The organism is Georgenia soli (assembly GCF_002563695.1).
In the GTDB taxonomy this organism is placed as follows: domain Bacteria; phylum Actinomycetota; class Actinomycetes; order Actinomycetales; family Actinomycetaceae; genus Georgenia; species Georgenia soli.
This window is the reverse complement of the sequence record NZ_PDJI01000003.1, coordinates 112,608-163,917: the sequence shown is the minus strand read 5'-3', so window position 1 is coordinate 163,917 and position 51,310 is coordinate 112,608. Positions and strand designations below refer to the sequence as shown.

Annotated in this window: 51 protein-coding genes, 5 pseudogenes and 1 riboswitch (1 of these 57 running past the window's edge); of the genes and pseudogenes, 26 read left to right on the top strand and 30 right to left on the bottom strand. The window is 69.2% G+C overall.

Features of this window, described 5'->3' with window-relative positions; all coding sequences use genetic code 11:
- The 3 genes and pseudogenes from ATJ97_RS01475 to ATJ97_RS01460 all read right to left on the bottom strand — a co-directional run.
- Nucleotides 1–450 (bottom strand): annotated as a pseudogene (locus tag ATJ97_RS01475) (relaxase/mobilization nuclease domain-containing protein); the annotation flags it as partial.
- 164 nt (nucleotides 451–614) lie between these two features.
- Nucleotides 615–1,799, bottom strand: a complete 1,185-nt coding sequence (locus ATJ97_RS20655) for a relaxase/mobilization nuclease domain-containing protein (protein WP_211287008.1) — start codon at nucleotides 1,797–1,799, stop codon at nucleotides 615–617.
- Nucleotides 1,796–2,104, bottom strand: a complete 309-nt coding sequence (locus ATJ97_RS01460; RefSeq protein WP_098482098.1) for a MobC family plasmid mobilization relaxosome protein — start codon at nucleotides 2,102–2,104, stop codon at nucleotides 1,796–1,798. The genes ATJ97_RS20655 and ATJ97_RS01460 overlap by 4 nt, the downstream gene beginning before the upstream one ends.
- Before the next feature lie 332 nt (nucleotides 2,105–2,436).
- Between ATJ97_RS01460 and ATJ97_RS01455 the strand changes: the two genes are divergently transcribed.
- The gene (locus ATJ97_RS01455) at nucleotides 2,437–2,775 is read left to right on the top strand and encodes a hypothetical protein (protein ID WP_098482099.1); all 339 of its coding nucleotides are present in this window, start codon (nucleotides 2,437–2,439) and stop codon (nucleotides 2,773–2,775) included.
- A 721-nt stretch (nucleotides 2,776–3,496) separates the two neighbouring features.
- Nucleotides 3,497–3,580, top strand: a pseudogene (locus ATJ97_RS20190) (hypothetical protein); the annotation flags it as partial.
- Between the two features lie 180 nt (nucleotides 3,581–3,760).
- On the opposite strand, the gene ATJ97_RS20185 reads toward ATJ97_RS20190, so the two are convergent.
- Nucleotides 3,761–4,240 (bottom strand): hypothetical protein, encoded by a 480-nt coding sequence (locus tag ATJ97_RS20185; RefSeq protein WP_245861965.1) that lies wholly within the window; start codon nucleotides 4,238–4,240, stop codon nucleotides 3,761–3,763.
- Between the two features lie 10 nt (nucleotides 4,241–4,250).
- On the opposite strand from ATJ97_RS20185, the gene ATJ97_RS01445 reads away from it, so the two are divergent.
- The gene (locus tag ATJ97_RS01445) at nucleotides 4,251–4,622 is read left to right on the top strand and encodes a hypothetical protein (RefSeq protein ID WP_098482215.1); all 372 of its coding nucleotides are present in this window, start codon (nucleotides 4,251–4,253) and stop codon (nucleotides 4,620–4,622) included.
- Nucleotides 4,623–4,664: 42 nt separating this feature from the next.
- On the top strand, nucleotides 4,665–5,036 hold the full coding sequence (locus ATJ97_RS01440) for a hypothetical protein (protein ID WP_098482214.1): 372 nt from the start codon (nucleotides 4,665–4,667) through the stop codon (nucleotides 5,034–5,036).
- 1,330 nt (nucleotides 5,037–6,366) lie between these two features.
- Here the strand turns inward: ATJ97_RS01440 and ATJ97_RS01435 are convergent.
- The 4 genes and pseudogenes from ATJ97_RS01435 to ATJ97_RS01420 form a co-directional block, all read right to left on the bottom strand.
- Entirely contained in the window at nucleotides 6,367–6,792 is a 426-nt protein-coding gene (locus ATJ97_RS01435) for a hypothetical protein (protein WP_098482213.1), read from the bottom strand.
- Nucleotides 6,780–7,280 carry a hypothetical protein gene (locus ATJ97_RS01430; RefSeq protein WP_098482212.1) on the bottom strand — a complete coding sequence of 167 codons (501 nt, stop codon included), beginning with the start codon at nucleotides 7,278–7,280 and terminating at the stop codon, nucleotides 6,780–6,782. Before ATJ97_RS01430 ends, ATJ97_RS01435 begins: the two co-directional genes overlap by 13 nt.
- Before the next feature lie 99 nt (nucleotides 7,281–7,379).
- Nucleotides 7,380–8,380, bottom strand: a pseudogene (locus ATJ97_RS01425) (ATP-dependent DNA ligase).
- Between the two features lie 242 nt (nucleotides 8,381–8,622).
- The gene (locus ATJ97_RS01420; RefSeq protein ID WP_098482099.1) at nucleotides 8,623–8,961 is read right to left on the bottom strand and encodes a hypothetical protein; all 339 of its coding nucleotides are present in this window, start codon (nucleotides 8,959–8,961) and stop codon (nucleotides 8,623–8,625) included.
- Between the two features lie 332 nt (nucleotides 8,962–9,293).
- On the opposite strand from ATJ97_RS01420, the gene ATJ97_RS01415 reads away from it, so the two are divergent.
- The 4 genes and pseudogenes from ATJ97_RS01415 (at nucleotide 9,294) to ATJ97_RS01405 (ending at nucleotide 12,371) form a co-directional block, all read left to right on the top strand.
- On the top strand, nucleotides 9,294–9,602 hold the full coding sequence (locus ATJ97_RS01415) for a MobC family plasmid mobilization relaxosome protein (protein WP_098482098.1): 309 nt from the start codon (nucleotides 9,294–9,296) through the stop codon (nucleotides 9,600–9,602).
- A gap of 301 nt (nucleotides 9,603–9,903) precedes the next feature.
- Nucleotides 9,904–10,131: pseudogene (locus ATJ97_RS20735) on the top strand (relaxase/mobilization nuclease domain-containing protein); the annotation flags it as partial.
- Nucleotides 10,132–10,496: 365 nt separating this feature from the next.
- Nucleotides 10,497–11,519, top strand: a complete 1,023-nt coding sequence (locus ATJ97_RS20175) for a hypothetical protein (RefSeq protein ID WP_245861962.1) — start codon at nucleotides 10,497–10,499, stop codon at nucleotides 11,517–11,519.
- Nucleotides 11,520–11,540: 21 nt separating this feature from the next.
- Nucleotides 11,541–12,371 (top strand): hypothetical protein, encoded by an 831-nt coding sequence (locus ATJ97_RS01405; protein WP_098482096.1) that lies wholly within the window; start codon nucleotides 11,541–11,543, stop codon nucleotides 12,369–12,371.
- A 102-nt stretch (nucleotides 12,372–12,473) separates the two neighbouring features.
- Here ATJ97_RS01405 and ATJ97_RS01400 read toward each other — a convergent pair.
- Nucleotides 12,474–14,728 (bottom strand): annotated as a pseudogene (locus ATJ97_RS01400) (heavy metal translocating P-type ATPase).
- A 124-nt stretch (nucleotides 14,729–14,852) separates the two neighbouring features.
- Nucleotides 14,853–15,017, bottom strand: coding sequence for a hypothetical protein (locus tag ATJ97_RS19625; protein ID WP_170036998.1), 165 nt, complete (start codon nucleotides 15,015–15,017; stop codon nucleotides 14,853–14,855).
- Nucleotides 15,018–15,115: 98 nt separating this feature from the next.
- Between ATJ97_RS19625 and ATJ97_RS01395 the strand changes: the two genes are divergently transcribed.
- The 3 genes from ATJ97_RS01395 to ATJ97_RS01385 are packed head-to-tail and all read left to right on the top strand — an operon-like array spanning nucleotide 15,116 to nucleotide 17,021.
- Complete coding sequence (locus ATJ97_RS01395; RefSeq protein WP_245861915.1) at nucleotides 15,116–15,454, top strand: glutaredoxin; 339 nt, start codon at nucleotides 15,116–15,118, stop codon at nucleotides 15,452–15,454.
- Complete coding sequence (locus tag ATJ97_RS01390; RefSeq protein ID WP_098482094.1) at nucleotides 15,454–16,404, top strand: cytochrome c biogenesis CcdA family protein; 951 nt, start codon at nucleotides 15,454–15,456, stop codon at nucleotides 16,402–16,404. Before ATJ97_RS01395 ends, ATJ97_RS01390 begins: the two co-directional genes overlap by 1 nt.
- On the top strand, nucleotides 16,401–17,021 hold the full coding sequence (locus ATJ97_RS01385; RefSeq protein WP_098482093.1) for a peroxiredoxin family protein: 621 nt from the start codon (nucleotides 16,401–16,403) through the stop codon (nucleotides 17,019–17,021). The genes ATJ97_RS01390 and ATJ97_RS01385 overlap by 4 nt, the downstream gene beginning before the upstream one ends.
- 3 nt (nucleotides 17,022–17,024) lie before the next feature.
- Here ATJ97_RS01385 and ATJ97_RS01380 read toward each other — a convergent pair whose 3' ends face one another.
- Together ATJ97_RS01380 and ATJ97_RS01375 are read right to left on the bottom strand one after the other, a co-directional pair.
- Nucleotides 17,025–17,915, bottom strand: a complete 891-nt coding sequence (locus ATJ97_RS01380; protein WP_143426842.1) for a F510_1955 family glycosylhydrolase — start codon at nucleotides 17,913–17,915, stop codon at nucleotides 17,025–17,027.
- Nucleotides 17,916–18,065: 150 nt separating this feature from the next.
- The gene (locus tag ATJ97_RS01375) at nucleotides 18,066–18,716 is read right to left on the bottom strand and encodes a DUF305 domain-containing protein (protein ID WP_245861950.1); all 651 of its coding nucleotides are present in this window, start codon (nucleotides 18,714–18,716) and stop codon (nucleotides 18,066–18,068) included.
- A 189-nt stretch (nucleotides 18,717–18,905) separates the two neighbouring features.
- Here ATJ97_RS01375 and ATJ97_RS19620 point away from each other — a divergent pair, with 189 nt between their 5' ends.
- Complete coding sequence (locus tag ATJ97_RS19620; protein ID WP_170036995.1) at nucleotides 18,906–19,061, top strand: hypothetical protein; 156 nt, start codon at nucleotides 18,906–18,908, stop codon at nucleotides 19,059–19,061.
- On the opposite strand, the gene ATJ97_RS01370 is transcribed toward ATJ97_RS19620, so the two are convergent.
- Together ATJ97_RS01370 and ATJ97_RS01365 are read right to left on the bottom strand one after the other, a co-directional pair.
- On the bottom strand, nucleotides 19,027–20,139 hold the full coding sequence (locus ATJ97_RS01370; RefSeq protein WP_098482209.1) for a sensor histidine kinase: 1,113 nt from the start codon (nucleotides 20,137–20,139) through the stop codon (nucleotides 19,027–19,029). The genes ATJ97_RS19620 and ATJ97_RS01370 overlap by 35 nt on opposite strands.
- Nucleotides 20,136–20,846 (bottom strand): response regulator transcription factor, encoded by a 711-nt coding sequence (locus ATJ97_RS01365; protein ID WP_245861947.1) that lies wholly within the window; start codon nucleotides 20,844–20,846, stop codon nucleotides 20,136–20,138. Before ATJ97_RS01365 ends, ATJ97_RS01370 begins: the two co-directional genes overlap by 4 nt.
- Before the next feature lie 211 nt (nucleotides 20,847–21,057).
- Here ATJ97_RS01365 and ATJ97_RS01360 point away from each other — a divergent pair, with 211 nt between their 5' ends.
- The 5 genes from ATJ97_RS01360 to istB all read left to right on the top strand — a co-directional run bounded on the left by ATJ97_RS01360 (nucleotide 21,058) and on the right by istB (nucleotide 26,251).
- A complete protein-coding gene (locus tag ATJ97_RS01360) occupies nucleotides 21,058–21,459 on the top strand; it encodes a four-helix bundle copper-binding protein (RefSeq protein WP_098482207.1) in 402 nt (133 codons plus the stop codon).
- 169 nt (nucleotides 21,460–21,628) lie between these two features.
- Nucleotides 21,629–22,156: a DUF305 domain-containing protein gene (locus ATJ97_RS01355; protein WP_098482232.1), complete on the top strand. Its 528-nt coding sequence runs from the start codon at nucleotides 21,629–21,631 to the stop codon at nucleotides 22,154–22,156.
- A 275-nt stretch (nucleotides 22,157–22,431) separates the two neighbouring features.
- Nucleotides 22,432–22,575, top strand: a riboswitch (cyclic di-AMP (ydaO/yuaA leader).
- A 138-nt stretch (nucleotides 22,576–22,713) separates the two neighbouring features.
- Nucleotides 22,714–23,358: a C40 family peptidase gene (locus ATJ97_RS01350; protein ID WP_143426841.1), complete on the top strand. Its 645-nt coding sequence runs from the start codon at nucleotides 22,714–22,716 to the stop codon at nucleotides 23,356–23,358.
- A gap of 563 nt (nucleotides 23,359–23,921) precedes the next feature.
- A complete protein-coding gene (istA, locus tag ATJ97_RS01345; RefSeq protein WP_098482060.1) occupies nucleotides 23,922–25,466 on the top strand; it encodes an IS21 family transposase in 1,545 nt (514 codons plus the stop codon).
- Complete coding sequence (gene istB / locus ATJ97_RS01340; protein WP_098482059.1) at nucleotides 25,463–26,251, top strand: IS21-like element helper ATPase IstB; 789 nt, start codon at nucleotides 25,463–25,465, stop codon at nucleotides 26,249–26,251. The genes istA and istB overlap by 4 nt, the downstream gene beginning before the upstream one ends.
- A gap of 335 nt (nucleotides 26,252–26,586) precedes the next feature.
- Here istB and ATJ97_RS01335 read toward each other — a convergent pair whose 3' ends face one another.
- From ATJ97_RS01335 to ATJ97_RS01305, 7 genes are all read right to left on the bottom strand, one after another.
- The gene (locus ATJ97_RS01335) at nucleotides 26,587–26,847 is read right to left on the bottom strand and encodes a hypothetical protein (RefSeq protein WP_098482205.1); all 261 of its coding nucleotides are present in this window, start codon (nucleotides 26,845–26,847) and stop codon (nucleotides 26,587–26,589) included.
- Nucleotides 26,847–27,917 (bottom strand): cytochrome b N-terminal domain-containing protein, encoded by a 1,071-nt coding sequence (locus ATJ97_RS01330; protein ID WP_098482204.1) that lies wholly within the window; start codon nucleotides 27,915–27,917, stop codon nucleotides 26,847–26,849. Before ATJ97_RS01330 ends, ATJ97_RS01335 begins: the two co-directional genes overlap by 1 nt.
- Nucleotides 27,914–28,396, bottom strand: a complete 483-nt coding sequence (locus ATJ97_RS01325; RefSeq protein ID WP_170037031.1) for a hypothetical protein — start codon at nucleotides 28,394–28,396, stop codon at nucleotides 27,914–27,916. The genes ATJ97_RS01330 and ATJ97_RS01325 overlap by 4 nt, the downstream gene beginning before the upstream one ends.
- A gap of 601 nt (nucleotides 28,397–28,997) precedes the next feature.
- Nucleotides 28,998–30,395 carry a phenylacetate--CoA ligase family protein gene (locus ATJ97_RS01320; RefSeq protein WP_098482231.1) on the bottom strand — a complete coding sequence of 466 codons (1,398 nt, stop codon included), beginning with the start codon at nucleotides 30,393–30,395 and terminating at the stop codon, nucleotides 28,998–29,000.
- A gap of 46 nt (nucleotides 30,396–30,441) precedes the next feature.
- The gene (locus ATJ97_RS01315) at nucleotides 30,442–31,002 is read right to left on the bottom strand and encodes a DUF4395 family protein (RefSeq protein WP_170037028.1); all 561 of its coding nucleotides are present in this window, start codon (nucleotides 31,000–31,002) and stop codon (nucleotides 30,442–30,444) included.
- 220 nt (nucleotides 31,003–31,222) lie between these two features.
- Nucleotides 31,223–31,585, bottom strand: coding sequence for a hypothetical protein (locus ATJ97_RS01310; protein WP_098482201.1), 363 nt, complete (start codon nucleotides 31,583–31,585; stop codon nucleotides 31,223–31,225).
- A gap of 52 nt (nucleotides 31,586–31,637) precedes the next feature.
- On the bottom strand, nucleotides 31,638–32,009 hold the full coding sequence (locus ATJ97_RS01305; RefSeq protein ID WP_098482200.1) for a hypothetical protein: 372 nt from the start codon (nucleotides 32,007–32,009) through the stop codon (nucleotides 31,638–31,640).
- A 182-nt stretch (nucleotides 32,010–32,191) separates the two neighbouring features.
- Between ATJ97_RS01305 and ATJ97_RS01300 the strand changes: the two genes are divergently transcribed.
- Nucleotides 32,192–32,593, top strand: a complete 402-nt coding sequence (locus ATJ97_RS01300) for a hypothetical protein (protein ID WP_098482199.1) — start codon at nucleotides 32,192–32,194, stop codon at nucleotides 32,591–32,593.
- Between the two features lie 216 nt (nucleotides 32,594–32,809).
- On the opposite strand, the gene ATJ97_RS01295 is transcribed toward ATJ97_RS01300, so the two are convergent.
- Entirely contained in the window at nucleotides 32,810–33,472 is a 663-nt protein-coding gene (locus ATJ97_RS01295) for an RES domain-containing protein (protein WP_098482198.1), read from the bottom strand.
- The gene (locus ATJ97_RS01290) at nucleotides 33,469–33,867 is read right to left on the bottom strand and encodes a hypothetical protein (protein WP_098482197.1); all 399 of its coding nucleotides are present in this window, start codon (nucleotides 33,865–33,867) and stop codon (nucleotides 33,469–33,471) included. The genes ATJ97_RS01295 and ATJ97_RS01290 overlap by 4 nt, the downstream gene beginning before the upstream one ends.
- A gap of 353 nt (nucleotides 33,868–34,220) precedes the next feature.
- Here ATJ97_RS01290 and ATJ97_RS01285 point away from each other — a divergent pair, with 353 nt between their 5' ends.
- The 8 genes from ATJ97_RS01285 to ATJ97_RS01250 all read left to right on the top strand — a co-directional run bounded on the left by ATJ97_RS01285 (nucleotide 34,221) and on the right by ATJ97_RS01250 (nucleotide 43,547).
- On the top strand, nucleotides 34,221–35,276 hold the full coding sequence (locus tag ATJ97_RS01285) for a LacI family DNA-binding transcriptional regulator (RefSeq protein ID WP_098482196.1): 1,056 nt from the start codon (nucleotides 34,221–34,223) through the stop codon (nucleotides 35,274–35,276).
- 133 nt (nucleotides 35,277–35,409) lie between these two features.
- Nucleotides 35,410–36,360: an ABC transporter substrate-binding protein gene (locus ATJ97_RS01280; RefSeq protein WP_098482230.1), complete on the top strand. Its 951-nt coding sequence runs from the start codon at nucleotides 35,410–35,412 to the stop codon at nucleotides 36,358–36,360.
- Nucleotides 36,361–36,422: 62 nt separating this feature from the next.
- Entirely contained in the window at nucleotides 36,423–37,943 is a 1,521-nt protein-coding gene (locus ATJ97_RS01275; protein ID WP_098482195.1) for a sugar ABC transporter ATP-binding protein, read from the top strand.
- Nucleotides 37,940–38,974 carry an ABC transporter permease subunit gene (locus ATJ97_RS01270; protein ID WP_098482194.1) on the top strand — a complete coding sequence of 345 codons (1,035 nt, stop codon included), beginning with the start codon at nucleotides 37,940–37,942 and terminating at the stop codon, nucleotides 38,972–38,974. Before ATJ97_RS01275 ends, ATJ97_RS01270 begins: the two co-directional genes overlap by 4 nt.
- Nucleotides 38,975–39,024: 50 nt before the next feature.
- Entirely contained in the window at nucleotides 39,025–40,401 is a 1,377-nt protein-coding gene (locus tag ATJ97_RS01265) for a hypothetical protein (RefSeq protein ID WP_098482193.1), read from the top strand.
- 81 nt (nucleotides 40,402–40,482) lie between these two features.
- On the top strand, nucleotides 40,483–41,439 hold the full coding sequence (locus tag ATJ97_RS01260; RefSeq protein ID WP_098482192.1) for a carbohydrate kinase family protein: 957 nt from the start codon (nucleotides 40,483–40,485) through the stop codon (nucleotides 41,437–41,439).
- 251 nt (nucleotides 41,440–41,690) lie between these two features.
- Nucleotides 41,691–42,656, top strand: a complete 966-nt coding sequence (locus ATJ97_RS01255) for an alpha/beta hydrolase (RefSeq protein ID WP_098482191.1) — start codon at nucleotides 41,691–41,693, stop codon at nucleotides 42,654–42,656.
- Between the two features lie 21 nt (nucleotides 42,657–42,677).
- Nucleotides 42,678–43,547: an SMP-30/gluconolactonase/LRE family protein gene (locus ATJ97_RS01250; protein ID WP_245861943.1), complete on the top strand. Its 870-nt coding sequence runs from the start codon at nucleotides 42,678–42,680 to the stop codon at nucleotides 43,545–43,547.
- A 43-nt stretch (nucleotides 43,548–43,590) separates the two neighbouring features.
- On the opposite strand, the gene ATJ97_RS01245 is transcribed toward ATJ97_RS01250, so the two are convergent.
- From ATJ97_RS01245 to ATJ97_RS01215, 7 genes are all read right to left on the bottom strand, one after another.
- Nucleotides 43,591–45,684 (bottom strand): glucosidase family protein, encoded by a 2,094-nt coding sequence (locus tag ATJ97_RS01245; RefSeq protein WP_098482189.1) that lies wholly within the window; start codon nucleotides 45,682–45,684, stop codon nucleotides 43,591–43,593.
- 49 nt (nucleotides 45,685–45,733) lie between these two features.
- Nucleotides 45,734–46,987, bottom strand: coding sequence for an enolase C-terminal domain-like protein (locus tag ATJ97_RS01240; protein ID WP_098482229.1), 1,254 nt, complete (start codon nucleotides 46,985–46,987; stop codon nucleotides 45,734–45,736).
- 17 nt (nucleotides 46,988–47,004) lie between these two features.
- Nucleotides 47,005–47,808: an SDR family oxidoreductase gene (locus ATJ97_RS01235; RefSeq protein ID WP_098482188.1), complete on the bottom strand. Its 804-nt coding sequence runs from the start codon at nucleotides 47,806–47,808 to the stop codon at nucleotides 47,005–47,007.
- An 18-nt stretch (nucleotides 47,809–47,826) separates the two neighbouring features.
- Nucleotides 47,827–48,642, bottom strand: a complete 816-nt coding sequence (locus ATJ97_RS01230) for a carbohydrate ABC transporter permease (RefSeq protein ID WP_098482187.1) — start codon at nucleotides 48,640–48,642, stop codon at nucleotides 47,827–47,829.
- A gap of 3 nt (nucleotides 48,643–48,645) precedes the next feature.
- The gene (locus ATJ97_RS01225; protein WP_098482186.1) at nucleotides 48,646–49,575 is read right to left on the bottom strand and encodes a carbohydrate ABC transporter permease; all 930 of its coding nucleotides are present in this window, start codon (nucleotides 49,573–49,575) and stop codon (nucleotides 48,646–48,648) included.
- Nucleotides 49,576–49,675: 100 nt separating this feature from the next.
- Nucleotides 49,676–50,953 (bottom strand): ABC transporter substrate-binding protein, encoded by a 1,278-nt coding sequence (locus tag ATJ97_RS01220; RefSeq protein WP_245861941.1) that lies wholly within the window; start codon nucleotides 50,951–50,953, stop codon nucleotides 49,676–49,678.
- A gap of 25 nt (nucleotides 50,954–50,978) precedes the next feature.
- Nucleotides 50,979–51,310, bottom strand: the 3' end of a protein-coding gene (locus ATJ97_RS01215; RefSeq protein ID WP_143426840.1) for a DUF4185 domain-containing protein. It continues 850 nt past the right edge of the window; the window shows 332 of its 1,182 coding nt (coding positions 851–1,182); its start codon lies off the right edge, out of view — the gene reads right to left on this strand; it ends in the stop codon at nucleotides 50,979–50,981.

Genomic DNA, 51,310 nt, shown 5'->3' with positions numbered 1-51,310 from the left:
CTCGGCCGCCCTGTCGTCGTGCGCCGGGGCGGCAGGTACGGGTGGCAGGCGGTCTGCGACCTCACGCAGGCGTCGCTCGGCGACGTGCCGGATGTGGGCCGCCCGATGGTGCTCGGCGGAGGCTCGGTGCATGGCGTAGACGGCCTGGGCGAGCATGACGAGCTGGCGCAGCATCGCCGCCTGGGCGATGGCGCCCTGGCCAGCCATGGTGGCCGACGCCAGCAGCATCGCGACTCCCCCGACCGACGCCTTCCCGGAAGCCTTGGGGTGCACGCTCTGGCGGCGCAGCTGGGCCGACTTCGCCAGCGCGTCGGCCGTCGCGGCGAGCGGCCCGGGCACGGCCTCGACGCGGTTCGACCAGGCGGCGAAAGCGCCGGCGGTGTCGCGTGCGACCTGGGCCCAGGTGTCGCGGTCGTGGATCGGCACGCTGCGCAGCCGCTCGCGCAGCACGTCTACCTCGGTCCGCGTACAGCTCCCACAGTCGAGGGTCGACCTCGGCGCTCTCGCGGCCGGGCGCGACCGGCCGGCGGTTGCGCTTCGCGGCGGTCCACTCCCCCGCCGCGGCGGTCGCCGCCGCGGGGGTGTCGGCCATGCCTGGCGCAGCCGGGGCAGGGTCAGGTCGCGGGCCAGGTGCCCGCCGCCGTACCAGATCGCCCGCTCGCCGGCCTCGGGCCGTGTGGCGACGGAGTAGCCGGTGACGACGTCCGTGCGGCCGTCTGCCGAAACGTGGCCGCCACGAGGAGACCGGCGCGGCGCATCCGGCGCACGAACTCGGCCTCGTCCGCGGCCGCGGTGGAGCAGCCGCGCACGGTCCGGGCGAGTGCGCGGCGCGGCTCGTCCGCGCGCAGCTCGGCGCTGATGCGGGCGTGCTTCTCGGCCGCGGGCAACTGCTCCCACGGCACCTCTCCCCGGCCGTGGCGGCGGTTGCGTTCGTGCTTCGCGCGGGCGCGGCCGCGGGCCTGGGCCTCCTGCTCGGCGGGGTCGTAGGCACGCTCGGCGGTGTCCGCCGGCCCGTGCCGGTCCCGGCCCGTCAGGGCGCGCTGCCAGGCCTGGTCGGTGGCGAACTGCTTGCTCACCTCGGCGTCCTGCAGCTCACCAGTGAGCTCGTCCCACGGCACCCGGCCGTCCGTCCGGCGGGCGTGCTCCCACGCGGCGCGGGGTGTGCGCGCGGGCGGTCTCGTACTCGTTGGGCACCAGGGGCAGCAGGTCGAACTCGCGCTCGAGGTCGCGAGCGACCTGCTGGACACGGTTGTAGTCGTTGTGGGTGGACGCCTTGGTGCCGTCCTCGCGCACCAGGTTGACCGGCCAGGTGGATGTGGTCGTTGCCCCTTCGACGAGAGTCCGTGGTGCACCGCGACCCACCGGCACGGGGCCTTCGTGCCCTCGTGGTCGTCGAACCCCATGCGCTTGATGAACTCGCCTGCGATGGCACCCCACTGCTCGTCGGTGAGCCGGCCTTCCTCGGGCCGCAGTGACAGCGAGCAGTGCCACACGTGGGCCTGCTTCTCGCCGACCTTGACGTTCTTGAAGATCCGCTTGCCGGCGTCGTCGCGGCCGGTGACCTGGCGCTCGTAGACGCCCATCGTCACGTCAACCCCGAGCGCCTTGCGCGGGCGGTCGAGGTACTTCGCGATCGCCAGTGCGGCGTCGCGGTCGAGCTCGTCGTCGTCGTGCCACGCCATCAGCGCCGGATCACCGGCGACCAGGTGCGGCTCGGTGTGCTCGTTACGCCGTCCCGGACCCGCCAGGTAGACCATCAGGCCGGCCATCCGGTCGCCCCGGACGATGTGCGGGATCACGACGTCCCGAGCCGGTCGACAGCGTCGTCGATGCGCTCCGCCGTGCGGCGCACCGCGCGCAGCGTGGCGACCATCTCGGCCTGCACCTCACCGGTCACGTTCGTCACCCGGGCCATCTGGTTGACGTTGTTCGCGATGCCCGCGAGCAGCCGGTGCACGGCGAACAGCTCGACGACCGCGTTGCGTCGCTCAGTCGGCGTCTCCCCCGTCGGTGCCAGCGCCGACTCGATCAGCAGCCGGGGCACCGTGACCCGGTGCTCCTCCGCGCGCTGCAGCAGCAGCGCCTCCTCCTCGGGCGTGACCATCACGCGGTGGCTGTGCTGGCGACCACCAGCCACGTTCGCCCGCCGACGCCGGACCACACGGGCGCCCCTCGCAGGCTCCTCCGCCACCGCGACCACCGCCTCTCCCGGCCCAGCGCAGCGACCCCGCCCCGTGCGGGGACCACGCGACCAGCGTGCCAGTAAAGGCCGCAGGCCGTCCAGCGATGGCGGCCAGTTACGGCACGTAACTATATAACTTGCTCGTCTCGGACAGGTTGGCGCACTTGTGCGCCTGGCGTTAGGCGTTAATGCCGAAAGGGCATGGGACGCGTGGGTATCGGTCGGCGTCCAGTCCGTCACCCTAGGCTGATGGCATGACGAAGGAACTGAGCGTCGAGGACGCCGAGAAGAAGGCCCGTGAACTGCTCGACCGACGTATCGCGTCGGTCCGCACGCTCGTCACCGCGCGGCAGAGGCTGGCCGAGCTGCGCGAGCAGGTCGCCGAAGCTGAGCGCGACCACGTGCGCCTCTACAACGCCGCACTGAGCGACGGCTGGTCGCCCGACGAGCTCCGCAAGCTAGGGCTGACCGAGCCGGAGAAGAAGGCGAGGACCCGCCGTCGAGCGGCGGCCAAGAAGCCCGCCGCCGACACCACTGGCGTCGACGGTCAGGCGACGGCTCCGGCCCCGGAGCCGGAGCCGTCGCTGAACTGACCGCCCTTCCTCGGAGTTCCTGATGGTCACGGTTCGGTGGGTGCCCTCAAGGGCGCACGGCGTCGCTTCGCGATGCGGCAAGCCGCACCCCTGACAACACCCACCGAACTGGGTGAACAACTCTGCCCGGGGCCGAAGAAGCAGCGGCACCCACCACCCAGGGCCGGCGCTCTCCTGGCGCGGCAAGGTTCAGTTCTTGCGATGCTCGCCGACAGGCGCAACGACGACGAAGCGAAGGTGGGATGAGCAGCACACTGCCCGAGGGACTCCGCGGCCCAGTCGACCTCGCCCTCGCCAGAGCCGTCGAGAAACTCCCGGCCCCCGGCACGCTGCCCGGCGGTCTCATCGCCGAGCCCAAGTGGGATGGCTACCGGCGCGAGTGTGGTTCGCGACGGAGACAGCACCGTCCTATGGAGCCGGCAGCGCAAGGACCTCACCGCTACTTCCCCGACCTCTTACGCCGCGGCCGCCACAGCGGTGCCGCCCGGATGCGTGCTGGACGGCGAGATCGTCGTCTTTCACCGACGGCCGGCTCAACTTCTCCTCGCTGCAGCACCGTATGACCAGCTTCCAAGCGTGCACTGGCCGACCTCATCCGCCGCGAACCGGCCTCCTACGTCGCCTTTGACATCCTCGCCGTCGCGTACCAGGACGTGCGCCACCTCCCCCTGCGCGACCGCCGCAATCTGCTCGAGGAACTCGCCAGCGACTGGGAACCACCATGCAGATCTCTCCGATTACGACCGACACCGACGAGGCCCGCCGGTGGCTCGACGAGTTGCACGTCACCGGCGTCGAGGGCCTGATCCTCAAGGGCGCTGCCCAGCCCTACCGCGGGAGCAAGCGTGACTGGCTCAAGGTGAAAACACCGCGACACGGCAGAGGTCGTGTGCGGCGCGGTCATCGGCACCCTCGAGCGTCCCGAGGCGCTCATCGCCGGCCTGGTCATCGACGGCCGGCTCCGCATCGTCGGACGCACCACTCCCTACACGCCGGACCCGCCCGCGCGCTCAGCGCGCTCCTGCACCCGCCCGCCGGCGAACACCCCTGGCCCACCCGCATCCCCCGCGGCGCCCTCGACCGCTTCGCACGAGACAAAGAGCCCATCGACATCACCCTCGTTGACCCCCTCGTCATCGAGGTCACCGCCGACGTCGCCTGGTCCGGCACCTCCTACCGCCACCCACTCCGCTACGTCCGCGCCAGACTCGAGCTCCAGATTGAAGACGTCATTCCGCCCCGCTGAGTACTCATTGCGGTAGAGAATCGGTGGTGGAGCGTCGGCAATGCGGTCGCCCGCTCCGTCCCCCCTTAAGCCGCATGACCGCTGGAGCTCTGCCCACTCGTGAAGCACACCCGAATCGCCGCTGCAGTCGCCGCCGCGGCCCTGACTCTCGCTGGCTGTTCGACCGGTAACGCCGAGCCCGAAAAAGGCCGAGCCCCAGGAAGACGGCGCCATAACCACGATCGAGAAGTTGCACCAGGCATTCGTCGACGCTGGTGGGACGTGCAAGGAACTTTCTCCCCGCAACGTCACCGCTGCAACCGATGCCGCCGACTGCGACGATGACACCGTCCTGATGGTCTTCACCGATGAGAAGGCCGCCAACGCTCACGCGAGCGAAATGACCGCCATGGGTTCGAACGTGCTCGTCGGCGATGCGTTCGTCATCAACTCCGAACTCCAGGAGCTCCGCAAGGTGGTGCGCTCGCTCAACGGTGTCGTGAGCATGGCTACCGAGGGCCACGAAGAGACGCCGGCGGCCGCCCCCACGCCGAAGCCGACCCCGACCACCCCACCGACGCCAGAGAAGGGAACCCGAGACAACCCGGTATGCCCGACGTAGACGTCATCACCTTCTCCGAGGGAGCCCCAGCCCACGTGGGAGGTGAAGGTCGGGTACGCCGACTTCGACGCCTGGCCCGAGATCTCGGCCGCCAACCGCTTCTACGACCCGCCCGCCGCAGGGCAGGTCTATGTCCTGCTGCCCGTGACTGTCACGTACAAGGGACAGGGGTCGGGCACCCCGTGGCTCGACGTCGACGTGGCGTTCGTATCCGCCGACGGCCGCTCCTACGACGCCGAGATCATGTCGGGAATCCCCGGCGCGATGACGGACGTTGACGACCTCTACACCGGCGGATCCGCCCTTGGCACGTTCCCGTTCGAAATTCCGGCCGACGCCCTGGAAGGCGGCACCTGGGCCGTGTCGGCTGACTGGTCCGACCCGATGTTCATCGCCGCCCTGCCCACCGGCTGAACCGAAGGCCAGACAGCCCGCGTCTCCGCCAGCCGCCACGCGTTGCGGGAATCTTCGTACCGCCGCCTCTGGTCATACAAGGCAGATTCACAGTGCCGAACTGCGGCCATAGCTCAGTGCGTGGCTACGCCGATCCAGATCCCACGCTCGGCGAGGCTAGACGTGCGAGGGGGGCTCCCCGGAGCTCACACCATGGACTCGCTCAGTCGGGTGCGGCTGCCCGCTCAGCTGGGTGATCGTGTTTTGTGGGACACGGCCCCTGCTGAACGGTCGTGTCGTTCAGCATGTGTCGCGACACCTAAGCATCGAGACCGGGCTGCAGCACAGCTAGGTTCTCGCGCGCACTGGGTCGCGTGATCGTCGACGACCATCGCCGGTGGCCATCTGAGACCAACGCCCTCTTCCCAGCAGTGACTGCCGAGGACTTGACGCAAGCCCTGACTCCATGAACTATTGCGAGTCAGCAGTTGGCACATTAATATCTATGCAGTGAGTCTCCATGCACTGTTGCGTGGAGAGCCCCCCACCCCCATGCAGCGACGTCGCTGTGCAACGAGGAGGAATCATGAGTCGAGGACGACTTCGCAAGACGATGGCCGCTCCGCTCGTCGGTGGCCTTGCCCTGATGCTCACGGCTTGCTCCAACGGTGCTGGTGCGGCACCTGGAGATGGTGGCATGAGATCGTCATCGGCGCCTCGGTCGCCGATCAGAAGTCTCTGATCTCTGAGCGGAGCGGCCATCGTCTTGCGAAGTCGTCCTCGACTCATGATTCCTCTCGTTGCACAGCGACGTCGCTGCATGGGGGTGGGGGGCTCTCCACGCAACAGTGCATGGAGACTCACTGCATAGATATTAATGTGCCAACTGCTGACTCGCAATAGTTCATGGAGTCAGGGCTTGCGTCAAGTCCTCGGCAGTCACTGCTGGGAAGAGGGCGTTGGTCTCAGATGGCCACCGGCGATGGTCGTCGACGATCACGCGACCCAGTGCGCGCGAGAACCTAGCTGTGCTGCAGCCCGGTCTCGATGCTTAGGTGTCGCGACACATGCTGAACGACACGACCGTTCAGCAGGGGCCGTGTCCCACAAAACACGATCACCCAGCTGAGCGGGCAGCCGCACCCGACTGAGCGAGTCCATGGTGTGAGCTCCGGGGAGCCCCCTCGCACGTCTAGCTCGCCGAGCGTGGGATCTGGATCGGCGTAGCCACGCACTGAGCTATGGCCGCAGTTCGGCACTGTGAATCTGCCTTGTATGACCAGAGGCGGCGGTACGAAGATTCCCGCAACGCGTGGCGGCTGGCGGAGACGCGGGCTGTCTGGCCTTCGGTTCAGCCGGTGGGCAGGGCGGCGATGAACATCGGGTCGGACCAGTCAGCCGACACGGCCCAGGTGCCGCCTTCCAGGGCGTCGGCCGGAATTTCGAACGGGAACGTGCCAAGGGCGGATCCGCCGGTGTAGAGGTCGTCAACGTCCGTCATCGCGCCGGGGATTCCCGACATGATCTCGGCGTCGTAGGAGCGGCCGTCGGCGGATACGAACGCCACGTCGACGTCGAGCCACGGGGTGCCCGACCCCTGTCCCTTGTACGTGACAGTCACGGGCAGCAGGACATAGACCTGCCCTGCGGCGGGCGGGTCGTAGAAGCGGTTGGCGGCCGAGATCTCGGGCCAGGCGTCGAAGTCGGCGTACCCGACCTTCACCTCCCACGTGGGCTGGGCTCCCTCGGAGAAGGTGATGACGTCTACGTCGGGCATACCGGGGTTGTCTCGGGTTCCCTTCTCTGGCGTCGGTGGGTGGTCGGGGTCGGCTTCGGCGTGGGGGCGGCCGCCGGCGTCTCTTCGTGGCCCTCGGTAGCCATGCTCACGACACCGTTGAGCGAGCGCACCACCTTGCGGAGCTCCTGGAGTTCGGAGTTGATGACGAACGCATCGCCGACGAGCACGTTCGAACCCATGGCGGTCATTTCGCTCGCGTGAGCGTTGGCGGCCTTCTCATCGGTGAAGACCATCAGGACGGTGTCATCGTCGCAGTCGGCGGCATCGGTTGCAGCGGTGACGTTGCGGGGAGAAAGTTCCTTGCACGTCCCACCAGCGTCGACGAATGCCTGGTGCAACTTCTCGATCGTGGTTATGGCGCCGTCTTCCTGGGGCTCGGCCTTTTTCGGCTCGGCGTTACCGGTCGAACAGCCAGCGAGAGTCAGGGCCGCGGCGGCGACTGCAGCGGCGATTCGGGTGTGCTTCACGAGTGGGCAGAGCTCCAGCGGTCATGCGGCTTAAGGGGGGACGGAGCGGGCGACCGCATTGCCGACGCTCCACCACCGATTCTCTACCGCAATGAGTACTCAGCGGGGCGGAATGACGTCTTCAATCTGGAGCTCGAGTCTGGCGCGGACGTAGCGGAGTGGGTGGCGGTAGGAGGTGCCGGACCAGGCGACGTCGGCGGTGACCTCGATGACGAGGGGGTCAACGAGGGTGATGTCGATGGGCTCTTTGTCTCGTGCGAAGCGGTCGAGGGCGCCGCGGGGGATGCGGGTGGGCCAGGGGTGTTCGCCGGCGGGCGGGTGCAGGAGCGCGCTGAGCGCGCGGGCGGGTCCGGCGTGTAGGGGAGTGGTGCGTCCGACGATGCGGAGCCGGCCGTCGATGACCAGGCCGGCGATGAGCGCCTCGGGACGCTCGAGGGTGCCGATGACCGCGCCGCACACGACCTCTGCCGTGTCGCGGTGTTTCACCTTGAGCCAGTCACGCTTGCTCCCGCGGTAGGGCTGGGCAGCGCCCTTGAGGATCAGGCCCTCGACGCCGGTGACGTGCAACTCGTCGAGCCACCGGCGGGCCTCGTCGGTGTCGGTCGTAATCGGAGAGATCTGCATGGGTGGTTCCCAGTCGCTGGCGAGTTCCTCGAGCAGATTGCGGCGGTCGCGCAGGGGGAGGTGGCGCACGTCCTGGTACGCGACGGCGAGGATGTCAAAGGCGACGTAGGAGGCCGGTTCGCGGCGGATGAGGTCGGCCAGTGCACGCTTGGAGCTGGTCATACGGTGCTGCAGCGAGGAGAAGTTGAGCCGGCCGTCGGTGAAGACGACGATCTCGCCGTCCAGCACGCATCCGGGCGGCACCGCTGTGGCGGCCGCGGCGTAGAGGTCGGGAAGTAGCGGGTGAGGTCCTTGCGCTGCCGGCTCCATAGGACGGTGCTGTCTCCGTCGCGAACCACACTCGCGCGGTAGCCATCCCACTTGGGCTCGGCGATGAGACCGCCGGGCAGCGTGCCGGGGGCCGGGAGTTTCTCGACGGCTCTGGCGAGGGCGAGGTCGACTGGGCCGCGGAGTCCCTCGGGCAGTGTGCTGCTCATCCCACCTTCGCTTCGTCGTCGTTGCGCCTGTCGGCGAGCATCGCAAGAACTGAACCTTGCCGCGCCAGGAGAGCGCCGGCCCTGGGTGGTGGGTGCCGCTGCTTCTTCGGCCCCGGGCAGAGTTGTTCACCCAGTTCGGTGGGTGTTGTCAGGGGTGCGGCTTGCCGCATCGCGAAGCGACGCCGTGCGCCCTTGAGGGCACCCACCGAACCGTGACCATCAGGAACTCCGAGGAAGGGCGGTCAGTTCAGCGACGGCTCCGGCTCCGGGGCCGGAGCCGTCGCCTGACCGTCGACGCCAGTGGTGTCGGCGGCGGGCTTCTTGGCCGCCGCTCGACGGCGGGTCCTCGCCTTCTTCTCCGGCTCGGTCAGCCCTAGCTTGCGGAGCTCGTCGGGCGACCAGCCGTCGCTCAGTGCGGCGTTGTAGAGGCGCACGTGGTCGCGCTCAGCTTCGGCGACCTGCTCGCGCAGCTCGGCCAGCCTCTGCCGCGCGGTGACGAGCGTGCGGACCGACGCGATACGTCGGTCGAGCAGTTCACGGGCCTTCTTCTCGGCGTCCTCGACGCTCAGTTCCTTCGTCATGCCATCAGCCTAGGGTGACGGACTGACGCCGACCGATACCCACGCGTCCCATGCCCTTTCGGCATTAACGCCTAACGCCAGGCGCACAAGTGCGCCAACCTGTCCGAGACCGAGCAAGTTATATAGTTACGTGCCGTAACTGGCCGCCATCGCTGGACGGCCTGCGGCCTTTACTGGCACGCTGGTCGCGTGGTCCCCGCACGGGGCGGGGTCGCTGCGCTGGGCCGGGAGAGGCGGTGGTCGCGGTGGCGGAGGAGCCTGCGAGGGCGCGCCGTGTGGTCCGGCGTCGGCGGGCGAACGTGGCTGGTGGTCGCCAGCACAGCCACCGCGTGATGGTCACGCCCGAGGAGGAGGCGCTGCTGCTGCAGCGCGCGGAGGAGCACCGGGTCACGGTGCCCCGGCTGCTGATCGAGTCGGCGCTGGCACCGACGGGGGAGACGCCGACTGAGCGACGCAACGCGGTCGTCGAGCTGTTCGCCGTGCACCGGCTGCTCGCGGGCATCGCGAACAACGTCAACCAGATGGCCCGGGTGACGAACGTGACCGGTGAGGTGCAGGCCGAGATGGTCGCCACGCTGCGCGCGGTGCGCCGCACGGCGGAGCGCATCGACGACGCTGTCGACCGGCTCGGGACGTCGTGATCCCGCACATCGTCCGGGGCGACCGGATGGCCGGCCTGATGGTCTACCTGGCGGGTCCGGGACGGCGTAACGAGCACACCGAGCCGCACCTGGTCGCCGGTGATCCGGCGCTGATGGCGTGGCACGACGACGACGAGCTCGACCGCGACGCCGCACTGGCGATCGCGAAGTACCTCGACCGCCCGCGCAAGGCGCTCGGGGTTGACGTGACGATGGGCGTCTACGAGCGCCAGGTCACCGGCCGCGACGACGCCGGCAAGCGGATCTTCAAGAACGTCAGGTCGGCGAGAAGCAGGCCCACGTGTGGCACTGCTCGCTGTCACTGCGGCCCGAGGAAGGCCGGCTCACCGACGAGCAGTGGGGTGCCATCGCAGGCGAGTTCATCAAGCGCATGGGGTTCGACGACCACGAGGGCACGAAGGCCCCGTGCCGGTGGGTCGCGGTGCACCACGGACTCTCGTCGAAGGGCAACGACCACATCCACCTGGCGGTCAACCTGGTGCGCGAGGACGGCACCAAGGCGTCCACCCACAACGACTACAACCGTGTCCAGCAGGTCGCTCGCGACCTCGAGCGCGAGTTCGACCTGCTGCCCCTGGTGCCCAACGAGTACGAGACCGCCCGCGCGCACACCCGCGCCGCGTGGGAGCACGCCCGCCGGACGGACGGCCGGGTGCCGTGGGACGAGCTCACTGGTGAGCTGCAGGACGCCGAGGTGAGCAAGCAGTTCGCCACCGACCAGGCCTGGCAGCGCGCCCTGACGGGCCGGGACCGGCACGGGCCGGCGGACACCGCCGAGCGTGCCTACGACCCCGCCGAGCAGGAGGCCCAGGCCCGCGGCCGCGCCCGCGCGAAGCACGAACGCAACCGCCGCCACGGCCGGGGAGAGGTGCCGTGGAGCAGTTGCCCGCGGCCGAGAAGCACGCCCGCATCAGCGCCGAGCTGCGCGCGGACGAGCCGCGCCGCGCACTCGCCCGGACCGTGCGCGGCTGCTCCACCGCGGCCGCGGACGAGGCCGAGTTCGTGCGCCGGATGCGCCGCGCCGGTCTCCTCGTGCGGCCACGTTTCGCAGACGGCCGCACGGACGTCGTCACCGGCTACTCCGTCGCCACACGGCCCGAGGCCGGCGAGCGGGCGATCTGGTACGGCGGCGGGCACCTGGCCCGCGACCTGACCCTGCCCCGGCTGCGCCAGGCATGGCCCGACACCCCCGCGGCGGCGACCGCCGCGGCGGGGGAGTGGACCGCCGCGAAGCGCAACCGCCGCCCGGTCGCGCCCGGCCGCGAGAGCGCCGAGGTCGACCCTCGACTGTGGGAGCTGTACGCGACCGAGGTAGACGTGCTGCGCGAGCGGCTGCGCAGCGTGCCGATCCACGACCGCGACACCTGGGCCCAGGTCGCACGCGACACCGCCGGCGCTTTCGCCGCCTGGTCGAACCGCGTCGAGGCCGTGCCCGGGCCGCTCGCCGCGACGGCCGACGCGCTGGCGAAGTCGGCCCAGCTGCGCCGCCAGAGCGTGCACCCCAAGGCTTCCGGGAAGGCGTCGGTCGGGGGAGTCGCGATGCTGCTGGCGTCGGCCACCATGGCTGGCCAGGGCGCCATCGCCCAGGCGGCGATGCTGCGCCAGCTCGTCATGCTCGCCCAGGCCGTCTACGCCATGCACCGAGCCTCCGCCGAGCACCATCGGGCGGCCCACATCCGGCACGTCGCCGAGCGACGCCTGCGTGAGGTCGCAGACCGCCTGCCACCCGTACCTGCCGCCCCGGCGCACGACGACAGGGCGGCCGAGGCCGCTCGGGTCGCGGCCACGGGCCAGGTTCGGGCCCGGCCGATCGGGTCCCCGGTTCCCAACCGGATCGATCCCGCCCGCCGCCACCAGCTCGCAGGGCACGACAAGGACCGTGGACCGGAGCGGTAACCAACACAGATGGGGAACGTCATGGTTGAGGAATCCGACGGCATCGAGGAAGCCGTGACCGGATCGGTGCGCGTCGCCGTCACCGTCGGGGCACGCATGGGCGAGATGCTCGCCCGAGCCCGCGAGGAACGCCTTCGTCGCGCCGAGGCTGCCGATGAACAGCAGGCCCGTGAGCTCACCGCCCGGCTGCACGCCGAGCAGGCCGCCGCCCTCGCCCCGGCCTTCCGCACGGAGTGGTGGGACCAGGCCGGTCCCGAGGACATCCAGCACGTCTACACCGCCGCCCGCGCCTGGACCGGCCAGGACCCTGAGGCCGACCGAGCCGCCGACCGCATCCGAGACGAGGTCCGACGCCGCTACGGCGTCGACGTCGACCGTGCCGCCGCCGACCCCGACCTCGTGCGCGTCGCGCTGGAACGCGCCGAGGCCCGCCGCGCCCAAGCCGAACAGGAACGCGGCCGCGTTGCCGAGGAACAGGTCCAGGCGCAGCTCTTGGTCGCCGAGGCCGGGATGGCCGACCAGGCCGCCGCGACAGCCCGCGCAGCCGCGCAGCACGAACCCGACCCCGCCGAGCGAGCCGAAGCAACTCTCGTAGCGGAGCAGGAGCAGATCCGCGCCACCGCCGCCCGCGAGGCCGGCAAGGACAACTACGACAGCGCCGAACGACGCCAGGCGTTCGCCGCCGACCTCGAGCGTCGCGGTCTCGACTACGAAACCGTGGCCGCACGCATCACCGCCGACGTCAGCCAGGGCACCCACCCCTCCGCGGCAGTCAAGCCCGCAGGCAAGAAGGCGCCCAAGGCGCGGAAGAGCCGCGGCCCAGAACAGCGACAGCAGGAGCTGAGCCGGTAGTTCGGCGGAAACGCCCCGGGGATGTCCCCGAGGCGTTCGCGTTGTGCCGGTAACGGTGCTTCAACTAGTCGTGCTGTGCAGGCGGCTTGCAGGTTCGGTGGGTCAGCGGCTTGCCATCTCGGGCTGCGGCTGGCGTGCGGCCTGGCGGCCGGGGACTTGCGGCGCGCCGTGGGCGGCGGCGGTGGAGGCCTCGGGACTGAGGTCGAGCCGGCGCAGGAGCTGGGCGTTGGCGGCGACGACGATGGTCGAGGCCGACATGAGCAGTGCGCCGATCTCCATGGGCAGGACGAACCCGACGGGGGCGAGGACGCCCGCGGCGAGCGGGACGGCGGCGATGTTGTACCCGGCGGCCACCACAGGTTCTGCTTCATCTTCCGGTACCCGGACCGGGAGAGCTGGATGACGGACAGCACGGAGCGGGGGTCGTCGGAGGCGAGGATGACGCCGGCCGAGGCGATGGCGACGTCCGTGCCGGCACCGATGGCGATGCCGACGTCAGCCTGCGCGAGGGCGGGGGCGTCGTTGACGCCGTCGCCGACCATGGCGACTGTGCGGCCCTGGCGCTGGAGCTCGAAGACCTTCTCGCTCTTGTTCTCCGGGCGCACACCTGCGAAGACCTGGTCTATGCCGAGCTCGGCCGCGACGGCGCGGGCGACCGGTTCGGCGTCACCGGTGATCATCACGACGTGGACGCCCAGCGCGTGCAGGGCCTCGACGGCCTCGCGGGACTCCTGACGCACCTCGTCCTCCAGGGCCAGCGCCCCGGCGACCTGCCCGTCGACGAGGACGTGCAGCACGATCGCACCCCGCTCTGACCATGCCGCCGTCTGGGGCAGCGGGGCCAGGCCGTGCTCGGCGAGCAGGTTCGGGCCGCCGACGGCGACCTTCCGTCCGTCCACGGTGGCGGTGACCCCGACGGCGGTCGAGGCGGAGAAGTCGCTCGCGCGGGGCACGCTCAGTCCGCGTTCGTCCGCCGCGGCGGTGATGGCGCGGGCGAGCGGGTGCTCGCTGTCGGCCTCGGCCGCGGCGGCCAGGGCGAGCAGCTCGTCCCGGTCCAGGCTCGTGGTCTCGATGTCGTGCAGCGCCGGTTCGCCCTTGGTGAGGGTGCCAGTCTTGTCGAAGAGGACGGCGTCGACCGTGCGCATGCGCTCCAGTGCACCTCGGTCCTTCACCAGGACTCCGGCCCGGCCGGCGCGCTCGGTGGAGATCGACACCACGAGCGGAATCGCGAGGCCGAGAGCGTGGGGGCAGGCGATGACCAGGACGGTGATCGCGCGGATGATCGCGAAGTCGGGGCTGCCGACGATCGACCAGATGGCGATGGTGATGATCGCCGCGACCAGGGCGAACCAGAACAGCCATCCCGCGGCCCGGTCGGCAAGAAGCTGGGCGCGGGTGGTGGAGGACTGGGCCTCGGCGACCAGCCGCTGGATGCCCGCGAGAGCGGTGTCGTCCCCGACGGCGTCGACCCGCACACGCAGGGCGTTGTCCGTGGCGACGGTGCCTGCGACGACGTGGGCGCCGCTCTCCCGTCGCACGGGCCGGGACTCGCCGGTGATCATCGACTCATCGACGTCAGCGGCGCCGTCGACGACCGTGCCGTCGGCCGCGATCCGCCCGCCGGGGCGAACGATGACGACATCGCCGAGCCGGAGGTCGGCCGGGGCGACCGTGACGACACGATCGCCGTCGACCTTCTCCGCCTCGTCCGGCAGGAGCGCGGCGAGCTCGTCCAGCGCCGAGGATGTCTTGGCCAGGGAGCGCATCTCGAGCCAGTGACCGAGCAGCATGATCACGACCAGGAGCGCGAGCTCCCACCAGAAATCCAGCTCGGGGGACAGCACACCGAGCGTGGCGCCCCAGGAGGCGACGAAGGCGACCGTGATCGCCATGCCGATCAGCAGCATCATCCCGGGCTTGCGCGCCCGGACCTCGGAGACGGCGCCGGTCAGGAACGGCCGACCGCCCCAGAGGTAGATGACCGTGCCCAGGACCGGCGAGACGAGTGCGAGTCCCGGCGCCTGGGGCAAGGAGTAGCCGAGCAGGTCTGCGAACATCCCGCTGAGCAGCACTGTCGGGACCGCGAGGAGGAGGTTGATCCAGAACAGCCGCCGGAACATCCCGACGTGGTCGCCGTGCCCGCCGTGTCCCGCGTGCGCGGCGTGGCTGGCGTGCTCGTGGGCTGAGTGCTCACCGTCGACCGTGGTCGTCATGGCATGGCCTTCGTGGGCCATCTGCCCGGCGTCGTGACCACCATGGCGGTCGTGCACCGGTGGTGAGCTCTCGGCAGAGTCATCCGGTCCGGCGGGGTGGCCCGCTCCGGGTACATGTTCGTGTCGGTGCTCTGAGCCGTTCATCGCTCGCCTCCTTGGTGCTGCGGTTGATACCCCGAGGGGGTATCCGGCGCAACTGGTGCCGCGACAGATCTGTTCCCCAAGCCACGAATCTTCAGAGTTTCTTCATCATGGGGATATCCCGGCCTTATGCGTTCGTGCTGTCGTCGAGCACTTCACGCAGAGCCCGGACGGCGTCCTCACGGCCGGGGAAGGTGTGGCCGGACTGCTCGACGCCGCCGAGCCAGCGGGCCCACCAGATCCAGGAACCGTCGGGCTGCTGATGCACGCCCGCGTCACCGTCGTCGGTCACGGATTCATTCTCCACCGCATGGCCCGCCACTGGAGTCTTCGTCGTTTCTTCACAGGTCCGTCGCAGAACGGACGGTACGGGTCGGCCACGCTTCGCTGGTGAGCAGCGCTACTTCGGTGGAAGGGGTCGACGTGGACGTCGACAAAGGGAAGATTCCGGTTGTCGTGGTGACCGCGCCGGCGTGCCACTTCTGCGAGGACGCGGAGCGGGTACTGGCCCAGCGGGTGGACACCCTCGGTCTTGAGGTGCGGATCGTCGAGCTGGAGTCGGAGGAGGGCATCCAGCTGGTGGCCGAGCACCGGCCGGCGTTGAGCCCGCTGGTGCTGGTCGACGGGGCGTTCTTCAGCTCCGGCCGCCTGCCCCGGCGCAAGCTCGAGAAGCTCGTCGCCGCCCGGCGGACCGCCACGTCGCCCGCTGCGGCTGCCGGGGGCCGGTGATGGGCAGCGAGCTCCTGGCCGGCGGCTCCGTCCTGGCGGCCTTCTTCGCCGGCGGGGTGGCCCTGTTCGCCCCGTGCTGCATCGTCTTCCTCGCCCCGAGCTACCTCGCCGGTGCGGTGAAGAACCGGCGGTGGCGGCTGCTGCCGTTGACGTTCGTCTTCACCGCCGGCCTGGCCCTGGTGCTGGTCCCGATCACCGTCGGGGTGAGCCTGGTGGCCGGGGCGATCGCGAAGTACCACGCCCCGCTGTACGTCACCGGCGGCCTGCTGATGCTCGTCCTGGCGGGGCTGTCGCTGTCGGGCCGGATGTGGTCGCTGCCGAGCTTCCTGCGGGCACCGGACACCGCCCGGGGCGACACCGCCAGCTTCTTCGCACTGGGGGTCTTCTCCGGCGTCGCCTCCAGCTGCTGCGCCCCCGTCCTCGCCGGCGTGATGACGCTGTCCGCCCTCTCCGGGTCCGTGGCCGGAGGTGCGGTGCTCGGGCTGGCGTACGTCTTCGGGATGGTGTTCCCACTGTTCGTCATGGGGCTGCTGTGGGACACCCTCCGGCTGGACCAGCGCCGACCCTTCCGTGCCCGGCTGGTCAGGCTGCGGCTCGCCGGGCGGACGCTGGTGACCAACACCGTCAACCTCGCTGTCGCGGTCGCGTTCGCCGTCATGGGGATCTTCGTCATGGCTCTGGCCGGCAGCCCGGACATGACCGGCGGCACGGCCGCCCAGGAGGCGGTCGGCACGTGGCTCGCCGAGGTCTTCGCGGGCGTGCAGAACTGGCTTGCCCCGGTGCCCGAGCCGGTCCTCGGCGCCGGCCTGCTCGGCCTGGCCGCGATCTTCGTCGTCGCGGCGCTGCGTGACCGGCGCACCCCGTCGACCCAAGCCGCCCACGAGGACGGTCCCGGCGGCGCCGAACAGTCCTGCCACGACACCCACGAACCAGAAAGGCTCCACCGATGACCAGCACCGCCACCAAGGCACGCCGGCAGAGAGGGGCCGTCCTGGCCCAGCTCGCCGAGGAGCGCCGCACCGCCGACGCTAAGGCCCGCCGCATCAGGATCGCCTGGCTGCTCGGTCTGCTGCTCGCCGTCGTCGTCGTCACCGCCGGGCTCCTCTCCGCGCGCCCGGAGGCGGGCGAGCAGGACCACCTCGCGCCGGACTTCACGCTGCCCACCACGGCGGGGGATGAGGTGACCCTGTCCGACCTGCGTGGCGGCCCCGTGGTGATCTACTTCAACGAGGGCGCCGGGTGCGCCTCGTGCACGGTGCAGATGGCCGAGATCGAGAAGGAGCCAGGGTTCGCCGAGGCGGGCATCACCGTCCTGCCGATCGTGATGAACACGGCCGAACAGATCCAGCCCGACCTGACCCGCTACGGCGTCACTACCCCCTACCTGATCGACGACGGCATGGTCTCCGAGGCCTACGGGGTCCTCGGGACCGGCATGCACGCGGGCCTGCCCGGGCACGGGTTCGTCCTGATCGACGCCGACGGTGTCCAGCGCTGGCAGGGCGAGTACCCCTCCATGTGGCTCGAGCCGGCCAAGCTCCTGCAGGAGGTCACCTCCCGGCTGTGAGAGTCAGCGGGCGGACCCGGAGACGACCAGCCAGGTGCTTCCGCCGTCGTCGGTGCGGGCGATGTCGGTGCCGAACGCGGCCAGGTAGGTGTCCTCGTCCACCGCGGTGAACGCATGCGGTTCGCCGTTCTCCGGGCCGGCTGAGCTCCACGCCGCCCCCGGGAAGCGCCACAGCACCCCGGCGGTGTCGAGGCCGACCAGGGGTGTCGGGCCGCCCTCGTCGGCGGGGAGGTGGTCTACGACGACGAGCGGGCGGGGCGGCTGGAGCTCGGCCGGGGCGAAGGTGACGCCACCGTCCGTGCTGACCACGAGCCCCTCGGCGGTGGTGGCCACCACCCGGTCCGGGTCGGCCGGGTCGACGTCGAGGTCCCGGGCGGGCAGGCTCGCGCCCTGCTGCCACGTCTCGCCGCCGTCGTCGCTGCGCATCACCGTCCCGGTGCCCGAGTCCAGGCCGTAGACCCGGTCCCCGGTCGCGGTCAGCCCGTGGAAGTCGCTCTGCCCGCCTAGGGACACCTCTTCCCAGGTCTGCCCGGCGTCGGTGCTGCGGATCAGGCCGAGGTTGCTCGGCCCAGCCTCGTCAGGAGCCGGGTGTCCGCTCGCCAGGAAGGTGTCCTCCCCGACGACGGTGAACCCCATCAGATCGGCACGGGAGGTGCCGACCCGCTCGCCGGCACCGTCGAGGGAGTAGAGGCCGTGATGGGTGGCGACGTAGACGGTGTCCTCGGCCGGGTTCACACCCAAACCGTGGACGTGACCGAACGCCGTGCCCGGGTCGTTCGCCGCGGCCGCGGCGGCTGTCCCGTCGGGCGTGGTGCCGGTCTGCGAGCACGCGGCCACGACCGTGCTCAGCGCGAGGACGAGGGCGACCCGCGCGGTCATAGATGAGGCGGACAAGGAACTCTCCTCCGGTGAACAGGCATACGTTTGCCGGCGGCGCGCCCCAGGGGGAGTGGGGCCGCGCCGCCGGCGGTCAGGGGTGAAGGCGTGGGGCTGCGGGCGGTTCGCAGGTCCGAGGACTCGTCTCTCCGCGCCGTCCCCGGAACGTCACAGGTTCTGCAGCATCTGCTCCATCTGGGCGATCTCGGCCTGCTGGTCGTCGATGATCTTCTGCGCCAGCTCGAGCGCCTGGGGGTTCTCCCCGTCGGCGAGTTCGTCCTCGGCCATGGTCACCGCGCCCTCGTGGTGGGCGATCATCAGCTCGAGGAACCGGCGGTCGAAGTCGGGACCGGACTGGTCCTCGAGGTGGCCCATGGCCTCCTCCTGGCTCATCCCGTCCATGTCCATGCCGCCGTGGTCCATGCCGCCGTGGTCCATGCCGCCGTGGTCCATCGGCATGGTCTCCTCGCCCCAGGCCTCCAGCCAGGAGGTCATCTGCTCGATCTCCGGGCCCTGCGCGGCGGAGATGTCCTCGGCCAAGGCGCGCACCTCTTCCGAGTCGGCCTTCTCCACGGCGAGGTCGCTCATCTCGATGGCGCCCTCGTGATGGACGATCATCATCTGCGCGAACGTCGTGTCGGCGTCGTTGTGCGCCTCGTCGACCGCCGCGTCGCCGGACGTGCCAGCGGTCGCCGTCGCGGCCTGCTCCTGGGGGGTCGCGCCGGCCTCGGCAGCCTCCTCCGAGCCGCCGCAGGCGGCCAGGGTCAGGGAAAGGACGAGGGCGCCGGTACCGGCGGCAAGACGGGAAGCGATCTTCACGGGAACGTGCTCCAACGTTTGGCGACATCTGTGCCCTGGGAGTGGAACAAGGGGGCAGGTGCCGGGTCCAGCCCGGGGGCCGGTCTTCATCAAACCTTCATCAAACTGGCCCGGGATCTTTGTCCCACCTGCAGGGGTAGCCGGGGGTTGCCGTTGGAGACTTGTCCCCGTCCGTGGGAGGAGATCGACATGTCGGTACAGCTGTGGCTCGTGCTCGTCCTGGTGTGCGTGCTCTACGTGGGCCTGGCTGTCTGGGTGGTCTCCGCGATCTTCCCGGCCCGCCGGCAGCGGCACCGGCCTCAGGCCGCCCCTACGCCACGTCTGCCGCAGGGAGCTCGACGGTGAACGCCGCTCCCTGACCCTTTCCGGCGCTGGTGGCGGTGACCTCCCCGCCGTGGGAGCGCACGATCGACCGGGTGACCGCCAGGCCGATCCCCGAGCCGCCGTGCGCGCGGTCCCGAGCGGTGTCGGCCCGGTAGAACCGCTCGAAGAGGTGCGGCAGGTGCTCGGCGGCGATGCCCTCGCCGTCGTCGGTGACCTCGATCCGCACGGTCCCGCCTTCCCGGCTGGCGTGGATGCCGACGAGTCCGCCCGCGGCGGTGTGCCGCAGGGCGTTGTCGAGGAGGTTGGTCAGCACCTGGCCCATCCGGTCCACGTCCGCCGAGACCACCGTCTCGCGCACCAATGTCGACGCGGTGACGTCGAGGTCGATCCCGCGGACGGCGTACCGCGCGGCGGCCTGGGCCTGCGCGGCGTCCAGGAGGGCACCGACACGCACCTGTTGCCGGTGCATCGTGAGCCTGCCCTCCTCGGCGGTGGTGACGAGGGAGATGTCCTGGGCCAGGCGGGCCAGGCGGGAGACCTGGTCGCGCAGCATCGCGAGGGTCTCCTCGTCGACCGGTACGACGCCGTCCTGGATGCCCTCGAGGTAGCCGTCGAGGGTCGCCACGGGGGTGCGCATCTCGTGGGCGAGGTCGCCGAGTATGCGGGTGCGGGTCTGCTCGATGCGGCCCAGGTCTTCGGCCATGGTGTTGAACGAACGTGCCAGGTCGTCGAACTCGGTTCCCATCCCGACCTCGGGCACGCGGGCGGAGTAGTCACCGCCCGCAACCTTCGCGGCGGCCTGGCGCACCGGGTCCAGCGAGTGTGCGATCCGCCGTGTGAGAAAGATGCTGACCAGCACGGAGGTGGCCAGGGCTGCGGCCAGGGCCAGGCCGAGGGAGTAGGCCGAGGCGGTGGCGAACGCCTCCTCGGAGTGGCGCACCACGCCCGGGTCGGAGGTACCGGACTGTTCGATGTGGAGGTGGAAGACCGCCGGGCCGATCGCGGAGGCGACCGCCCAGGCGGTCGCCGACCCCGCCAGGACGACCACGACGATCGCGGCGAGGAGCCGGGCCGCCAGGCCCCACCGGGCGATCCTCACCGGCCCGGCCCCATGCGGTAGCCGACCCCGCGCACGGTGCGGATGAAGACCGGGTCGGCGGGGTCGTCGCCGAGCTTGCGGCGGACGTGCCCGATGTGGACGTCCACCAGGTGCTCGTCCCCGACCCAGCCCGGGCCCCACACCGCCTCGATGAGCTGCTCGCGGGAGAAGACCATCCTCGGGCGCGTGGCAAGGGCCGCCAGCACGTCGAACTGTGTACGGGTCAGCTCCACCGGCTCACCACCCAGGCGCACCTCCCGACCGGCGACGTCGACCTCGAGCGACCCGAACGTCAGCGCCACCTCCCGCTCGCCCTCCCCGGAGGACCGTCGGGGCCGGCGCAGCATCACCCGCACACGGGCGACCAGCTCGCGGGGGCTGAACGGCTTCGTCAGGTAGTCGTCCGCCCCCACCGACAGCCCGACCAGCTTGTCCACCTCCTCTGCCCGGGCGGTGAGCATGATGATGTAGCAGTCCGAGAACGTGCGGACCTGCCGGCACACCTCCACCCCGTCCATCCCCGGCAGACCCAGGTCCAGCACGACGACGTCCGGGTCCCACCGCCGGACGAGCGCCAGCGCGTCGGCGCCGTCCCCCGTGCGCTCCACCTCGAAGCGGTCCCGCTGCAGGTAGCTCGCGACGAGCTTGGCGAGCGGTTCCTCGTCCTCGACGACAAGCACCCGGGCACCACGATCCGTCGCACTCATGCCGCACATCCTGCCCCGACAACCCGACGGGATCCGGCCGGGAGGACCGGCTCAGACAGACCGTGCCGAAATAGCGGCGGGATCTTCATCAAATCTTCATCACCGAACCGCCTCGCCCGGAGTGCAAGCCCTGAATCACCGACCTAGCGTCGAAGAGCCGCGGGCTCCGTCGCCCCATGCCGAATCAACACCTCCAGAGGAAGGACGACCGATGAGGACTGTCGAGATGATGGAGACGTACCCCGCCGAGATCAACCTCGACCGGGAGCTGCTGGCAAGGACTGTGGAGGCGCTGGTCTCGTGCGCCCAGGCCTGTACTGCCTGCGCGGACGCGTGCCTGAGCGAGGACATGGTCGCCGAGCTGCGCAAGTGCATCCGGACGAACCTGGACTGCGCGGACGTCTGTGACACCACCGCCCGGGTGTTGTCCCGGCACACGGGCTACGACGCCAACGTCACCCGGGCCTTGCTGCAGGCTTGCGTACAGGCCTGCCGGTCCTGCGGGGATGAGTGCGAGTCGCACGCCGAGATGCACGAGCACTGCCGTATCTGCGCCGAGGCCTGCCGGGCGTGCGAGCAGGCGTGCGAGGACCTCCTCGCGGCCGTCGGCTGACGCCACGGCCCGTCCGGCCTGGGGGACCGCCCAGGGACCGGAAGGCGACGAGGAACCAGGGACCGAACAAGGAGTGGTGAAAGTGGCGGACCGAGCGGACGACGACGCTACGCAAGAGGAGGGGCACGGGCAGCACGGTGGAGGCGGGCAGTCGCACGGCTCCAGGGGGATGTACCTGCGGTTCGCGGCCATGATCCTGACGGGCATGGTGGTCATGTACTGGGTGATGTTCGTCGGCTCGTGGGAGTGGAGCCACATCCGCTTCAGCCAGAGCCGGGTGTTCATGGCCCTGACCATGGGCGGTGCCATGGGACTGGTCATGCTCGCGTGGATGCTGAACATGTACCGCAGCACCAGGGCAAACATCGCCGTGGTCGCGGTCAGCCTCGTGCTGCTCGGAGGCGGGGCCTACCTGGACCGCAGCCAGGTGACGGTCGACGACACCGCTTTCATGCGCGGGATGATCCCGCACCACTCCCTGGCTATCACCCGGTCCGAACGGGCGGGCATCGAGGACGTGCGGGTGTGCGAGCTGGCCGTGGGGATCAGCGAGGCGCAGCGGCGGGAGATCCGGGAGATGGACTGGCTCATCACCGACATCCAGCGCAACGGCATCGCGGCGACCCCGGAGGAGGCCGCCGCACGCCCGGTCCCGGCCTTCAAGGACCCGGCCGAGCGCCAGTGCCCCACGGGCTAAGGGCTTGGCCGGCGGTCTCCAGACACCCGTGACCTCTCCACATTCTCCGCCGCGACTGCGTACGTGTTCAGCGCTCCTCACTCCGGGAACACCAACGGCCATGGGGGGGCTTGGGCTAAGCAACTTCCCGTGCAAAGCCCCAGAGGGCAGCTGTCATGAAGGTTCGATGAAGAATCGTTATCGGACCGTGACATGGACGTGTCCAGGCTCTTAGCGTGAGCCTTGCTCCCGGGCAATCCCGTCCGGAAGATGCGGGCGGAGACCGAACCCTGCCGCCGCCCGGCATCGCGCGCTCCAGTGGCAGGGGCGGGGAAACCAACGCATGCGGCCCTTTCCGGGCTTGGGGTGAAGTGCGGAAGCACGGGGCCTCTCCAGTCCCAACCCGACAGCTCACCCCGCAGGGAACTCGGAGAGGTAGTTCGTTGTCCCCCAGCAACCGTGGGCGCCACCGCGCGCCCTGCCGCCCCAGCACCCCCCTGACCGCAGCCATCGAGAACCTCGCCCCGACCACTCGCCGTGGTGTCGCAGCGGTGGCCTCGTCCGGCCTCGTCCTCACGATGGCCGCAACCAGCGCCGACGCGACCACGGAGACCGCAGCGCTGCCGAGCGTGAGCATCTCGACGGCGGTCGTCGAAGCCACCACCGCTCTCCTGGCCACCCCGACGGTCAAAGTCACCTCCGACGCCGAGTGGGAGGTGGACCTCGCGACCGCAGAAGCGACACCACCACCGCCGCCGCCCAGCGCAGAACCCGAGCCTGCGCCCCAACGGCCGGGCGCAGCCGCCTCCCGCGCGGGGGAGAGGACGGAACTGCCGAGCACGGACGCCGCCCCAGCCGTAGGTGCCGGAGCCGTCGAAGCGCCGGTGGCCTCGGGAAGCGCGATCGTCGACTACGCCCGCCAGTTCCTCGGCGTCCCGTACGTGTGGGGCGGCACCACGCCGGCCGGGTTCGACTGCTCGGGGTTCACGAGCTACGTCTTCGCCCAGTTCGGGACCAGCCTGCCCCGCACCTCAGGCGCGCAGGCCTCCACCGGCACGCGGGTATCGGCCGCCGAGGCCCGGCCCGGCGACCTGGTGACATGGCCGGGTCACGTCGGGATCTACACCGGCAACGGCAACAACATCGCCGCCCGCCAGCCGGGCACCCCGCTGACCGAGGGACCGATCTTCCACTCCAGCCCCGTGTTCATCAGAGTCAGCTGAGAAGCCAAAGGTAGGCGGGTGCTGCTGGACTCGGAATCCCGCAGCTCACGGCGGCCGGCGATGGGGTGCGCACCATCGCCGGTTTTCGCTGTCCCTGAGCTGACCAGCAGAGCGCGGCAGGAGCCGCCCGTCAGGGCGCCGACCTCGATGTCGGGGGGCACTCCCAGGGCCGGATGGAAGCGCGCCGATCAGAGAACTCTTGCCCAGGGTGGTCCGGGGGAGTCGCTCGACCCGGTCCACACGCAGCTCGAGGATCGCAACTCCCAGGCCGCTCAGCGGCTCCTCGACGGTGCACTCACGGCTACGTTCGATGAAGCAGCCCCGCTCGCCATCGCTTTTGGCGGGTGCAGCGCTCTCGCCGTCTGCCAGCGGACATGCCAGCCTCCCTGTCGGCGGACATGACGTCTCCCTGCTGACGGACAGCTGATCTCCCTGTCTGTGGCCGTGGGGCTGATGTCGTGTCGGTCCCGAGATGTGCGTCCCTCCGGGGATTTGCTCGAGGTCTCTGACCACCTTGAGCACTCCGACCGGAGGGACGCGTGAAGAAGTCTGACAGGGAAGTCATGGAGATTCTCGAAGCGTTTGATGCCACGGGCAGCGCGCATTCGGCGGCGCAGCTGGCCGGGGTCGATCCGAAGACGGTGCGCCGCTACGTCGCGGCGCGGGACGCGGGCCGGCCGGTCATGGGCCCGGCGCGGCGGCCGCGGATGATCGATCCGTATCTGCCGAAGGTCGAGGAGTGGGTCGACCGCTCCTGCGGCAAGGTCCGCGCCGACGTGGTCCACGAACGCCTGGTCGCGCTGGGCTTCACCGGGACCGAGCGTTCCACCCGGCGGGCGGTCGCGCAGGTCAAGGCGGCCTGGCGGGCGGGGAACCGGCGCACTTACCGCCCGTGGATCACCGAGCCGGGGCTGTGGTTGCAGTTCGACTGGGGCGAGGGCCCGAAGGTGCCGGGCCCGGACGGGCAGCCGAGGCGGACGGTGCTGTTCTGCGCCTGGCTGGCCTGGTCACGGTTCCGGGTGGTGATCCCGGCCTGGGACCAGACCCTCGCGACGCTGATCGCGTGCCTGGACGCGACGTTGCGGCGCATCGGTGGGGCGCCGACGTACGTGCTGACCGACAACGCCAGGACCGTCACGGTCGATCACGTCGCCGGGGTGGCGGTGCGTCATCCGCAGATCGTCGAGGCAGGACGCCACTACGGGCTGCAGGTTCACACCTGTGTCCCGTTCGACCCGGAGTCGAAGGGTGGGGCGGAGAACACGGTGCGGATCGCCAAGGCCGACCTGGTCCCGACGGAGGCGAACCTGCGCAGCGCGTACTCCTCGTTCGCCGAGCTGCAGGGCGCCTGCGAGGACTTCTGCGAGAGCGTGAACACGCGCCGGCACCGCGAGACGGGCCGGGTCCCGGCCGAGATGCTCGCCGCGGAGCGCCAGCGCCTTCATCCGCTGCCGGCGGCGCCGCACACGGCCGCGCTGGGCCAGACCCGGGTGGTCGGAACCGATCAGACGGTGCGGTTCGGGTCGGTGCGCTACTCCACCCCGCCGGGCCTGGTCGACGCCGAGGTGTGGTGCCGCGTGACCGGCGACGAGCTCGTGATCGTCGTCGATCTCGACGCCCTGAGGGTCAAGCCGTCCTGGGTCGGGGAGCGGCGCGGCCTGGTCGAGGTCGCCCGCCACCGCCTGTCGACGCCCGGGTCCCCGCGGATCGACCACGCCCACTATCCCGACCATCCGCAGGATCCCGACGGGGCGCCCCGACCGCCCAGGATCAAGCCACGCTCCGCCGCGGAGGCCGACTTCCTCGCCATCGGGCCCGGCGCCCGGCAGTGGCTCATCGAGGCCTCGGCGGCCGGCACGGTACGGATCCGGGCGAAGATGGCCGCCGCGGTCGAGCTCGCCACCCTGGTCGGCACCGAGCAGGTTGACGCCGCCCTCGGTGTCGCGGCCGCCGCCGGCCGCTTCGCCGAGCACGACCTCGCCTCCATCGTCACCCACCGCGCCACCGGCGCCCCCTCGGCCGACCTCGTGATCGCCGACGAGTCCTACTCCGCCCAGCCCGGCACCGCCGCCTGGGCCAGCTTCGGCACGAACGGAGCCCCACGATGACGACCACCACCACGACGACCCGTCCGGCGCCGCCGCTGCCCGAGGACCTGACCGCGGTGCTCAAGCGCATGCGCCTGCCCTACCTGCGCGCCGCCGCCCCCGAGGTCCTGGCCACCGCACGCGCCCAACGCTGGGACCCGGCCGAGGTCCTGCGGGTCCTGCTCGCCGAGGAAGTCCGCGGCCGCGACGAGGCCACCAAGGCCATGCGCCGCAAGACCGCCGGCCTGCCGGCCGGGAAGACCTTCGCCTCCTGGCGCGAGCACGACAGCTCCATCCCAGTCCCGACCCAGTCCGCGCTGGCGACCCTGGAGTGGGTCGGCCGGGCCGAGAACCTCGCCATCAGCGGGCCCTCGGGGACCGGGAAGACCCACTTCGTCGAGGCGCTGGCACACAAGGTCATCGACGCCGGCATGCGGGTCGCCTGGTTCACCCTCGAGTCCCTCACCGCCGCGATCGGCAAGGCCACCGTCGACGGCTCGGTCGCCAAGACCATCGCGCGGATCACCCGGGCCGAGCTCATCGTCATCGACGACATCGGCATGCTCCCCAGCGGGCAGGCCGCCGCCGAGGCGTTCTACCGCGTCGTCGACGCCGCCTACGAACGCCGCTCCCTGGCCGTCACGAGCAACCTCCACCCCTCGGGGTTCGACACCATCATGCCCAAGACCCTCGCCACCGCCGCCGTCGACCGCCTGCTCCACCACGCCCACGTCATCGTCACCGAAGGCACCTCCCTCCGGCTCACCGAGGCCACCGCCGGCAAGGGGGTGGTGCCGTTGACCTGACCTCAAGGGAGATCAACTGTCCGCGCACAGGGAGATGAACTGTCCGCGGACGGGGAGATCAAATGTCCGCCCACGAGGAAGTCCCGGTGTCCGTTGACACCGTCAGGCCGCCGCAAGACGGGACCTGTCCCACCGCAGTCCGGCGAGCCACCCGCGCACGTCCCCGCCGGCATGGCCAGGACCGGCCGGGCCGCCCGCTGACGGACCATCTCAAAGAGGGGCAACTCGTGGACACCAGCCCGGCCCACGGGCGAGCGCCTCCCGGAGTGGGCCGCTCTGGCCGGTCCATTTCCTCCGTCGCCGGTGGTCGCCGTGGTAGGGCTGGGCTGGCAACGTCAATCACCGGGTCGACGCTGGTGACGCAGGCGCGGGAGCCGCGAGGGTCCTTCGAGAGCCGTCCAGATCCTGCTCGCCTGCACCAGGGCGCCGAGCACGACCAGAGAGGCCAGCAGCACCAGGACGACGCCGGCAGGTGTGGGCGCGGCGCGGACCGCCCAGCGGACGAGTCCCACCCCGGCGACGGCAAGGGTGAGCAGGAGCCAGAACCAGCGTCGTGCCCTGCGCCGGGCGGCGCCGGGTGCGAGCACGCCGGGCATCAGTGCCCCCGGGCGTTGTTGATCCAGACGTAGATGCTGATCACCAGCATGAAAAGCACGATCACGCCGAGCACCCCGACCGCGACCTTGCGCTCGCGCCAGCTGCGCCGGCGCCCGCGGTCGAGGAAGGGGACCAGGAACAGAACGCCGAACACGACCGCCATGACGACGCCGACCGAGCTGATGCCGAACCACTCCTCGAAGGGGAAGAACCACCAGAACAGCCACAACGGTCGGGTGGTCTCGACCCCGGCCACGGGCGTAGAACCGACGACCGGCGGCACCAGCACGGACAACGCCGCGAGGATCCCGAGCAGGACCAGCCCGTAGGCGCCCGCCCGCTTGAGGTGCTCCGTGAAGGGAGCCGGCTCCTCGGCCGAGGAACCGGGGATGTCGGGGTGCTCGGAGATCTTGTGACGCTTGACCAGCAGGGCGTGCACGACGAACAGCGACAGGATGAGACCGGGGATGATGACGGCGTGCCCGGCGTACAGGCGCACGACGATCGGCACCTGCGGCGCCAGCTCGGCCGTGAACCAGATGCCGGCGCCGCCCACGAGCTCGGCAACGTCGAGGTTGTGGGAGAGGGCCTCGAATCCCTCCTGGTCCCACTTCAGCACCGTGCCGGTGAAGACCGCCAGGAAGGTCAGAAGCAGCATCACCGCGCCCACCAGCCAGTTGCCCTCTCGTGGGCGCTTGAACGATCCGTGCAGGAACACGCGGAGCATGTGCAGGAGCGCCAGGACGTACATCGCCTGCGCCGCCCAGTAGTGCAGCCCGCGCGCAAGGGCACCCAGCGGTGCCTGGGTCATGATCGTCCGGACCGACTGGTTGGCCACCTCCGGCATCGGGTCGTACCACTGGGCGATGTAGATCCCGGTCACCAGCAGCAGGAGGAACGAGATCGCGGTCAGCGCGCCGAGGCTCCACGCCAGGTTGTTGGCGTGCTCGGGCACCTCGTAGGCCAGCGCTGTCAGGCCCATCCGTTCGTCGACGGCATCGACAGCACGGCGCCACCGGCTGTCTGCGTGCTCCGCCGCCGTGTGCGGGCCGGCGGCGTGCCCGGTCATCGCTCGCCCCTCGCCGGGGATCGGCGGGCCCTCAGCTCCCGCACGCTGTGGCGGGGTCGCCACCGCCGCGAGAGGTAGACACCCAGGGCAATCGAGGCTGCGGCGAGGCCGAGGACGACGGCGTCGCCGCCGTCGCTGATCGCCCGCGCCGGCTCCAGGGGATCGAGCACGACGGTGGTGCCGGTCGCGAGCCCCCCGACCATGCTGGCCGAGGGCGGTTCCGCCAGCTCGGGCGCCGCCTTCAGGAGCAACCCGCGAGCCTCGTCCAGCGCCGCGGCCTGCGCCGCGCCCGGCCTGGCGTCCTCCACGGCAGACGCGGCCCTCCTCACAAGGGCCAGGTCCACGCCGGACGGGTTCGGCGCCTCCAGCGCGTCCTGGAGCTTCTCGAGCACCCGGTCGGCCCCGCCATCGTTGACGATCAGCGCGACAGCCTGCTGCACCAGATCGATCGCGTGCTCGCTCTCGTCCTCGTGAGCCATTGCCCCGGGTCCCACTCCCAGAACCGTCTGCACGGTGACGAGCAGCACGAGCAACGAGCGCAGGACCCAAAGTCCGCGCCCGCCCTGCCGTGCAGGCGCGACGGTCCCACCGCGGCACCGGACCCACGGCCAGTACCCACGCGATGCGCCGACGAGCCTCGGCATGCCGACCTCTCGCACGGACTTCGTCGATCCCGGGCACTCGTCCCCCGGAACGCTTCTTTGCGACACCTGTCGGTGTACTTCTAGCGTACGAGCAGTTTCGCCAGAGCGGGAGGGACGGCGTCGGGACCGTCAGTCGCCGGCGAGGACTCATCGCCGCCTGAACGGCATACGCCCGGGGGACGTGGGGAGGGTTGGTGCGCGTCCTACTTGCAGAAGACGAGCGACCGCGCTGCGGCACCCTCGAGGAGGAAGGATTCACCGTGGTACTGGCCGTCGATCGTTCACCCGTGCATAGGTCAGCTGAGAAGCCGGAAGGTAGGCCGTGCCTCAGGGCCCCCAGGAGACCCGCAGTTCACGGCGGCCGGCGATGGTGCGCGACCATGGCCGGGTGTTGCTGTCCGTGAGCCGAACAGCAGAGCGCGGCAGGAGCCGCCTGTTAGCCCGCCGACCTCGACGTTGGCGGGGCACCCCCAGGGCCGGATGGAAGCGCGCGGATCAGACGGCTCTTGCCCAGGGTGGTCCGGGGGAGTCGCTCGACCAGGTCTACCCGCAGCTCGGGTGCTGTGACTCCGAGGTCACCGAGGGCATGCTGAAGCCGCTCCGCGACGGCGCCGGTCGCCAGACCCTGCCGGCCGGTCACGAGCACCCGTAAGCCGTTCGGCTCCTGGGAGATCTGCCAACCGGTGACCTCTGGGGAGTCCAGGACGTCGTGGAACACGTTCGGATGGACCCGGACCCCCCGACCACCGCCTCGCGCGGGCAGTGTCAGAACCTCTTCGGTGCGGCCCTCGACCCCTCCGAGAACCTGGTAAGGGCGCCCGCACGGGCACGGATCCGGATCGAGAACGACCCGGTCGGTGAGCTCGTAGCGGATGAGCGGCACGGTCCGTGAGAACAGGACCGTCACCAGCAGCCGGGAACCCGGGGTTCCCGCGGGCACCGGTGAGTAGGCGTCGTCCACCACCTCGCAGACGACGAGGTCCTCGTACAAGTGACGCCGGCGACGCTCGCACGAGGAGGCGATCCCGGCGGTCTCTGTGGCGGCATAGACGTCGAACGGCTGGGACCCCCACGCTGTCGTCATCTCGGCCGCCAGGGTGGGGGAGAGGACCTCGGAGGCGGACATCACCGCTTCCGGCCTGATGCGCAACCGGCCCGCGCGCTGTTCGGCCGCCAACTCTCCCAGAACGGAGGCGTACCCGACCAGCAGGCGGGGAGCGAAGTCGTTGAGCGCAAGGACCGTCTCCTGCAGGGGGGTGGCCGCATCGGCCCGCAACGTCGGGACGAGATGTGAACGAACAGCAGCGCCGACGACCGCAGACTGGTGAGTGGGGTTCAGCGAGCTCACCACCGCCATCCGCAAGGGCGCACGAAGCCCCAGCCGCACACCCGCCCAGTCGTTCGCCCGCGCGTAGGACGCCAGCACGGCAGCCCATTCCTCCCGGCCCCAGACGAACACCCCCCGCCGTCCGGTGGTGCCCGCGGTGGCGGCCGCCCACCAACGGTGGCGCCACGCCCTGCCCGGATCGGCACGCCGGTCCGTCAGCTCCCGCAGGTGCGCCTCGACGTCCGCCAGGCGCAACCCGTCCACCGTCACCACCTCGTCGAACCTCCCCATGAGCTCGGACTTGGTGACCGGCGGAAGCTCCGACAACGGAGCGGCAAGGAGGCGAGCGTGATGCTGCCGATAGAAGGCCGACCGCTGATAGGCGTGCCGGCGCAACGCGGCCAGTGCGCGCCGCCTGTGCAGCTCGAGCTGGCCCGTGCTCCAGCCGTCCCGGACACGCCAGGCCGCCCGGAAGGCCAGTGTTCTCGCCAGCAGTGCGGCGTCCACCACCTCAGCCTGGCACCGGCGGCACTGCACCCGCACGAACGATCGATCAAGCCTTGATGAAGCCGCCGGTGTCGCCGTGGAGCGCGCTGGACGGCCCAAGGTGCTCTCCCAGTGCCGTCGATGCGTCGACCTCGGGCAGAGCACCGAAAACCATCCGATAGATCCACGACCCCAGACACCAGAGGGTCGTCGTGAGAATGCTCGCCCCGACGAGAACAAAACCTCCCAGCAAGTAACCCAGCACCGGCAGCCCGAACTGGAAGGACAGGGCCGCCCCCGCCACCAGGGAGGTCGAAAGAACGTAGGAGAACTGTCGTGGCTTCGGTGTGGGCGGCAGCGGCGGGGCGCCGATCAGGTGACGCACGCCGTAGTTGTAGACCACGTCGGTGACCATGGCCCTGGGGAACAGGGCCCCGCTGAGACCGATGGGGACCAACACTCCAAGCCAGACAGGCGACTGCAGGGCCAACCCGATCGCGACCAAGACGGCGCACACGGCCGGCGTGAATCGCAGCGGCAACGCGATGCGCGCTTTAGCCTCCCGGTCGAGGTAGCCAAAACCTTGACCGTTCAGGTTGTGGTCGGTGAACACGCTGAGGGTCGCCATCTCCGAAGCACCTCCGGACATCGGAGTTGCTCACGTCGCAGGTGCCTGCACCGTCGATGCTTGCCCCTCGTACAGGTCTACGCGAGGGACCAACGACCCGGCCCCGTGCGGCCGCCACGCCCAACGACAGTCGTTGCCCGGGCCGGACACCATCCGGTCCGGCGCTGAACCACGCGGGCGCGGGGACCCCTGACTGCGCGGCGACGCGGTGACGGCATCGTCAGAGCATGTCCGTGGCGAGGGCCTCGGCGGCGTCCTTCTTCGTAGTAACCGCCCGAAAGGTGCGGTACCCGGCCCGGATCGTGACCTCGTTGAAGATCGAGGCCGGTCCTCCAAGGACAGTCAGTGGCCTCTCGAGGATCTCGCGCTGGCTGCCGAGGCGACCCGTGAACCAGACGGCCCGCCGCTCGCACACGGCGAGGTAGCCCATCGGATCGGAGGTCTCGAAGAAGCCGACGACGCGCTCGTCCGGTCCCAGCGCCTCCAGGATATTGGTCTCGAGGTCCGTCCCGGGGATCCATCCGTCGACCTTGGGGTACGCGTTGGCGGTGCGCGGGTCAGTGATGATATCCATCTGCGTCATGCCGTCCATCGTTGCGGAGGGTGCAGCGGCTCGCGGACCGAAAGGTGGCAGGTCAGAACACTCCCGCGGCGAGGGCCTCGGCGGCGTCCCTCTTGTAGGTCTTCGCCTTGAAAGTGCGCTCACCGACGCGAATCTCGACCTTGTTCATGGTCGAGTACGGACCGCCCAGGATGGTGAACGGCCGCTCGATGCTCTGATAGACGCTGCCGAGCCGACCGGTGAACCAGATGCCACGCCGCTCGCACACGATCAGGGCGCCCATCGGATCGGACGTCTCGAAGTATCCGACCACGCGCTCATCCGGACCCAGCGCGCTCAGAATGTTCCTCTCAAGATCGCTTCCAAGGATCCAGCGGGCGATCGGCGGGTACGCGCCGGCCGTGCGCGGGTCGGTCGTGATGTCGGGCTGCGTCACGACGCTCATCTTGCCGATCCCGCACTGATCTGTCCTCGAAGCTGGGTCGGGAAGCGGCGGCCCCAAGTGGCTAGTTGCTGACGGAACGGCCAGTTTTGTCATAACGTCAGTTATCGGCGGTGTGATTCAGAGTGTCGGCAGCGGGGTGATTGATGATGGGATCTATGGTGTGACTGTGTGACGATAGATGCATGAGCAGTCAGGCGGCCGTTGTGCGAGGTGACCTGCGCGCCCACGAGGAATCGCTCCGGTTGGCCGCGCCGGAACTTGTCGGTCGGCTGCGCGAACTGCTGGGCGCCAAGCTGGTCGCCTACCTGGGCTCGGTCCAGGAGACCCGGGCCGTGCGACAGTGGGCCGCCGCCGAGGATCCCCGCACGCCCTCGACCGACGTCCTCAACCGCCTCCGGATGGCGTACCGGATCGCGACGTTGCTACGCGAGAAGGACCCGCCCGGAGTCGTCCAGGCCTGGTTCCAGGGGTTGAACCCGCGTCTCGACGACGTCGCGCCGGCGCGACTGTTGCGGGAAGGCGGTCTGGAGCAGGTCGGCCCCGGCGTCCTGGCGGCCGCCCGCGCGTTCGCCGCCGCCGGGTGAGTCGGCCTCCGGTATCGAGCCGAGGTAGGCCGTGGAGCGGTGGAGGGCTGGATGCTGGCAGTGACCGGCCCGGCCAGTCGGTGACGCCTTGCCCCGTAGACCGAGGCGCCCGCGAATCTGCTCGGCGCAGTGCGTCCGGTCCGTCCCCAAGTGTGGGTGGTCGCGGATGAGGAGGTGACCGCACCCCCGCAGCCGGGCCAGTCGGGACGGGTGTCCCTAGTGAAGTGTGAGTCGGTAGGCCTCCGCGACGCGGCGCAGAGCCTTGTCGTGATTGGTGATCTCACCGGCCGGCGCGATCTCTATGACGGGAGTGCCATCGAATATCGCCCAGCACTCGAAGTCACCGGTGCGTGAGAGATAGCGCAGGCCGGAGTACAGCGACTCACCCTCGTCGTCGGTCTGGGTGTAGGCCCATGTCGCGATGGCACGTGTGAGCAGTCGGTCGGCGCCGCGGATGTGTCCGACGTCCAGGTGAGGGACGTTCGGCGGCAGAGTGATGGCAGCCTCCAGGGCGTTCCAGGTGTCCTGATGCTCGACGTCCACGAACGGCAGCGCCTCGGGCACGGCCAGGGCGAATCGCCGCCGGTTCTCGCGCCAGGATGCCGCCACGTTGCCGGCTCGCATGTGGCCGCCTTCGTCCTCGTCCAGGTCGACCATGCCGGGTGCGGGGCGGAGCCGAGCGAGGACTTCGCGGTAACAGCCCTCGATGTCGGTTGAGGTGTAGAGCACTCCTCCGCCTACGACGTCGAAGCGGTTCCCTGCGTTCTGGGAGAGGGCGTCAGCCGGCTCGATCTCGGAGAACCGAGTCCCCATCCCCAAACGCGCCACGCGCCACATCACGTCGGGGGCCGTGACCAGGTGTGGCTTCGGGGTGCTCATCCCCCGGTCGTGAACGCCCGGGCGGCGGCCATGGCGGCGCGCACGTCACCGTCGGCGATGACTTCGGCGGGGCTGCGGTCCTCGAGCTGAGGGTTCATGCCGATGAACCAGGCGCGTACGACGTGGCGGGAGTCGGTCTCGACCAGGAGTTGGACGATCTGGAACGCGCCGCGGAGCCGCCGTTCGACGTCGGGCTGTGGTGGCTTCTGGGTTCCCTCGGCCCAACGGGCGATCGTCTGGGGGCTCTTGCCGACCATGTGGGCCACCAGCTTGGGGCCGAGGTTCTCGCTGAGGTACTGGGCGATCTGCTCGACCGTCCAGTCCTCGGGCCGGCGGCGGGCGGAGTGGGAGGCGGCTCGAGATCGGTGTCCGGCGTTGGCGCTTGCTGCGACCACGGCTGGGACCTTCTCTCTCTCTATTCGGGGGCGATGGCAAAACGACGTTGTTACGACGTAGTTTCGAGACTACAACGAATCCCCGACACGGGTACTCGCAACGCCGGGTCGAGAAGGTCCCCACCGGAACCGCTCCTCCCCCAGCGCCCGGCGACAGTTGGGCGCTGCCGACGTCGAGAGCAAGCTGTGTCCCAACGCCAGAGCTGCGCCGAGCGGGGTGGCGGGACCAAGGCTGACCCCGGATGAAACAGGGGTTGACAACCGTACGAGACGATCCCTACCTTCCTCCTAAACGTTTAGGTGCCACGCAGGCGCAGGGGCCTCGACCTAATCGTTTAGGAGGGTGAGTCAGGGTGGCGAAGAAGCCCACCATGATGGACGTCAGTCGAGCTGCTGGGCTGTCGGTGTGGACGGTGTCGCGTGCGCTCGGCGACGGCGACGGCGTATCCGCGCAGAGTCGTGAGGCCGTTCTGCGGGCCGCGCGCGAGCTCGGCTACGTGCCGAACCGTGCCGCTCAGGAACTTCGGAAGAACACCCGCCGCACCGTGACCGTCCTGACCGCCAGCACGTCCAACTACTACTACATCGACCTGATGCGAGGTGTGCAGCGGACGCTACGGTCCTCGGGCCGGACCGCCATGGTCGCCGACCTGGCGGCTGAGGGCGCCTACACCGTCCAGGTCGAGGACGCCACCGTCCAGAACGTCATCGAGCACCGCACCGCCGGCGTCATATCGACCCTCACGCTCAGTCCGCACAACGCCGAACTGCTCCAGACGTGGGACATCCCCGTGGTGTTCGTCGACTCCGCCCCACCGGCCGGGGTGGCCGGTGCGGCCAGCGTGACGACCGACAACTACGCCGCAAGCCGAGACGTGGCGGAACACCTCGCTGCTCACGGCTACACCGAGTGGCTGCTACTGATGTATCCCTCCCGGTGGACCACCCGTGCGCCGCGTGAGCGCGGCATGCGCGAGGCCGCTGCGCGGCTGGGGGCGAACCTCGTCGTGATCGACAGCGAGAACGATCCGAGGTCCGCGGCGACGGCATTCGCCTCGTACCTCGACCGCGAGGGCACCCGCCCCCCCCGCGCCGTCATCGCCGGCAACAACCCGCTGCTGCAGGGGGTCCTGGAAGTCCTCCGCGGCCGCCGACTGAACGTTCCAGAAGACGTTGCCCTCGTCGCGTTCGACGAGTTCGCCTGGGCACCGCTACTCGCCCCGCCGCTGACCGTCCTCGATGAGAACGCCAGCAACATCGGCGACCTCGCTGCGTCCACACTCACCCGCCTCATCGAAAGACAGATCCAGGCGGAACGAGAAGGCGAGCGGCCGGTGCCGGTGTATCTGCCCGAAGACAGGCAGGAGGTGGCCGCAACGCTCACGATCCGGCAGTCCTGCGGCTGCTGACACCCCGACCGCACCTCCGAAACACCAGGGACGAGCCGGACACCAGCGAGTGTGGTGCGTCCGCGAACCGCCCAGCAAACCGTTCACTACCGCCGCACAGCCGCGGCACCCCAATGAAGGAGTCAAGGTGAAGATGAGCCCCCGCCCGACGATCGGCGCCACACTTGCCGTGGTCGCCGCACTCGGTCTCGCCGCGTGCACCTCCGGCGACGACGTCGCCGCCGAGGGGCCGGAGTCCATCGACTCGATCGGCCTGATGGTTCAAGACATGTCGAACCCGTTCTTCTCCGCCATGGAGAAGGGCGCCAAAGAGGCGGCCGAGGAGATCGGTGCCACGGTGAACACCCAGGACGCGCGCCTGGACCTTGCCAACCAGAACACCCAGATCGACGCCTTCATCCAGCAGGGGGTCGACCTCATCGTCATCAGCGCGGTGGACCAGGACGGCATCGAGCCGGCCATCGAGCGCGCCAAGCAGGCCGGCGTCATCGTCATCGCCGTCGACACCCCCGCCAAGGGCGCGGACGCGGTCATCATGACCGACGCCGTGGAGGCCGGTGAAAAATCGTGCGAGTACCTCTTCGAGCAGATGGGCGGCGAGGGAAAGATCCTCATCGTCGACGGAACGCCGATCCAGACCATCATCGACCGGATCACCGGCTGCGAGAACGTCATGGAGGACTACCCCGGCATCGAGGTCGTGGGACACCAATCGTCGATGAACGACCGAGCGTCCGGACTCGCGGTGACCACCGACATGCTGACGGCAACTCCAGACGTCCAGGGGATCTTCGGGATGAATGACCCGTCGGCTCTCGGCGCCGTCCTTGCGGTCGAGCAGGCCGGGCTGAGCGACCAGGTGATCGTCACCGGCGTGGACGGCAGCCCCGAGGGCGTCGAAGAGCTCGAGCGAGAGGGTTCCCCCTTCGTCGGTACCGCGACCCAGAACCCGGCAGAGATGGTGCGCCAGGCAGTGCAGGTGGCCGAGGACATCGTCAACGGGGAGCCGCCCGCGGAGACCACCATCCTCATTCCCAGCGAACTGGTCACCCGCGACAACGTCAGCGAGTACCCCGGCTGGTGACCCTCACGGTGTGTGCGGCGCCGGATCCGGCGCCGCACACACCGAGGCCGAATGGAGACGTCATGACAGCATCAACAACGGCGCCGCTACTGCAGTTGCGCGGCGTGTCCAAGCGATACGGGCCGACCCTTGCCCTCGACGGCGTCGACTTCGACCTCCAAGCCGGAGAGGTCCACGCCCTCATGGGCGAGAACGGCGCCGGGAAGTCGACCCTGATGAAGATCCTCGCCGGCAACGAGTCGAGGGACGCAGGCCACATCCTGATCGACGGCCAGGAGATCGACATCACCTCCCCCGCCGACGCGCGCGCGCACGGCATCGCGATCATCCACCAAGAGCTGAACACGGTCCCGGCGATGAGCGTGGCCGAGAACCTGGCACTTGGCCAGGAACCGCGCACGAGGTTCGGTGCACTCGACCGCCGCGCCATGCTCGCCTCTGCCCGGGAGAAGCTCGCGCGCATCGGCGCCAGGATCGACCCCCGCCGTCCGCTGGGCGACCTCAGCGTCGGCATGCAGCAGATGGTCGAGATCGCCCGCGCCGTCAGCGAGGACGCCCGCATCCTCGTGCTGGACGAGCCGACCGCAGCTCTCTCACGGGCCGAGGCCATCCAGCTGTACCGCATCATCAACGAGATGCGCGACGCCGGCGTCGGGCTGATCTACATCTCCCACCGCATGGAGGAGGTCTGGCAGCTCGCCGACCGCGTCACCGTCTTCCGGGACGGCAGTTATGTCGGCACGCGGGAGAAGGGCGCGATCGACCCACCCGACGTCGTACGCATGATGGTTGGTCGCGCAGTGGACGACCTCTATGTCCACGAGCGGCGCACTCCCGGCGCCGAGATCCTCGTCGTGGACAACCTCACTGGTACGGGTGTCGGGCCCGTGAGTCTCAGCGTGCGTGCCGGGGAGGTCGTCACCCTCGCCGGGCTCATCGGTTCGGGCCGCACCGAGGCTGTCCGCCTCATCTTCGGGGCCGACCGCCGGGACTCCGGGCGGGTGCTCGTCAACGGCCAACCGTCCGACGCTCACTCGCCTCTCGCCGGGATCAAGCACGGCATCGCCATGGTCCCCGAGAGCCGCAAGGAGCAGGCGCTGTTCCTCCAGCACACCGTCGAGTCCAACATCGCCATCAGCGCGCTCGACAAGCACACCAAGGCGGGCGTTCTCGACCGCCCCGGCATCCGCCGGTCGGTGAAGAAGGAGATGCAGCGTCTCAACCTGCGACAGAACGCCATCGGACTGCCCGTTAGAGCTCTCTCCGGCGGCAACCAGCAAAAGGCCGCGCTGGCCCGGTGGCTGATGCGTGACTCCGAGGTCCTCATCCTGGACGAGCCGACGCGTGGCGTCGACATCGGCGCCAAGAGAGAGATCTACGAACTCATCGACACGCTGGCCGCCCAGGGCAAGGCGATCCTGGTGGTCTCCTCGGACCTGCCCGAGGCCATCGGCATCAGCGACCGGATCCTCGTCATGCGTGCCGGCGAGATCGTCGCGGAACTGCCGGCCAGCGCCACAGAAGAAGACGTCATGTTCCACGCCACCGGCACGGCGGCCCACTCGACCGGAGAAGCCCGATGAACGACACCACTACCCTCACGCCCGCCGGCTCAGACACCAAGGAGCCCTTCGACTTCGCCCGCTGGTGGGACCGGGTCGGCATCCTCGTCGTGCTTGTGCTGCTCGTCGGCCTCATGGCACTGATCGCCCCGAACTTCGCGTCGACCAACAACCTGTTGAACATCGCCCGGTCGATCTCCATCAACGCGATCCTCGCCGCCGGGATGACCTTCGTCATCATCACCGCCGGCATCGACCTCTCCGTCGGATCGATCATGGCCGTCTCCGGCGTCGTCAGCGTCCTTACCGCGATGGCCGGCGCCCCGTCACCGGTCGCCATCCTCGCCGGCGTCCTGGCCGGCGCCGTCGCCGGGCTGTTGAACGGCCTGTTCATCGCCTACATGGCACTAGCCGCCTTCATCGTCACCCTGGCCTCGATGACCTTCCTCCGCGGCCTCGCCTACACGATGACCGGCGGCCAGCCCATCGTCGACAACGCCCTGAACTTCCGGGACCTCGGCAACGGCTACATCGCAGGCATCCCCGTCCCCGTCATCGTCATGGCGATCGTCTACCTCGTGGCCTGGTTCATCCTCGAACGCACCCGCTACGGACGCCACGTCTACGCCGTCGGCGGCAACCCCGAGGCCGCCCGCCTCGCCGGCGTCAACGTCAAGCGCATCATCACCTCGGTCTACGTCATCGCCGGGCTGTGCGCCGGCCTCGCCGGTGTCATCTTCGCCGCACGCGTCGTCTCCGCCCAGCCGACCGCCGGCACCAGCTACGAGCTCGACGCGATCGCCGCCGTCGTCCTCGGCGGCACCAGCCTGGCCGGGGGCCGCGGACGCATCGTCGGCACCCTCATCGGCGCGGTGATCCTGGGCGTCCTGAGCACCGGCCTGATCCTCATGAACGTCCCGTTCTTCACCCAGCTGCTCATCAAGGGCGTCGTCATCATCCTCGCCGTCTCCATCGACAGCCTCAAGCAGCGTCCCATCCGGCGCCGACGCCGGGCCGCCGCTCTGAGCGGCGAAGAGGTCGCGACCGCATGACCACCGACCGCCCCCGCACGCCTGACCAGCTACTGGAAGGACCCCACGTCTTGACCACCACCACCACCGCGACCGTAACCGTCACCGACCCGCTGCCCGGCAAGCGTCGCAACGAACCGATCGTCTTCACCGTTCCTGGCGCGTACCCCGGTGACCTGTGGGCGGCCCGCACAAGCGCCGGTGAGCTCGTCCCGTGCCAGAGACTCCGCACGCAGACGAGCGAGGACGAGACGGCATTCGTCACCGTGCTCTCGTTCGAGGGAACGACCGAGCTCGAGGTGCTGGGCGCGTGGGAGGGAACAGTCGAAGGGATCACCGAACTCAATCCACGCGAGGAGGACGCCTTCGCCCGCCTCGACACCGGCTACTTCGACCTCGAACTGTGCACCGGCACCGCCAAGGGCACGGGCTCGTCCAAGTGGGGACTGCGCCACTTCGCCGCCAAGCACGAGGGAATCGACCTTCTCCCTACCGGCAACAACGCCATCGGCGGCTTCTACGGACCCTTCTTCACGCCCGAGAACGGGCTCATCAACCCGCCCGAGCACACCACCGTCGAGGTCGAGGTCATCGAGAAGGGGCCCGTGCTCCACCACTACCGCATGCACGGCACCGTCCCCGACGGCCTGCTCGACGAGCTCAGAGACAAGTCGTTCACCATCGACTGGAAGTTCACATACGGCACCCCGTACTTCGAGCGCCGTTACCAGGTCGACGCCTTCCAGACCGTCATCAACGGCCGATCGGTGACCGACAAGATCACCGTGGGCGACGAGTTCGAGGGTGGCCAGGGCGAACTCGTCTTCGACCGTTTCGAGGCCTACCAAGGCACCCAGTTCCGGGCGGGCGACCCCTACGCCGAAGAACTCGTCAAGATGGTCTCCGAGACCATCGAGACCTCAGCCTCGACCACGGAGAAGTTCTCCGAGTTCCGGCACCACCTCACCGCCGGCATGGAGTCCGCGCACTGGGACCTGTACTGGCGCCTCTTCTGCGCCTGGGAACGAGTCCTGGACGAGGACGAGATCCGCGAACGGCTCGCCCGCGTCAGAGCAGCGTCGCACGTGCGTGCCGACCTCCCCGAACGACCGTGGGTGATCACCGACGCGCCGATCGACGTCTCCGCCGCAAGCGACGAGACGATCTTCCCGGGCGCCGCGTCCAAGACCGTCGAGTTCCATTCCCGCACCGGTCGAGCGATGGTGTGGTGGACCGGCCAACCCTCGGGCACCTTCCAGATCGTCCAACGCCGGCAGTCGGGCTGGGTGAACTGGGGCAGCAACGGCGAGAACGAGTGCCCCGAGCTCCCCGTCGGCACACCAATCAAGACCGCCTACGGCCACTTCGTCCCGAGCTGGCGGCACGTCGCCGACCAGCTCGAGCAGCCACCGACGGTCACCGTCACCAGCCATCCCGATCACGCCTGATCCGCACGCCTCGGGGTGCCTCGGAACTTCCCCGAGGCGCCCCAGGCAACCGGAACGACCAGACCACCGATTGGGCACAGCATGACATCGCGCCGCACCGAGGTCCTCGTCATCGGCGAGACCGTGGTCGACATCATCAAGGACTCCCAGAACACGCGCGCCTATCCAGGCGGAAGCCCGGCAAACGTCGCCTATGGGCTCGGCAAGCTCGAGCGAAGCGTCGCCCTGCTGACCCAGTTGGGTCGCGACACGAACGGAGAGCTCGCCAGAGAACATCTCGCCGCCGCCGGAGTCACGATCCTCCCGACCGCGCCCACGGCACGGACCGCCACGTCGACCGCAGTCCTCGACAGCCACGGCGCAGCGACCTACGAGTTCGACATCGACTGGACGCTCCCGAGCAACGTCGAGCACCACCTCGCACCGTCGCACGTCCACACCGGATCGATCGCCGCCCTCACTCCCCCGGGCGCCGACGCGGTAGAAACCCTCATCAGGTCGTTGCACAACACGGCAACCGTCAGTTTCGACCCCAACATCCGACCAGCACTTCTCAACAGCCGGGCCGACGCCATCAGACGAACCAAACGGTTCGTCAGCCTTGCCGATGTCGTTAAAGCGAGCGACGAAGACATCGCCTGGCTCTACCCAGAGGTGTCGCACGACGCCGTCATCGACGAATGGTTGGACAGAGGGCCGGGGATCGTCGTGATCACCAAGGGCGCGAGAGGGGCCGTGGTGGCAACACACGACCACCGCCTCGATGTGCCCACTCCCCGCACCCCGGTGGTGGACACCGTCGGAGCTGGCGACAGTTTCATGGCCGCACTGCTGGACTCGATGCTGCGAATTGCGCTGCTCGGCGTACAGCACCGCAGCACACTCAAGTCGACAGGAGCTCAAAGACTGCTGCAGAGCGCCCAACGAGCATCCACGGCCGCAAGCATCACAGTCTCAAGGTCCGGCGCCAACCCGCCAAACGTCGACGAACTAGACGCAGCCCTCGTCAACTCCGAGGCTCCAGCGGTGTGGCACTGACAGCGCGAAATGAACTTACGCTTCGTCAATTATCGGATCACTATATGAGAAGTGGCGTCTCGCTATGCGGTTCGCCGCCCTACGCCGGCACCAGCGCGGAGGCCCGGTCAGGTCCGCGCGGTCCTCCGATGTTTAGAGAAGCTTCGAGACTTGCTCACCTGCTTGTGTCCACTCTTTAGCCGTACTATTCCTAAAACGGACACGTTCGTCAGAGGACACGTTCGACAGTGCGAAGACGCATCTGGAGAGACATGACCGAGACCACGACGCCGCGCTTGCGTCCACCGGCCCCAGCCGGCCTCAGTGAGCAGGCTCGCCAGTTCCTCGACGCGGAGACACCGTTTACCTCCCACGAGCCGCCGGATGACCCGTTGGACACAGAAGGTTGGCTGCGCTACGTCGAGGCGGCGAACGAGGCGCTTCTCCAGGTCCTCTCTGAGCGGTTGCCGACCGCCCTTCCCGAGCTTGAGAGGGAAAGACGCACGATCAACGGCGTTCCGACCTTCGTGCTGCGGCCGGGTCACGTCCCCGACGAGGCTGACACGCCACTGTTCCTGGACATTCACGGTGGTGCCCTTGTCCTGGGCGGCGGTGAGGCATGCGCAGTTACGGCTACGGGCGCTGCGCTGATGAGGAAGGCGATCACATGGGCCGTCGACTACCGGATGCCCCCGCTGCACCCCTACCCCGCGGCCCTGAATGACTGCCTGGCGGTCTACCGCGCGGCCCTGAAGGAGCGTCCGCCGGAGAGGATCGTCGTCAGCGGTGGGTCGGCCGGCGGCAACCTCGCTGCTGCGCTCCTGCTGCGCGCTAGGGACGAGGGGCTCCCCATGCCTGCCGTACTCGTGCTGCTCACTCCGGAGGTCGACCTGACCGAGTCCGGTGACTCCTTCCGGACGAATCTGGGCATCGACCACCAGTTGGGGTCACTCATCGAAGTGAACCGCCTCTACGCCGACGGGCATGACCTGAGCCATCCCTACCTCTCGCCGCTGTTCGCCGAGCTTGCTGGGCTCCCTCCCACCTACCTGCAGACCGGCACCCGCGACCTCTTCTTGTCCAACACGGTCCGTATGCACCGGAAGCTCCGCGCCGCTGGTGTCGAGGCCGAGCTGCACGTGGGAGAGGCCATGCCGCACGGTGGCTTCGGTGGCAACACTCCTGAAGATCTGGAGCTCGCTGCGGAGCTACACGGGTTCATCGAGAGGCACCTATAGCCGCTGACAAGTCTGATCACTTTGGCCACACTGGTAACCGTGGCAATCGTCGAACAGATCACCGCTCCAGTGACCGACCATGGCGAGGGACCGGTCTGGTCACCGACATGGGGCGGTCTCCGGTTCGTCGACATGCTTGTCGGTGACGTGCTCACGCTTGGCGACGATGGCGAGGTGCTTCGATGTGGTGTGGGGCGGGTCGCCGCGTTCGTCCGCCCCCGCAGCAACGGCGGCTATGTGGTGGCCACTGAGCACGCGGTGGAGCTGGCCGATGAGGTAGCTGCCGCACCCAGCCGGTCGGTGGAAATCGACCGCACTCCCGGTGTACGGATGAACGAGGGCACGGCGGCGCCGGACGGGAGCCTCTACGTCGGCTCCACCACGTGGGGGCAGGAGCCCGAGGCCGGCGCGCTGTTCAGGGTGACCCCCGATCTGGAGGTCCGCAAGGTCCTCGAGCGGGTCACGATCTCCAACGGCTTGGGCTTCTCCCCCGACGGGACGCGCGCCTACTACGTGGACAGCGGCGCGGGTCGCATGGACGTCTTCGACGTTGCGGACGGTGCTTTCCACGATCGCCGCCCCCTCGTTACGCTCTCACGCCGCACGGGCGACCTCGACGGGCTGGCCGTGGACGTCCAAGGAACCATCTGGGTGGCGGTCTACGGCGCCGGTCAGGTGCACCGGTACTCCCCGGAGGGTGCAATCCTCGAGGTCCTCGACCTCCCCGTGCCTCATGTCACCGCATGCGCGTTGGGCGGACCGACGCTCACAGACCTGTTCATCACCACGTCTCGGGGCGGGCTGGGTGCGGACGCCTCTCCGGCTGCCGGCGCGGTCTTCATGGCCTCCGTGGACGTGCCGGGTCAGCCAGTGCTGCCCTTCGCGGGCTGAGCCGCCGGCCACCTGCGGTTGTCGGCGGCTCAACCCGTGCCGCTTAGTCCCGCGGGATGGCCTGACCGTCGACGAGGTCGTAGCACCGCCCCTGGACGACCAGTCCCTCGAGCCGCGCCTCGGGGTCGAGGGCGTTGATGCATCCACCGGCGCTCACCTCGCCGTCCAGGGTGACTCGCAGACCGAAGATCCCGCCCAGCACCAGCTCGCACCACGAGCCGGCGGACGAGCATGACCAGTCGATGAGGTAGGGCCACTGCGGCGGCGTCTTGCGGGCTCCGCCATTGATCGGCTCGATCGCCTCCTCGACGAAGTGCGCTTGTCCGGGCGGACCTTGGTTGGTGGTTCGCGCAAGCCCGGGCAGCCAGTCGAGGACCGCCTCGGGATGCCCAAGCTCGATCGCGGCCCGGGCGGCGTCCGCCGGCCAGGCCGGGTACGCACCGTTCCACTGGTGGTCGGCCCGGAGGGAGTACGCGGCGTTTTCGTCCCAGGGAGAAAGCGCCCGCATCCACGATGGGGTCCGGAGCTCCTCCACGAAGAACTGCACCATCTCCTGGCGCTGCCGCTCGGGGAGGTCGGCGGCGATGGTGGTGCCCACGGTGGTGAAGTCGTATGCGTGCCGTGTCTCTACCAACGACCCGTCCGGTTGCCGGGTGTGGAAGAAACCCTTGCCCTCCACATAGAGGTCCTTCACGAGGTCCACGAGCTCACCTGCTTGCCTGCGCAGATCGGCCGCTTCATCGAGGTTTCCCTCGAGCTCGCAGATCTCCGCCGCCGCGCGCATGTTCCAGACGTTGGCCGCGTTGAGGCTGGCAACCTCGTGGACGTAGGTGCTGACGCATTCCAGGAGGTTGTCGATTTCGCCGTAGTCGGCGAGGCCGGACGATGAGCGGATCCGGTGCCAGGCCGTGGCCCAGTACCGCACGTTCTCACCGATGCTGCGTGTCCGCCCGTCCGGTGTGGTCAGCTCCTCCCGGAGGAAGTCGTGGTCGCCGTGCAGGCGCAGGTAGTCGTTGACCAGGCGGGTCATGGCGTAATGGTTGACCGAGTACCAGTACCCGACCGGCCCGCCCGTGAGCCACTCGGTCCCAAAGTGCTCGTCGATGTCGAGCCCCACCCAGTGGCCGATCTGGCGCCGCATCACCCCCGGATCCAGCAGGGCGTGCACCATGGAGCTCAGGGAGTAGTCCCAGATGAACGTGGTGGTCTGCCAGTACCGCGGCATGAGGGTGTCGTAGGTGCGGCCGAGCACCGAGGCGGGATTGTCGCGGCGGAACCACAGGACTCCCATCGCCCCCCACCAGTACAGCTTTCGTAGAGCGGCGTTCTCGGTCACGAGCACCGGCAGGTTGCCCCCGAACTCTCCGTTGCCGGGCGTGAACATGGCCGCCAGGCTCCTGTCCCAGGCCCGACGGGACGCCGCCAGTGCACCTGGCACATCGATGGCGACACGCTCGTACGCGTCAGCGACTTCCGCAGTGTCAGTCCCGATGAAGTGGAGGTAGGCGAACCTCAGGCTCTGCCCGCCGGGCACGTGCTGTTGCACCTCCACGAGCCGCGTTGTCCCGCTGGTGTCGGCGACGTCCCGGCCGGCATGGTCCACCAGACCCTGCACGCTGACCGCCGTCCCGTCAGCAGGGCGTCCAACTCGCCGGGCTCCCTGGACCTCCACGGCGTTGGGTGCCTGTGGAGGTTCTGCCGCCAGCCACGGCTTGGGAGACCTGGTCACCGTCGAATCCATCCACAGCCCTAGCCGGAGCTCCCGCTCCTCAAGGGCCGTGTTCGTCACTTCGATCTCCACGACGACGCCGTGCTCCCCCGGCGGGCACACCGTGACGGTGCGAACTGCCCATCCCTCGATGGTGGTCCACCGCTCCACGCGGTCCGGTCGCCACTGCACCTGCACCGACTGGCCGTAGGAGCGGGCAAGGCGTCCCCCGATGTAAAGCTGACCGGTGATGCAGTCTCCCTGCGACAGGGGTGGCACGTTCACCGATCGGACGGCAACCACGTCGTGGTCGACCTGCGCGGTCGCCACGTGGTTCGTCAGCCCGGGCGGGTTGACCATGTCGTCGAACCTGTCGACGACCACGTCGCCGGTGAAGTCCTCGACGGTAGGGATCGTGGGGATGGTCATCGGTTCCTTCCTGGCGCCGGCATGCGGCGCCACAGCGTCGGCTGGGCGATCAGTAGGAGTTGTTGCTCAGGGCGGCCGGTCGGCCCGTGACGCGCGGGTCGGCGAAGTCGGCATTGGGCAGCAGGGGGTACCAGTCCGGTCTGCCGGGATCGCGGTCGTAGGCGTAGGGACCCAGCTCCCGGTACAGCTCGGAGTACTGCGCGACCTTGTCGCGGTCGAGACTCACGCCCAGCCCTGGGGCGCTGGGCACGGTGATCCGGCCGTCGGTGTAGGGCATCTTGCCGCCGGTGATCACGTCGTCGAGCAGGTGGTGGTAGTGGGCGTCCGCAGCGAACGTGAGGTTTGGTAGGACGGCTCCCAGGTGCAGCATGGTCGCCAGCTGGATGCCCAGCTCCCCGGAGGAGTGCACCGCGATCCCGAGCTGGAACGTCTCGGCCACGCCGGCGGCCTTGACGCAGGGGCGGATGCCACCCCAGAAGGTGGTGTCCAGGAGCACGACGTCGACGGCCGGGTGCAGGACGTTGGCCGCCAGCTGCTCGAAGTTAACGACGACGGTGTTCGTGGCGGTCGGGATGCGGGTGTTCTCCCGGAGCCTGCGCATGCCGTTGAGTCCGTAGCAGGGGTCCTCGATGTAGTCGTTGTCGAGGTCCTCGATGCCTCGTGCGAAGCGAATCGCTTCTTCCACGCTGAGTGCCCCGTTGGGGTCGTAGCGGAACCGGTCCCCTGGCAGCGCGTCGGCCAGCGCCCGATAGCACTCCCGCTCGTAGTCGGGCGGGAACACTCCCCCCTTGAGTTTGTGCACGGTGAAACCGTGCTCGGCCTTGAGAGTCAAGGCGTGATCCACCAGCTGGTCGGGAGTGCGGACTTCTCCGGTGGTGTCACCCGAGGCGTAGCGGTAGAACAAGTAGCTGGCGAACTCCACCTCGCCCCGGACCGCCCCTCCGAGCAGGGCATGGACGGGCAGACCGGTGTGCTGACCGAGGAGGTCGAGGCAGGCGAACTCAACAGCGGCCAGCAGCTGGGTCCGGTTGTTGTAGAGGCTGGCAGTGGGGTTGGCCAGCATGAATCTGAGGGCCTCGGTGCGCGCCGGATCGTGACCGACGAGGTAGGGATTGAGGGCCGCAATCGCCGCCTCGGCGCTCTGTCCACCCCCGCCCATCTCGCCGAGGCCCACCAGACCGCTGGTCGTCTCGACCTCGACGATGGTCCGGACGAATCGCCCCCAGTGGGCGCCGTTGCTGTGCCGTAGCGGTGCCTCCAGCGGGACGGTCACGGTGGTGGCCCGTATCTCGGCGATACGCAGGCCGCTTCCAGGGATCGTCATGCCTCTGCCTTCGGTAGTGCGGCGGCCAGACCGGCGGTGAGCCCGCCGTCGACCTTGAGATCAGCTCCGGTGATGAATGCGGCGCGTGCGGACAGGAGGAACGCCACCGCCTCAGCGACTTCGCGGGTGGTTCCCACCCGGCCAACGGGGTGGGTGCTGCCCCAGTCGGCCACGACCTCGTCGGGCGTTCTGCCCTGGCTGAACAGGGATGCGGCCCAGCGCAGCATGGGCGTGTCGATGGATCCGGGGCACACGGCGTTGACCCGGATCCCCTGGGGGGCGTGGTCGATGGCCATGGCGCGCATGAGCCCCAGTAAGGCGGACTTGCTCGCCGCGTAGGCGGCGACGTCCCTCTGCGTGGCGTAGGCCTGCGCGGAGGAGACGAGCACGACCGCACCCCCGCCACGGGCGCGGATCAGTGGCACGCCGACCGCGCAGGCGTGGAACGCCCCACCGACGTTGACGTCCATGACCTCGGCGTAGGTGCGGGGATCGGTGGTGTCGACACTGCCGTATCGCTGTATCCCCGCGGCGCACACCAGTCCGTCAAGCCCACCGTGATCGGCGGAGACCCGCTCGGCGACAGCGGCCAGTTGCTCACGGTCAGTGACGTCCGCGGGCGCGGCCTCGAACCTCCCCGGACCCCCGGCGCCTTCGGCTGCGGCGAGGGCGTCGGTGTCGCGGTCGACCCCAATGACTGTGGCTCCTCCCTCGACGAGGAGGTCCGCGATACCGCGGCCGATGCCGGCGCCGGCTCCGGTGACCAGGACGGTGCGCCCGGCCCAGCTTGTGTCAGACACGAGAGGTCCTTCCTTTCGTCAGAACTGGCCCAGGGCGAGGCCCCGGGTGAAGGCCCGCTGGGTGAGCAGGAAGAGCAACACCGTCGGGATCGAGACGATCAGGCCACCGGCCAGGACCGTGGGCATCGTCGATCCGCCGTAGGTGGTCTGCAGCGCCGAGAGCGCCGTCATCACCGGGCGGGTCTCGGAGGACTGCGTGAGCGTGAGGCCGAGCAGCAGGTCGTTCCAGATGAGCGTCGCCTGCAGAATGAAGATCGCGACGAGCGCACTGGTGGACATCGGGAGGTAGATGCGCCAGAAGATGCGCCAGGTGGACGCCCCGTCCATCACGGCGGCCTCGAACACCTGGTAGGCCACGCCGGTGAAGAAGTTCCGCATGACGAAGGCGGCGAAGGGCACGGAGATGACCGTGTAGACGAGGATCATGCCGGTGCGGGTGTCGTACAGCCCGGTCTCCACGTATCCGATGAACAGCGGCATCAACAGCATCTGCAGCGGGAAGACCGTCGCGGAGAAGATCACCACGAACCAGAAGAAGCCGTGCTTCAGCCGCAGCGCGACAATCGCGAACCCGGTGGCGGCACCAATGAGTACGGCCAGGGCCGGCGCGACGACGCTGTACAGGGCGGTGGAGGCGATGCCCTCGGAGATTCGTCCGCGAGTCCACGCCTGGCTGACGTTCTCGAAGAGCCCGGACGCGCCCACGGCTTGCCAGACGGACACGACCCCGTACTGGTCGTTCGTCTTGGCTGCGTTGGCGAGCATGAGGTAGACGGGCAGCAGCCAGAGCAGGCCGAGGATTAGCAGGATGCCCTTACGGATCTTGTCTGCCATGGACTAAGCCCCCTTCGCATCGGCGAGCTGACGGCGCAGGTAGATCACCGAGGCCGCGACGGTGACCACGGTGAGGAAGACCGCCACCGCGGCACCGAACCCGTAGTCGTTGCTGACGAAGGTCTCCTTGTACATCGTCAGCGCCAGCGTCTCGGAGGACGCCCCGGGGCCCCCCTTGGTCATGGCCCAGATGATGTCGAACTGCTTCAGGGACCCGACGATGGACAGCCCGATCACGACGGTGGTCAGCGGCGTGAGCATGGGCCACGTCATGGTGCGGAACAGCGTCCAGCCGGACGCTCCGTCCAGCCGTGCCGCCTCGATCGGCTCCTTGGGAATGGACTGCAGGCCGATCCCGAACAGCAGCGCGTTCACGCCAGCCCCCTGCCAGGTGGCCGCGGCGATCATCACGAAGGTGTTGAGAGGGGCGTCCAGGAGCCAGCGCAGGTCGGCGCCCGGGAGGTTGAGGAACATAAGCGCCTCATCCAGCGCCCCGCCGCTCTGGAGGATGAAGGTCCAGATGACTCCCACCGCGACCCCAGAGATCGCGTAGGGCAGCAAGAACGGAACCCGGTACCAGAAGGATCCCTTGATGCCGTGGGCGAGCACGGCGATTAATAGACCGAAGCCGACGGGGAACACCAGGGTGCCGAGCACCCAGAAGAGGGTGTTACGCAGGGAGGTGGCGAAGCCGGCGTCGGCGAACATCGCCTGGTACTTCTCCAGGCCCACGAACTCCGGGTCACCCAGTCCGTTGTACTCGGTCAGGCTCAGGTACGAGGTCCAGACGAACGGCAGGTAGAGCAGGACCGCGACAATGAGCAGCCCGGGTAGGACGAAGACTCTGGCGGGCCACCGATATGCGTCTCGGGTGGGATTCTGGGGAGCGGGGCGAACTGGTGCCGCTGGTGCGGTGACGGTGGGGGCGGCCATGCGGGTGCCCTCTCCTTTCCTGAGACGACCGGGCCGGAGGCTCGCGCTGCCTGCTCGGTGCTGACCGGTGGGTGCGGGAGGCCCGCACCCACCGGCACTGTCACTTCTGGTCGGCCCAGTACGCCTCGGCCTCGGCCTGCAGCCGCTCAAGGCCAGGCATCGGGTCGGGCGCATTGGTCACGAAGTCTCCGAAGACCTCGGTGGACAGCGTGTAGACGGGCAGCGGGTTGGCCTCGAGGTACCGCTGCTGGATCGTGTAGTTCGACCCTTCGCCGGTCACCTCTTCCACCAGCGCCGAGAGTTCGGGATCGGCGACGTCTGCGTTGGGGTTGAAGGACACGTCCCCACGCTCTGAGGACCACGTCGTCTGCGCTTCGTCGGTCATCCACCAGGCGCTGTAGTCCAGCGCCGCTTGCTCGTTCTCCGACCCCACACCCACGCACAGCGGGCCGGTCTCGAGGATCATCTGCCGGTTCTCGACGTCCGGGTTCATGTTCGGCATCGTGAAGACGCCGTAGTCCTCGCCCGACTTCGCGTCGATGTCCGTGAGCTGACCGGTGAAGAAGGTGCCGAAGTACGCCATAGCGACGTCACCGTTCGCGAGCAGCGTCTGCGGGTCGGTCGTGACACCAGGGTCGATGAAGTAGCCGCTGTCGATCATGTGCTTCCACTGCTCCATGACCTCGACGACCTCGGGGTCGGTGTAGCTCGCGTCACCGGTCTGCAGCCCCTGATAGCTTTCCGGGGAGTTGCCGGCGAGCATCGCCTGGAACCAGACGAACTCAAAGATGATGTTCATCTGGTGGAAGGGCACCTCGCCGTTGTCGACCAGGGTCTGGGCGATCTCCATCAGGTCGGCCCAGCTCTCGGGGACCTCCAGGTCGTACTCCTCGAAGACCGCCTTGTTGTAGTACACCGGCCAGTAGGCGACGTTCAGCGGCACGCAGTACTGCTTGCCGTCGTAGGTGTAGTTGTCGATAAGGCCCTCGGGCACCGAGCCGTTGGCTTCGGCCTCCGCCCAGAGGTCGGTGGTCTCCGCGACAAGCCCCTGGTCGACGAGGTCGGCGAGCTGGCCACCGGTGTGCCACGTGAACAGGTCCGGCACGGAGTCTGTGCGGAATGACTGCTTGATGAAGGAGTCGAAGGCGGTGGGGTCGGAGTAGCCGGTGAAGTCCAGCGTCATCCCACTCTTCTGCGATTCCTCGTTCATCGCGTCGAAGCTGGGCTCCCACGCGGCCTTGTCGGTGTAAAAGCCGAGCGTGACGTCCTCACCGCCTTCGTTTCCGGCGCCTTCACCGTCGTCGGTGCCGCCGCAGGCGGCCAGGATCATGGCCAGGGAGGCGGTCGCTCCGGTAACCAGAAGGGTCTTGCGCTTCACAGTTCTCACCTCGTCGTGAAAGGGGTCAGGGGGTGGTGACGTCGAGCTCAACCTTGATGAACCGGGGGCGGTAGATCGAGACGTCGTTGTACAGGTCGGAGGAGTCCATCGAGTTGACGTTGTAGGTCACCAGGAGGGTGTCGCCCTCGCGCAGCTCGGGATGCTCGTGGGCGTTGTATGCGATGACGTTCGGGTTGCCGTACGTGCCCGCGGAACCGACCTCGGGCATGTGGTAGAGGGTCGTGGGGTTGCTGAACGGACCCACCGGTGAGCAGCTGGTGTAGGCCCGGATCTCGCTACTGAAGGGCGTCGAGGTGTCCTGGGTGACCAAGAGGTAGCCGTCCCGATAGGGGGTGA

Bases quoted from the DNA above. Each gene is read 5' to 3' on its own strand.
- ATJ97_RS01460 (WP_098482098.1), bottom strand. From the start codon at position 2,104: ATGGTCACGCCCGAGGAGGAGGCGCTGCTGCTGCAGCGCGCGGAGGAG.
- ATJ97_RS01455 (WP_098482099.1), top strand. From the start codon at position 2,437: ATGACGAAGGAACTGAGCGTCGAGGACGCCGAGAAGAAGGCCCGTGAA.
- ATJ97_RS01435 (WP_098482213.1), bottom strand. From the start codon at position 6,792: ATGCCCGACGTAGACGTCATCACCTTCTCCGAGGGAGCCCAGCCCACG.
- ATJ97_RS01420 (WP_098482099.1), bottom strand. From the start codon at position 8,961: ATGACGAAGGAACTGAGCGTCGAGGACGCCGAGAAGAAGGCCCGTGAA.
- ATJ97_RS01415 (WP_098482098.1), top strand. From the start codon at position 9,294: ATGGTCACGCCCGAGGAGGAGGCGCTGCTGCTGCAGCGCGCGGAGGAG.
- ATJ97_RS01405 (WP_098482096.1), top strand. From the start codon at position 11,541: ATGGTTGAGGAATCCGACGGCATCGAGGAAGCCGTGACCGGATCGGTG.
- ATJ97_RS01390 (WP_098482094.1), top strand. From the start codon at position 15,454: ATGGGCAGCGAGCTCCTGGCCGGCGGCTCCGTCCTGGCGGCCTTCTTC.
- ATJ97_RS01385 (WP_098482093.1), top strand. From the start codon at position 16,401: ATGACCAGCACCGCCACCAAGGCACGCCGGCAGAGAGGGGCCGTCCTG.
- ATJ97_RS19620 (WP_170036995.1), top strand. From the start codon at position 18,906: ATGTCGGTACAGCTGTGGCTCGTGCTCGTCCTGGTGTGCGTGCTCTAC.
- ATJ97_RS01365 (WP_245861947.1), bottom strand. From the start codon at position 20,846: ATGAGTGCGACGGATCGTGGTGCCCGGGTGCTTGTCGTCGAGGACGAG.
- ATJ97_RS01360 (WP_098482207.1), top strand. From the start codon at position 21,058: ATGAGGACTGTCGAGATGATGGAGACGTACCCCGCCGAGATCAACCTC.
- ATJ97_RS01355 (WP_098482232.1), top strand. From the start codon at position 21,629: ATGTACCTGCGGTTCGCGGCCATGATCCTGACGGGCATGGTGGTCATG.
- ATJ97_RS01350 (WP_143426841.1), top strand. From the start codon at position 22,714: ATGGCCGCAACCAGCGCCGACGCGACCACGGAGACCGCAGCGCTGCCG.
- istA (WP_098482060.1), top strand. From the start codon at position 23,922: ATGGAGATTCTCGAAGCGTTTGATGCCACGGGCAGCGCGCATTCGGCG.
- istB (WP_098482059.1), top strand. From the start codon at position 25,463: ATGACGACCACCACCACGACGACCCGTCCGGCGCCGCCGCTGCCCGAG.
- ATJ97_RS01335 (WP_098482205.1), bottom strand. From the start codon at position 26,847: ATGCCCGGCGTGCTCGCACCCGGCGCCGCCCGGCGCAGGGCACGACGC.
- ATJ97_RS01330 (WP_098482204.1), bottom strand. From the start codon at position 27,917: ATGACCGGGCACGCCGCCGGCCCGCACACGGCGGCGGAGCACGCAGAC.
- ATJ97_RS01325 (WP_170037031.1), bottom strand. From the start codon at position 28,396: ATGGCTCACGAGGACGAGAGCGAGCACGCGATCGATCTGGTGCAGCAG.
- ATJ97_RS01315 (WP_170037028.1), bottom strand. From the start codon at position 31,002: ATGGCGACCCTCAGCGTGTTCACCGACCACAACCTGAACGGTCAAGGT.
- ATJ97_RS01310 (WP_098482201.1), bottom strand. From the start codon at position 31,585: ATGACGCAGATGGATATCATCACTGACCCGCGCACCGCCAACGCGTAC.
- ATJ97_RS01305 (WP_098482200.1), bottom strand. From the start codon at position 32,009: ATGAGCGTCGTGACGCAGCCCGACATCACGACCGACCCGCGCACGGCC.
- ATJ97_RS01300 (WP_098482199.1), top strand. From the start codon at position 32,192: ATGAGCAGTCAGGCGGCCGTTGTGCGAGGTGACCTGCGCGCCCACGAG.
- ATJ97_RS01295 (WP_098482198.1), bottom strand. From the start codon at position 33,472: ATGAGCACCCCGAAGCCACACCTGGTCACGGCCCCCGACGTGATGTGG.
- ATJ97_RS01280 (WP_098482230.1), top strand. From the start codon at position 35,410: ATGAGCCCCCGCCCGACGATCGGCGCCACACTTGCCGTGGTCGCCGCA.
- ATJ97_RS01275 (WP_098482195.1), top strand. From the start codon at position 36,423: ATGACAGCATCAACAACGGCGCCGCTACTGCAGTTGCGCGGCGTGTCC.
- ATJ97_RS01270 (WP_098482194.1), top strand. From the start codon at position 37,940: ATGAACGACACCACTACCCTCACGCCCGCCGGCTCAGACACCAAGGAG.
- ATJ97_RS01260 (WP_098482192.1), top strand. From the start codon at position 40,483: ATGACATCGCGCCGCACCGAGGTCCTCGTCATCGGCGAGACCGTGGTC.
- ATJ97_RS01255 (WP_098482191.1), top strand. From the start codon at position 41,691: ATGACCGAGACCACGACGCCGCGCTTGCGTCCACCGGCCCCAGCCGGC.
- ATJ97_RS01245 (WP_098482189.1), bottom strand. From the start codon at position 45,684: ATGACCATCCCCACGATCCCTACCGTCGAGGACTTCACCGGCGACGTG.
- ATJ97_RS01230 (WP_098482187.1), bottom strand. From the start codon at position 48,642: ATGGCAGACAAGATCCGTAAGGGCATCCTGCTAATCCTCGGCCTGCTC.
- ATJ97_RS01225 (WP_098482186.1), bottom strand. From the start codon at position 49,575: ATGGCCGCCCCCACCGTCACCGCACCAGCGGCACCAGTTCGCCCCGCT.